This window comes from Burkholderia sp. 28_3, assembly GCF_003253915.1.
Taxonomy (GTDB): domain Bacteria; phylum Pseudomonadota; class Gammaproteobacteria; order Burkholderiales; family Burkholderiaceae; genus Burkholderia; species Burkholderia cenocepacia.
The window spans coordinates 796,149-853,819 of the sequence record NZ_QKZF01000001.1 but is presented as its reverse complement, the minus strand read 5'-3'; the positions used below and the strand labels follow the sequence as shown (position 1 = coordinate 853,819).

Here is a 57,671-nt window from a genome sequence, read left to right as displayed (position 1 = left end):
CGATCCAGCCGCAGCTGCAGGACGCGATGTCGCAGATCCTCACCCGCGGCGCCGAGGCCGACGCGCTGCTGATCGAGAACATCCGGTCCGCGCATTCGATCAAGCTGCTGTCGGCCGAAACCGCGCGCAGCAGCCTGTGGGTCAATGCGTTCACGCAGAAGCTGCAGGCGATGCGCCAGCAGGAGCGGTTGCAATTGCTGTTCGATGCGATCTCGAAGGGGATCGTGCACGTCGAGCAACTGGTGATCGTCACGTACGGCGCGTGGCTCGTGATGCACGGCCAGAGCACGATCGGCGTGATCTACGCGTTCATCCAGTACAAGAACCTGTTCGCGGACAAGTTCATCGATTCGATCCAGCTCTACGTGCGGCGCAAGGTGCTGCAGGTGCACATGGATCGCGTCGCGGACGTGCTACAGACCGAGACCGAGGAGCCGGCGCCGGACGCGGTCGTGCGGCCGGTCGACGGGTTCGACGGCGCGCTGTCGATCCGCGCGCTGTCGTACACGCCGAAGGGCGGCCAGCGGCCGATCCTGAGCGATGTGACGCTCGACGTGCCGGCCGGCAGCAAGATCGCGATCGTCGGGCGCACCGGCAGCGGCAAGACGACGCTGCTGAACCTCATCTGCGGGCTCGTGCGGCCCGCGCCCGGCACGCTGTTCGTCGGCGGCCTCGATCTCGCGGAAGTGAACCTGCGGCAATACCGCAAGCATCTCGCGGCCGTCACGCAGTCCGACCAGCTGTTTCGCGGGACGATCCGCGACAACATCACGAATTTCGCGCCCGCGCCGCGGATCGGCGCGATGTTCGACGCGGCGAAGCTCGCATGCATCCACGACGAGATCGAGCGGCTCGACCATCGCTACGACACGCCGCTCGGCGATACGCAGAAATTCCTGTCGGCCGGCCAGATGCAGCGGCTGCTGATCGCGCGGGCGCTGTATTGCGAGCCGCGCCTGCTGATCCTCGACGAGTTTTCGTCGAATCTCGACCAGACGACCACGCACGAAATCTGCCGCAACGTGCTGACGCTGCCGTGCACGATCGTGCTCGTCACGCACGATGCGTCGATCCTGTCGATGGTCGACCGGATCTACCGGATGCACGACGGCGTGCTGACCGACGCGACCGACGCGTGGCGTGCGAACGAGGAGGCGCGGTGATGCTCGGGAGACTGTTCCTGCTCAATCCGTTCTCCTATGCGTTCCTGGTGCGCCGCGCGGTGCGCGCGGTCGCGCTGCGCACGTCGCCCGCGCGCGGGCTGCGGCTGATGCGCTGGTGCTCGGGCGCGTGCCTGCGCTGCTTTCCGTGCATTCGCGAGTCGATCGAGCGCGCGGTCGCTTACATGCTGGGCGGGCACCTGAACGACGATCCGCGGCGCGTGCGGGAAGTGTCGGCCGCGATCGTGCGCGAGCTGTTCGAGGCCGAGTTCGCGGGGCTCAAGCTGCGCACGCACAGCCTCGCATCGATGAAGACGATGATCGACGGCATGGCGTGCGAGGGCGACGACCAGTTGCGCGCCGCACTCGCACGCGGCGGCCCGCTGATGCTCGCGGGGCTGCACTTCGGCAACCTGATGCTGTTCGTCACGAAGCTGCGCTTCATGATTCCCGACGATCGCAAGCTGATGGTGATCCTGCACCGCGATGCGCCGGGCGCGTTCTTCGACGATGCGCTGCGGCTCGTCGCCGAGTACGGCGCCGGCGAAGTCGAATTCATCGACATCGAGGAGCGCGTACACCTGCGGCGGCTGATCACGAGCCTGCGACGCGAGGCGCCGGTGTTCCTGCTGTTCTCCGACCTGCACGGCAAATTCGGCAAGACCAATCGCTGCCGGCTCGGCGGGCGTTGGGTGCGGATGGCCGGCGGCGGCGTGAAGCTCGCGGTCGAGCAGGGCATTCCGCTGCTGGTCGCGTATGCGACCGGCGTGCCGTTCCGCGATCGCTGCGCGGTGCATTTCACCGCGCTCGCGGCCAGCCCGCTCGCGCCGATGCTCGGCACCGACGACGACGCGTCACCGGTGCGCGCGACGCACCAGCGCATCGTCGACCGTCTCGAGCAGGCGCTCGTGCGCCAGCCCGAGCAGTGGCATTTCTGGGAACACTTCACGCCTTACCTGATGCCGGCGCCGCTGCTCGATGCGGCCGCGCGGCGTCGCTCCTGACGAGCCCGCCCCATGCCGACCTGGAATTCCGCCCTCCGAGAACAGAAGCCGTCGCGCAAGCTCGCGCGCGGCACGACCTTCGGCACCGTGATTCACGGCGTCGTCGACGTGCCGGTGTCGATGCGGTTCTTCTGCTACCTGTCGCTGGCGATGTTCGCGATGTTCGTGACCGCGCTGGTCGAGTTGAGCTACGCGAATACCGAGAGCGTGTCGGGGATGCTGACGCCGCGCTCCGGGCTGATCGGCGTCGGTGCGCCGCCGGGCTGGGCGGTACGCGAAGTCTACGTCGGCAAGGATCAGCACGTGAAGGCCGGCCAGCGGCTGCTCGCGGTGACGCGCGACACGAGCTTCGTCAGCCAGGCGAACAACGTGCAGGGGATGCGCGCGGCGCTCGACCGGCAACGCATCGAGGTGACGCAGCAGATCGACGCGGCGCGGCTCGAATACCGGTCGTCGGTGCAGCAGATCAACCAGCAGATCGCCGCGCAGGGCGAGAGCCGCGGGCTGATCGACCGGCAGATCCAGGACCAGAAGCGCATCGTCGACGAATACGGCGAACGGCGCGCACGCGTGAAGCAGCTGCTCGACGAACAGGTGGTGACGCTCGAACAGTACAACCAGGTCAACACGCAGTACCTGCAGGCCGGGCAGGCGTACCAGGACCTGCTGCTGCGCCGCGCCGAACTCGCGAAGAACGCGATGAAGCTGCGCGGCGACCTCGACACGATGCAGAGCAAGTACGACGGCGCGAACGCGGAGCTGAAGATCAAGCAGGAGGAGCTGAACGCGAAGGAATACAACATCGACGAGAACGTGAACCAGGTGCTGTACGCGCCGGCCGACGGGCAGATCGTGCGGCTCGACGTCGTGCAGGGCGGCGTGATCGACCCGCCCGGCACGCGCGTCGTCGAGATCCTGCCGGCAAAGGCCGACGGGCTGATCGCCGAGGTCTACATTCCGTCGTCGAAGGCCGGCTTCGTGAAGAAGGGGCAGGCGGTGAAGGTTGCGTACGCAAGCTATCCGGTCGAGAAGTTCGGTACGTATCGCGGCAAGGTGCTGTCGATCTCGCCCGTCGCGTTCTCGGCGAAGGAGCTGAACCTGCCGGGCGATGCGGCCGCGCCGCAGACCTACTTCAAGACCTGGGTCGAACTCGCCGAGCGCACGCCGTCGTTCGACGGGCGGCCGCTGTCGTTGCGGGCCGGGATGATGCTGAAGGCGGACATCGTGCTGGAGCGGCGCAGCCTGCTCGAATGGCTGTTCGAGCCGCTGTACCGGATTCGCCAGCGCCTGTTCGGCGTGCCGGCCTGAGCCGATGGGGAATCGCGACACACGCCGCCGCCGCGCGCGGCCGGGCACCGTGCGTCCGCTGTCGCGCTGGCTCGGTGTGACGCTGGTCGCGTGCGCGACCGCCGCGCACGCCGCGCACGCCGCACCGCAGCCCGACGGCGACACTGCATCGCGCTGGCAGGCCGGCGCCGACGGGATCGGCTTCTGGCCGGGCGGCGATGCGGACGGCTTCGATGCGCACGCATGGACGACCGATGCGGAGCCGGCGCGCGGCGCACGCAACCCATCGTCGAGCGACGGACGGCAACCCGATACCGTCCCGCTGACCGCCCGCAAGATCACGCTCGGGCAGCGAACCGGCGCAGCCGCGCGCGCCTGCGCGGCCGCGGGCGACGACGGCGCGGACGGCATCGGTTTCGACGACACCGGTGCCGGCGGCGGCTGCGATCCGGCCGCCACGCACGATGCGCCGGCCGACGATGCAGCGGCGCGCGGCGTCGTCCATGCCGACCGGATGCCGTACGAACTGCATCCGATCGATCCATCGCGGCTGCCCGATCTGCCGGCCGCGCAGGCGCCGCCCTTGCTCGAGCAACTGATGGGCGACGACCGCAACATGGTCGGTCTCGGCTGGCACTTCGTCGGGACGACCGGCCGCTCGACGCCCGTGACGACGCACACCGACGCGCTCGGGCTGAACAGTTTCCAGAACGCGGGTTCGAGCCTGTCGCTCAGCAATACGAACACGCTGGCGTTCACGTTCACGCATTTCGTCTCCGAGCACTGGGCGGCCGAACTCGGCGCCGGCATTCCGCCGGTGCTGACGCTGCGCGGGCACGGCAGCATCGCGCTGCCGCTCGACCGCATCTTTGCCGGCGTGCACGGCCGCTTTCCGCTGATCGATCTCGCGAACACGCAAAGCAACCCGCTCGCGACCACGCGGGCCTGGCTCGGCTCGGTCGTGTTCAAGTACTACCTCGGCGAGCGCGACGATCGGTTCCGCCCGTTCGCGGGCCTCGGCATCAGCTACACGCGCTTCACGAACACGAACCTGAACCCGGTGTTCCAGCGCAAGCTGGCGTCGCTCGGCGGCCTGCTCGCGGCGGGCGCGGACATCGGCAGCCTGCAGTCGCTGCTGCTCGATCCGGCGTTGTTCCAGCGGATCTGGGATGCCGGCGTCGACCTGCTGCTGTCGGGGCGGACCAACGTATCGGCGAAGGTGAAGAGCGTGTGGGAGCCGGTGTTCACCGTCGGCGCCAGCTACCAGATCACGCGCCGGTTCTGGATCACCGGGATGGTGACCTACATCCCGCTGCGCACCAGGATCACGCTCGACATCAGTCAGCCGAATCGCACGCTTGCGTCGAATACGTTCGATATTTCGGCGAATCCGGTGCTGGCCACCGTGCTGCTGAACTTCCGCTTCTGACGGGCATGGCCGCCCATTTTCATGAATTTGACGCGCGACGCTGGGATAATGGTGGGGTTTGGCTGCGTCAATGATGGAAGGAGGCCCCATGGGCGACAACGATACCCGCACCGAGACCGACAACCGCACCGATACGAGCTCGATGGAAGCGCGCCAGCGCCGTTTCGAGGAGGATCTCGTCGACGCCTACGATGAAGAGCTCGAGATGGAGCTCGACGACCGCCGCTTCGACGACGGTGAGGACCTGCTGTTCTCGCCCGAGCGCCGCGAAGCGCGCAAGGAATATTTCCGCGAGCTGTTCCGCTTGCAGGGCGAGCTCGTGAAGCTGCAGGACTGGGTCGTGCACACCGGGCATCGGCTCGTCGTCATTTTCGAAGGGCGCGACGCGGCCGGCAAGGGCGGTGCGATCAAGCGCATCACGCAGCGCCTGAACCCGCGCGTGTGCCGGGTCGCCGCGCTGCCCGCACCGAACAACCGCGAGCGTACGCAGTGGTACTTCCAGCGCTATGTCGCGCATCTGCCGGCCGGCGGCGAGATCGTGCTGTTCGACCGCAGCTGGTACAACCGCGCGGGCGTCGAGCGCGTGATGAATTTCTGCACCGACGACGAGTACGAGGAATTTTTCCGGTCGGTGCCCGAGTTCGAGAAGATGCTGGTGCGCAGCGGGATCCAGATCGTCAAGTACTGGTTCTCGATCACCGATCACGAGCAGGAGCTGCGCTTCCAGAGCCGCATCGAGGATCCGCTGAAGCAGTGGAAGCTGAGCCCGATGGATCTCGAAAGCCGCCGCCGCTGGGAGGCTTATACGGCCGCGAAGGAAGAGATGCTGCAGCGCACGCATATTCCCGAGGCGCCGTGGTGGGTCGTGCAGGCGGTCGACAAGAAGCGCGCGCGGCTGAACTGCATTCACCATCTGCTCGGCCAGGTGCCGTATCACGAGGTGCCGCGTCCGACGATCGATCTGCCGCAGCGCGAACATCACGAGGATTACATTCGCCGGCCGGTGCCGGACAACATGATCGTGCCGGACGTTTATTGACCATTCGAGCCGGTCGACACGCGATGTGACGAAGCGCGCCGCATGATGCGGCGCGTTTTTTTGAGGTATTCCGGTCGATGGCGGGCGATGCGGTGCGACAGGTTTTACGGTCTTTCAAGATGTCGGATTGACGGTCGCGAAAGCGTACCGTCATGTTCGCGTCGATATGCGTCGACACCGTTGAAACGGTGCGATTCCGGCGCACTGAGGAAAAACCAGTCGCGCCGAGGGTCCCAAGCGGTAGCCGGAACCTGAGAGACCTTGTAAAAAGTGGAGCGTGCGCCGCGCGGGCTTGTCGCCGCAGCGGCTCACATCTCCGGAAAGCCCGAGCGCCCCTGCGTCAGGTCGAACAGTTCGACTCTTGCCGCGGCTTCGGCGGTTTCGGGCAGCTTGATCACGAGCTTCACCGTCATTCCGTACGCGCTGTCCACCAGCGCGTAGCCCGCCTGTTCGATCCAGCGGCGCACGCGCGCCTCTTCCGGGTAGCCGATCTCGATCGCGAGCCGCGTGTACCGAATGCGCTCGACGCGCTCGGCATCGAGCAGCGCCGACGCGATCGCATCCGTGTACGCACGCACCAGCCCGCCCGCGCCGAGTTTCACGCCGCCGTAGTAACGCACGACCGCGCCGAGCACGCCGTCGAGGTCGTGATGGCGCAGCACTTCGAGGATCGGCCGGCCCGCCGTGCCCGACGGCTCGCCGTCGTCCGACATACCCGACTGGCCGCCCGCCAGCAGCGCCCAGCACACGTGGGTGGCCGCCGGATGTTCGTCGCGCAGGCGTTGCAGTACCTGCATCGCGGCATCGCGATCCTCGACGGGAACCGCGTACGCGATGAAACGGCTCTTGCGGATTTCGAGTTCGCGGATGTAGGTGGTGGCGAGCGAGTAACTCATGCGTCGCGACGCGGAAAATGGTGGAAAATCAAGGCGATGATGATGTGTCGATGCTTTTGGCGTTGGCCCGCGGACGGATGGATATCGTCTGCATGAACGGAGGGCGAAGGCACGATTTTACCGTGCCAGGCATACGCGGCGTCGATGGACGCGTTGGCCGGTACGGGATTCGTCACCGAAGACCATGCAGGGCAGGCATCGCATCAGCGCACGCCGACCGACGACCGGAGCGCCGCGCCCAGCGTGCGTAGCGCCTGCCGGGCGCGCGCATCGGTCAGGCTCGAGTAGAGCACCACGTCGCGCGTCGGCAACGGCGGCAGCCCGTAACGCATCCCCACGTCCACGGTGCCGGCGGGCGCCACGCGATGCCCGAGCGCCGCGACGGCCAGCCCCGCGGACACCGCCGCGCCGATCGTCGCCACGCCGCCGCCGACAAAGACCTCCGTCCACGCGACCCCGGCCTGGTCCAGCGCGTCGACCGCCATGCGGCGCACGCTGCACGGTTCGGCCTGCGTCGCGAGCCGCAGCGGTTGCGGCGGACGGTACTCGAAATCGGCCGCCGCCATCCAGCCGAACGACTCCGACAGGATGGTTTCGCCGTCGAGCCGCCGGCTGTCGTGTTGCAGCGCGACGGCCGCGTCGAGCTGGCCGCGGTCGAACGCGTCGAGCACGTCGCGCGATGCGGCGACGCGAATCTCCAGCACGAGCGCCGGCTCCGCTTCGCTCATCCGCCGCAGCAGCATCGGCAGGTCGGCGCCGACGACATGGTGGCTGACACCGATTACCAGCCGCCGCTGGCTCGTGCCGAACGCGCTGATTGCTCCGTGGTGAGCGGCCACCAGTTCGCGCGCCGGCTCGAGGAACGCGGTGCCGTCGGCCGACAGGCGAACCTGCCGCGGCGTGCGTTCCAGCAGGCGGCGGCCGAGCCCGTCTTCCAGCCGCTTGATCTTCAGGCTCACCGCGGACTGCGTCGTGTCCAGCACTTCCGCGGCCCGCGTGAAGCTCTTGAGGTCGGCGGTCAGCACGAATGCCTGCACGGCTTCGATGTCGAGCGTTTTCATCACACCCTCGTCCATTTCAGAATCGAATCATTGAAATATTCTGCCATCTCCTTTTCAAATGATTCAAGGTCTTCTACGCTGCGTTCATGCCGTCCGGAATGCCGTCCGTTTCTTTCGCCAGGAGTCGATCATGTTGACCGCGTACTACGTGCACCGCCTGCCGGCGGACTACGATCTCGACATCATCCGCGATCGCGTGCGCGAGCGCGGCCGGCTATGGGACGACACGCCCGACCTGCTGTTCAAGGGCTTCCTGCTGCGTGAGGCCGGCCGCCACGGCGCGACGGAAAACGGCTACGCGTCGTTTTACCTGTGGCGCAACGAGCAGGCGTTCGCGCGGTTCGTGACGGACGGCCGCTATCGGGTCGTCACGGACAGCTTCGGCCGCGCGCCGATCGACACGCAGATTGCGCTCGACGCGCGCAAGGGCAGTGCGTCGACGGGACGTTTCGCGCGTCTGGAGACGATCGAGATTCCGGCGGACGCCGATCTCGATGCGGTCCTGGCGCGAGAGATCGCACGCAATCGCGAAGCGGCGGCACGGCAGGGCGTGGTCGCGGCGGCCGTCAGTCTCGATCCGCTGCGCTGGCGGCTGACGCGTGCGCTCGTGACCGAACATGAACCGGACGACGGCGGCGCGGGCACGATGTACCAGGTCCTGCATCTGGCGAGACCGTTGCTCGACACGCTGGAAGCGGGCGGCGCGTGATGGCCGGCATCGCGTCGCGACTGCCGGCAGGGGTGGTGATTGCCGCGCATCTGGCGGGCGTGGTGGCGGGCATCGTCGCGATCGCGGCGCTCGCGACGGTGCTGGCGTTGCTGTTCAGGTAACGCGTTGCAGTGCAGCGACGGTTGATGCGGGGGCGCCGCGCATGCGATGCACGGCGCCCCCGGCCGCTTCTTCGTCGCTCGCTCAGTGGCTTTGCAAGCGGATATCGCGCGACGACGCGCCGACATACACGGTTCCGCCCGACACGACCCGCCAGCCGTTGCGCGACGTATCCCAGACGCTTTGCATCCGCGGCGACACGGTTATGTGCACACGCCGTGCCTCGCCCGGATTCAGCCGGATCTTCTCCCAGCCGACCAGCCGCTTGGGCGGCTCGTCCTTGTACGGCACGCCGAGATAGACCTGCGGTATTTCCGCGCCGGCCACGCGCCCGTCGTTGCGCACGGTAAACGCGACGCTCAGTGAGCCATCCCATTGCTTCGACACCGACAGTCCCGAATACGCGAAGTGCGTATACGACAGGCCGTAGCCGAACTCGAACATCGGCTTGATGTTGCGCGCGTCATACCAGCGATAGCCCATGTTCAGCTTTTCCGCGTACACCGGGTCGGTCTCGAACGCGCCGTTTTGCCCCCACGTCGGCGAATCCTGATCGCGCGCCGGGAAGGTCACGGGCAGCTTGCCGGACGGGTTGACCGCGCCGAACAGCACGTTCGCGATCGCCTTGCCGCCGGCTTCGCCCGGATACCATGCCTCGACGATGGCCGACACGTTGTCCTTCCACGGCATCAGTACCGGATTGCCGCTCTGGACGACGACGATCGTATGCGGATTCGCACGCGCGACGGCTTCGACGAGCGCATTCTGGTTCGACGGGTTCGCGAGGCTCAGGCTTTGCAGGTCGCCGAAATCCTCGCCAGCCGGCTGCGCGACCACGACGATCGCGACGTCCGAGCGGCCGGCGAGCGCCGCGGCCTGGTCGATCTCCTGCTGCGTGTACGCGCGGAACGGCGACTGCTGGTCGCTGTTGCCCGCATACGTGACCTGCGCGGCCGGCGCCAGCGCGCGGATCGCCGCGACGATCGGCACGTCGACCTTGAGCCACGGATTGCGCCACCAGCTGCACCCGGTCGACGACCCGAACGTCAGGCCGCCGCAGCCTGCGAACGAACCCGTTACGGGATCGCGCGTGTTGCCCGAGCCGCCGCCGGACAGCACGGCCGCATCCGCATGGCCGCCGATCACGGCGATACGCGACAGCGCCGACGCGACGAGCGGCAACTGGTTGCCGTCGTTCTTCAGCAGCACGATCGACTGCTCGGAAGCCGCCTGCGCGAACCGGTTGCCGGCCGCGAAATCGATCGTGCCGCCGCCTTTGGCCGGATCGTCCATCACGCCGACGCGGATCATCACCGCGAGCTTGCGGCGCACCATGTCGTCGAGGCGCGCGGTCGACACCGAGCCGTTCGCGATCGCCTGCTTGACGGCTGCCGGCGTCAGGTACACGCTCGGCCCGACGTCTTCTTCCTCGTCGAGCCCGGCGTTGATCGCGGCAGCGGTGCTGTGCGTGGCGCCCCAGTCGGACTGTACCTGGCCCTGGAAGCCCCATTCGTTCTTCAGCACGTCGTTCAGCAGGTGAGGGTTCTCGCACGCATAGGCGCCGTTCAGGCGGTTGTAGCTGCACATCACGCTGCCGGGCCGGCCGCGCTTCGCGGCGATCTCGAACGGCAGCAGGTACAGCTCGCGCAGCGTGCGTTCGTCGATCTGCGTATTGCCGCCCATCCGGCCGTGCTCCTGCTCGTTGCCCGCGTAGTGCTTGATCGTCGCGATGACTTTCTGCCGCTGCGTGGCGAGCGTGCGTTCGGCGAGCAGATTGCCGGCGAGCAACGGATCCTCGCCGAGATACTCGAACAGGCGGCCGCCGCGCGGCTCGCGCGCGAGATTGGTGCCGCCGCCGAGCCCCATGCCGAATCCTTGCGCGCGCAACTGGATCGCGACCTGCTTGCCGAAGTCGTACGACAGCCGCCGATCCCAGCTGGCGGCAACCGCGATCGTCGCGGGGAACGTCGTGCTGGCCTGCGACGTGCTGCCGGAGCCGGTGGCCGAATCGACCATGTTCAGATCGGGAATGCCGAGCCGCGGCACGCCCTGGATGTACCCGGCGCCGCCGCCCGGCACCTTCGACATTTCGTATTGCGAATGAATGAACTGGAGTTTCTCGTCGAGCGTCATCTTGCGCACGAGCAGATCGGCGCGCCGTTGCGCGGCCACCGATGCGAACGCGTCGGTGGCGTCGCCCTGCGCATTGAAATCGGCGTCGCCGGCGTAGGCGGTGGTGCAGAGGGTCGCTGCCAGCACGACGGCCGGCCAGAGGGTGTCCCGCATGTTGCTCTCCATGATCGTATTGCCGGTTGTTCGGATGATGTCTGGAGCTGCGCACGTCCGGTGGATTCGCACCGGACGCATTCGGCTGGCGATGCAGGGTGGTTGCGCGTCGGCATGCCAGACCAGGCGGGGAATCGTTACGGCCGGTTGGGCTCGACCGGTCAATGCGGGCGGCGACGCGCAGGCCGCCCGGCATTGTCGAATCGGATGTAGCGATTCTCTGCTGCGACTAATGGTATGAATGTAGTTTGACTACAGCATCGGTGTTTCTACCGATACGTGCGATCTTTATTTCGTAGTCGCGCGAGGTGGCGTGGGGAGGCGGTCATCGTTCCCGATCGACGGTGTGTGATCGGGTAAGAAGTACTGGGCGGAAAGCGGTTTTGCGGGTAAGTCGGCGGGGCGCAGATCGATTCGTTGCATGCGCATCGAACGGAGACTTGGGTCATTTCACGCACTGTGCGTCGAATTCGCCGCTTTTATTCTGGCGCGGGCGTGTATGAACGACCGTGCGCGCTCATTCCCGTTGATTGCCGACTTGTTCGGATCGCGATTGAATTGCGACGATATGGAGCGTTTGAATGACAGCAGAATTTCCGGCTACATACGTTGTGGGTACCTCGGCCGGCCTCACGGCCCGCCCGCTTCTGCAGGAACTGGTCGATCTTCCGATGAGCGTGAGGCGGTTCGGCGTCAAGGGTGATGGCGTGACCGACGACACGGCGGCGCTTCAGGTGGCGCTCAACGCGGGGATTCCGCTGTATTTCCCGCCGGGGACTTACCTGTACGGCAATACGCTGAAGGCAACGGCGTCGATCGTCGGCGCAGGGTGGGACTCGATCCTGCAATGCACGACATCGCAAGGCCAGAATTCGGCGATTTACTGGAGCGGCGCCAGTCATTTCAACATCCGCAATCTGCAATTCTTTTCAGCGAATACGACCGCGTATTACCCGGACGAGAACGCCGGCTCGATCAACTTGCGGGACTGCAGCCAGTTCGAAATCTCGGGGTGCAAGTTCAACAATGCGGCCGGTGGCGGCGCGCTGATGCGCAGTTGCGTCAACGGCAAGGTGTTCGGCAATACGCTGCTCGACATCTGGCATGACGGCATTCATGTAACCAAGGCCAGCGCGGATATCACGATTACGAACAATGAAGTGATCAACGGCGGCGACGACGCATTCGCGGTGGTCGGTTACTTCAATGAGGGCGTCCGGCCTCGCCGGATCACGATCGCCAATAACCGGGTGGTAGGCACCAAATACGCACGCGGCATCGCGATCGTCGGGGCTCAGGACATCACCGTGGCCGACAACCAGATCTACAACCCGATGGCGGCCGGTATTTATGTCGCGTCGGAACTGACGAGCGTGTATCAGTCGTACGGCAACGACAATGTGACGGTCGCGAACAACCTCCTGGATACGTGCGGCGTTCAATCCAACATCGGCGCGATAGTCAATGCGCCCAATGGACCGCTCGGCTATGGCGCATTGGTGGTGACCGCGACGGCAGGCTTCAACAATTCGAACATCACGATCGTCAACAACACGATCAAGAATGCAGCGGGGGCGCCGATCGGGCTGTGGCAGCCGAGCGGAAACAACATCCACGTCAACATCTCGCAGAACACGATCACCAATGCATGGGATCCGAACAACAAGAACGGATTCCCGTTGACGACGATCGCCGCGACGTCGGGCGCCGCGACGCTGAACTTTGCCAATACCCCGGGTGTCGCGGTCGGCATGGCGGCCTGGTATTTCAACGGGTCGACCAGCGTGCCGATCGGTACGGTCATGGCGGCGGGCGCGTCGACGGTCACGCTCGAGCAGAATGCGACAGTGCCGAGCGGCGGAACCGTGATCTTCGCCGGGGTCGGGTTGTTCGGCGCGACGATCAAGACTACCGCGTCGGCCGCGAGCGGCGCGACATCGTTGACGTTTGCCACGACGACGGGGGTGCCCTACAACGACAACTACGGTTTCGGCGCGCCCGGAGACGAAACGACAGGCGTGTCGATCGGACAGGGCGTCAGCGGGACCAACATCGCGGCCGGCACCTTCGTGACCGGCGTGACGGGGAGTGTGGTCACGCTGAGCAAGGCGACGACCGGCACCGTGGCGAGCGGTGCTTCGATCGTCTTTACCCCGATGGTTTGCATGACGTCCCAAACGATCACGACATCGGCTGCTGCCGCGGCGGGAACCAACACGCTGACGTTCACGCCGTATCCGTCGGCACGCGGCTGCGCGGTGGGACAAGGTGTCACCGCAACGAATATCCCGGTCGGCACGTACGTAACGTCGGTTTCCGGTAACGGAAATGGTCCGACCGTGACGCTGTCGAACAATGTCACGGGCAGCGGAATCGCCAGCGGCACATCGATCACGTTCACCGGCACTGGCGGACTGAGCGCCGTTTCCGGCATCGCGCTGTACAACACGCGAGGGTGCATCGTCTCGAAGAATCAATTCTCCGGCATCGCAAAGGACGCAATCTACGTGGACGGATCCTGTACGTCGTTCACCGAAGTCAGCGGCAATACCGGTGAAAACATCGGCTGCTGCAACGGCTTCGCCCGCCTCGTCACGGTCGGTGCGCTCGCGGCCGGCGCATCGCTCAAGTTGCGCGGAAACTACATGGCCCAGCCGGTCAACTATCCACGCGCGATCAATGCGCTGATCTCGTCGAGCTCATGGGCCTACACGTCGTGGAGCGAAGACAACATCGCGCAAAACGGTTTCGTCGGCTTCGGTGTGCAACTGACGCCGGTTGTGCAGGCGGTGGGGGCTTCGCCATGGACGTTCGCGAACACTTACCCGAGCGCGGTCAGCCTGTCGGTTGCCGGAGGCACCGTGTCGTCGATCGGCGTGTCCCGAAACGGGCAGGCTGCCTATGCGTGCGGACTGACGAACGGGATGATCGATCTCAAGCCCGGCGACGCGATGACGGTCACCTATAGCGTTGCGCCCGCTGTCACGATGATTCCGCGGCTGGGCCAGTAACGCACGGCGCCGTTCCGGCATTCAGGCGACCAGCAGGTATCAAACGAGTCTGTCAACCACACTCTCAGGATCGATATGGCATTCCAGCTCAAGGATCGCGTCCAGGAAACGACCACGTCCACCGGCACGGGGGCGTTGTCCCTTGCCGGTGCAATGACGGGATTCCGCACATTTTCGTCCGTGTGCGCCAACGCCGATACGTTCTATTACGGGCTGCAAGCCGTAACGGGTACCGGTGTCCCGAGCGGGAACTGGGAGATCGGCATCGGCACATACAACGCCAGCGCGAACACGCTGTCGCGCACCACCGTGCTGGCGTCGAGCAATGGCGGTGCGGTCGTCAATCTTGCCGCAGGTACCACCCAGGTATGGATGGATTTACCGGCAGCGCTTCCGGCCAATCTGCCGGTCAGCGCCAAATATTTTGGTGCGAAGGGGAACACCAGGATCGTCAACGATGGCGTCACGACATCGGGGTCCACCGCGTTTTCGTCGGCCTCGGCGGCGTTCACCGCGGCGGACGTCGGCAAGCGTATCGACATTGCGACGACGAACGCCAGCGGCGCTGCAACGCTGGTCGTTTCCACCACGATCGCGGCGTTCGTCAGCGCAACGCAGGTCACGCTTGCGAAAGCGGCCAATGCGTCGGCGACAGGGGCGAATGTGGTCTATGGCAGTGACGACGGCCCGGCCCTGACGGCCTGGTTGAACTACCTGATGACCATCTGGCCGGTCAAAGGCGACCTGCCTGCCGGGGTCTACTATTCCAGCCTCGCGCTTCCCCCGATCACGAAGCCGATCGCCGTGTTCGGGCATTCGGCGCGCACCTCGATCATCCAGTTCGGCGCGGGGGTCAGCGGCCAATGCCTGACGGTATTGAACGCGGGTTTCAACAATGAAGCGACGGATTTGCCGCAAACCGGCAACGTGTCATGGACGTCCAACATGGCCGTCCTCGCCGGGTGCGTCCTGCGCGACTTTACCCTTCAGGGCAATCGCGCATGCGCATCGCTGCAACATGGCCTGGTGTTGCAGGGCAACGTGGACTGGCTCGACGTCGCTCACGTGAACTGTCTGTATTTTCGCGGAGGCGGCGTGCTGTGGATGGACACCGGCAGCGGATCGACGCAAGCACGCGCCACCGTGCGCGAAGTCAATCTGAACACGATGAAGATCAGACACTGCGGCGACCTGTCGACGAATACGCCCAGTTTCGGCATCTACCTCGATGACAGCCCGGCTGCCCCTACGTCCGATTCATCGAACCTGTTCAACCTGAACAATATCGACATCATCTTCAGTTACGGTACCGCACTGGCCGTGCAGGACCGGCGCACGTCGAATACCGGTGTTTCGCTGTACGGAATCCAAGCGAGAAACATCGTGCTGCACGACCGGATGACCACGATGGGGCTGAGCGGCGGCCGGATGTTCAGCGTCATCGGGCAAGTCACCAACTGCCTGTTCGACATCAACTTCCCGTTGAGCGCACGTAACGACTACGCGGCGGAGATCCTGCCGAACCCGAATTTCAATGTTTATCCCACGGACAATGAATTTACCTTCGCGTTCCCGAAGACGGTAAAGGGGGTGACGATCGGGAACATCGGCTACAACACGATCAGGTTCAGGAATTATTTCGGATGCGCCGAGGCGGTATTCATTTCCACCGAGAGTCCGTACAACCTGAGAATCGATTGCGAGACCGACAGCGTGTTTCAGCAGGTCACTTCGGCGCTGGTGTTGACGGGGACGGGCGCCGTCGCGATTCCGGGCTGGTCGTTCGGTACGACGCCGAACCTGTCGATCTTCATGCCGGTCAACGCAGTCAACGGGACAGGCGACACGACGCTGGCGACCATTTTCGGCATCACGGGCACGATCGCGCGTTCCGGAAGCGTCACGGCCGGAACCGACACCTATACGTTTACGCCGTCTTCATCCAGTACCGCGTACATTCCTGCCGGCGAATACTTTTCGAAGATATGTGTCGACGCGTCGCAAGGCAACGGGGTTTCCGGGCGCTACAAATATATTCCCGAGGACCGCTACGGACGCGCGGTCAACAGCGCGTGGGCCAGCGGGCGCCTGCTGCAGATGTGGCCGTGGCAATTCCACGTCGAAAATGCGACCGGGCTGGTCCGTTACAGCTACGGGGTGCCGACGGCCGACAGCGCGGGCAATGCGCTGGCGGTTTGGTCCAACGGCTTCGTCGGCACCAGTTCGACGCCCGGCGTGACCGGCATCAGCAAACTGACGGCGAACTATGCGTCGCCGACGATGCTGACCAACCTGGTCGGCGGGATCGACGGCCAGTCGGTCAGGATCATCGCGACCAACGGCAACTGCACGATCGCGAACAACGCGAACATCCAGACGACGACCGGGGGAAACGTCGTCATGGCGAGCGGGCAGGTCCTGACCTTTACGTTCGACGCGACGCTGAACAAGTGGTGTGGTGGTTAGTAATCCGAGGGCGTGATGGCTTATTGAGAACGTAGCGGTCACCCGCGTACGTCTCGCCGTTCGGGCGCTGAAAGTCCGGGCGGGGAGTCGTCTCGTTGATCGTGCATCGTATGGCGACACGCATCGTGTCGCTCACGCGAGGTCGCGGCGTATTCCCGCCCGGATGAATGAAGCGGCGTGCATCACCGGATGGTGTGGGGCCGGCTCGCACGCCGGCTTGCCCGAGGCCGACACGCGGACTCACTTGGTGATCAGCGCGCCCGTCAAACCCGCGCTGATCGCCGGCAGCAGCAGATTCAACACGCGGCTGGCCCGGACGAGCCCGGTATTGTCGACATAGACGATGTCCTTCGACGCGAGCGGGAACTGGTTCGCGAGCAGCATCGAAACCGGCGACTTCATGTCGAGTCGATAGACCACGGGATCGCTGTCGTCTGCCTTGCGCAGTACGAAGACCTGTTTGGCATTCGACGTCTGCTGGTTCAGTTGGCCTGCCTGTGCGAGTGCTTCGTTCAGCGTGAGCGAACCGTCACGTTGCGGCGGTACGGCCAGCGGTTTGTTCACCTCACCCATCACGTAGACGGGGTTGTCTTCGCGTGCACTCACGTGGAGCAGGTCGCCTGGCTGCAGCATGATGGCGGCGGGGTTTTTGCCCGTTTGCATCATCCGCGCGACATTCACCGGATACGTCGTTCCATTGCGCGTAATCGTTACACGACTTTGATCCGCGGTCGGTGCAAAGCCGCCGGCACGATTGACCGCTTCGACGAGGGTCATCGGAATGTCGTTGATCGCCTGCGAACCGGGTGCGCGCACTTCACCATCCACATACACCTGCTCCGCGCGGAACGACGCCACGCGAACGGTCACCTGCGGCTTCACGAATACCTTCCTGAGCTCGGCACTGACTTCCCGCTGAACCTGCGCCGCAGTTTTTCCTGCCACGTGGATCGGTCGCGTCATGTATGGAAACTGCACGTTACCGTCGCCATCGATCACGAAACCAGGCGCGGCGTCGGAGGACTTGGTGTTCGGCGTCGGCTGGCCGGCGGCGGTAGCGAATTCGGGGTGATCCCACACGGTGATCTGCAATACGTCGCCAGGACCGAGCTTGTAGCTGCTCGGCTTGCCGAGCAGATTGTCCGGAACGGGCAACGCGGAGTGGCTCTTCTGCTGCGCACGAATCAGCCCGATCAACGTCAGGTCGATCTGCTTGACCGGAACCTTCATGTCGCTGGTTACGTCACCGTTCTCGTCAGTCGTGACCGGCAATGCAGGCGAGGATGCCATGTGCTGGCCCGGCGCAAAGGCACAGGCGGAAAGCAGGGCGGAAATCGCCAGGTAAAGGGCAGCGCGCATTCGGCGTCCTGTCGGGTTGTTCTGGTCCGGCACTGACGTGTCGAATCGTTGGTGGTTGCTCATGTCGTCATTCAGCATGGTTAAACGAGAAACATTGATGCGACGCACATGCGTGGATACTCGCCGTTTTCCGGGCCGCCGGCGACAGACATGGCGGGCGTTCATCCCCCTGCCCATATGCTGGCCGTCCCGATCAACCGACTGTCGGACGCCTCGAAGTCATCGCATGCTGTCGGGTGAACCGGCCGACCCGAGATTGATTCCCGCATGGATCATGTTGGATGAACCACGGAAAAAAGGATGTGCGTTAGTTCACCAAGCCGCGGATGGCAGGTCGGATTGGCCGCTCGAGATGCGTGGCTGACGTGGGCCAAAAACAGGGCCAAACCTTGTCGAGCGAGTGAGTTCAGGGAGGCCGGGCACGTTGTGTCGAACCGCTCCTCGACGTCGTACGAGACGGGGTGGCAACCCGGAGGTTCGCTTACTCGGAGCTTCTTAATGTAAGGAATCGCACTCAGAAAACCACGCATTTATCGCATAGTGACCTGAACAGGCAAGGGCATTTGTTTCTGTTCGGGACTCGGCGGTGCGGTCGTGCATGCAGGCGGTCGGACGCAGACAAGTGCCTCGCATGATGTGCCGAGAGAATGACCCGGATCGACTGGCGCGACATGCGTGATCAATAGCACGCACGGTGACAGGATGCCCGTCAGAATGGCAATTTGGGAGCGTATGCATGACATTGGATAGGCCTTCATCGAAGCAATCCCGAGACCGGCCGGGAAGTGTTTCTCGCAACGGGGTTGACTTCACGCTGGTCCAGTTGCTGGAAAACGTGTTCGATCACGGGCGTGTTTTCCTGGCCGTTTTCCTGGGATGTTTGCTGCTGGCGCTCGTGTATGCCATTGCGGCAACACCGGTGTACTCCGTGGATACGTTGATCCAGGTCCAGGAAAACAAGCACAGTGCGCTCGGTTCGCTATCCGAAATTTCGAACGCGCTGGATATCGAGAACTCGGCCGTAGTCGGCGAGATCGATATCGCGCGCTCGCGCGCGGTCGTCACCCAGGCCATTGACGCTACCGTCGCGCAGGTGGATGTGTCGGTCCGGAATACGATTCCGCTCGTTGGCGGTTTACTCGGTTCGATATTGCCGAAGGATCGCAATGGCCTCGTCGAGCCGTGGTTCAATACGCCGTTCTGGGCGTGGGGTGGCGAGAGGATCGAGTTCACCAAATTCGACGTTCCGGATGCGCAGCTCGGCAAGAAACTGGAGCTCGACTATCTCGACGGCAATCGCTTCCTGTTGAAGGACAGCAATGATCAAGAGGTGTTGACCGGGAAAGTCGGCCAACCGAGCGAAGCCAACGGATATCGGGTAGAGATATCGCGCATCGTGGCACGCGTCGGTACGGAATTCCGCGTGCGCCGTGTCGCCACGCCGGTGCGACTCGAGGCGGTCCTGAAAAAACTGAACGGCGCGGAAACGAAACGCCAGTCGGGCATCATGCAACTGAGTTTCGAAGACCCCGACCCGGTGTTTGCCGCGCGGCTGCTCAACGCCATTGCCACCGCCTATCTGGATGCCAAGGCGAAGCGACGCTCGGAGGACGCCGAACACAGTCTGACGTTTCTCGACACGCAATTGCCGCTGGTGAAGAAGCGACTGGAGCAGGCTGAACATGCGTTGAACGAGTTTCGCAATGCGCAGGGGTCGATCGATGCGCAAGGTGATGTGCAACTGCTTATCGACCAGTTGGCCTTGGTCGAAAAGTCACGGCTCGAAGCCAAGCTCGAGTATCAGGATCTGGCGTCGAAGTATGTCGCCGGACAGCCTCAGCTCACCGCGGTAGCCAGCAAGCTGAAGACGCTCGATCAACAGTCGGCGGAATTGAAAAGCAGGGTTGCGCGCTTGCCGTCGCAGCAGCAGACCTATTTGCGTCTGTCACGCGACGTCGATGTCAATAATCAGCTCTATATCGGCTTGATGAACAACGCGCAGCAGCTGCAAATTGCCAAGGCGGGCACGGTCGGCAATGCGTCCGTCATCGACAAGGCCGATGTCAGCGACAAACCGGTTCAGCCGAAGCGCCTGCTCGTCATCGTGCTGGGTGCGGCAATCGGATTGATATTGGGCGTTGCTGCGGCACAAGGCTGCGCGCTGTTTTTCCAGCGCGTCCGGAATCCGGAGCAATTGGAGCAAGTGGCCGGCGTCCCGGTGCTGGGCATTCTCCCGGTCTCGCCCCATCAGGTCGAGGCCGACCTGAACGACCGGGCAGCGTTCATTGCTGCCAGGGAGTATCCGGATACGCCGCTGACCGAAGCGCTGGACAATCTGGCTCTGTTGCTGCGTTACGGGCCGAGTGCTGAGCAGGGGAAATCAAGGGTCGTTCTGATCACGTCGCCGGAGCCGGCGCAGGGCAGGTCGATGATTTCCGCCAATCTCGCCTACCTCTTATCGGAAAGCGGTCTCAAAACCTTGCTTGTGCGCACCGATGCGGACGAATCGGGCGGAGATCGACACGTGGCGGTGAAGTACCAGAAAGGATTGTCGGATGTCGTGACCGGTTCGCTGGAACTCGGGAAGGCGATCGTCCACATCCGTGAAAATTTCGATGTGCTGCCTGCCGGAAAACGTGTCGAGCCGTGGCGACACCTGTTCGAAACGAAACGGCTCGAGCCGTTGATCACCGCATGGCGAAGCGAATACGACGTGGTCGTCGTGGATGCGCCGTCGGCGCGCCCGGCGGCGAACGTCGCGATGTTGTCGAGGCTCATGGACGTCACGTTGATGGTGGCGCGACAAGGTTCGGTCAGCTACGCCGGCGTGGTGGATGCGATCCGGAATTTGAATCGGGTCGGCGTGAAGGTAGACGGGCTGGTATTCAACGGCTTTCAGCCTTCACCGTTGCAGTGGAGCCATTACGCGAACGTCCGTCGACATACGAAAGCGGTCAAGTCGCGGATAGAGCCGGGCGACGTCGTACCCAATGCATTTCTGTTCAGGGCATGGGAGCGGGTAAGAAAGGGACTGCTGAGAAATGTTGCCTGATGTCGCTTGCATGGGTCGATTCGCTGGTTCATGACGGAATCAAGCGATATGGCGGGATGTTTCAGCGCGCCCGTCACAAGCGCGATGCACGTTGGGGCACCGGCGCAGGTTCGCGCAAGGGCGCAATCGTGCGGCGGCCGCGGCGTGCGCAGGCTCGGCCGGGGTGCCGCCGGTGGAACGAATTTCGGGTTGCAGCATGATAGATAAGACTACGCGAGCGATACCGGTCACCGGCCCCATATCCGCAACCGGGGTGACGATATCGACGCTACTCGCGCTTGCATTTGTGATCAACGCGATGATGCCGGCGCTCGGAATGAAAGCGGAGAGCGCCACATGCACGTTGTTGTTGGCAACATCGGGGCTCGTCGTCCTGGTCAAGTATCGTCCGGTGTTTGCCGTGACGGTGCTCTATGTGCTCGCGATCGGGCTGACCGCATTTCTTGCCGGCGTGGGACTGGAGGACGGTGGATACCTGCGGGAAACCGATATCTCGGGTGAGGCGACCGGCGCTTTCAGCCGACTCCTTTCGTTCTATCTGGTTTTTGTCGTCTGTGCGCTCGTTGCATTCGACCGGTTCCTGGATGAGCGCCCGTCGCACAAGTCGATCAGGGCGCGGATTGCATTGCAACCTGTCAGCGTGGCGATGGGGTTCGCACTTGCGGCCGCGATCATCGTGACCGGTGTGCTGGCGGGGTTGACGTCGGGATTCTCGCTGTTTACCGGCATCAACCGGTATGCGTTGCGCAACGACGCGTCGAACGGCGCGATGTTCAATCTGTTCCTGAACAATCAGACCTTCATGGGTTTTTTGCTGGGCACCATCGCCACCAGTTCCAATAAACGCATCCGGTGGTTGGCGATCGTCACGATGGCGGTCGATCTCGGGCTCAACGTGCTGCATGGGGAGCAGTTCATGGCGGTGCTGCATATCGGCCTGTGCTCGCTGGCGCCGTTCATCGCGATTCATGCGATGAACGGCAAACCGGTCGTGCGTTATCTGGGTATCGGTGCGGGACTGGCGTTGTTGCTCGGCACCGTTTCCATCATTTACGCCTACCGGGGGCAGGGGCTGGAAGTGGCCGATGTGATCTCGTCGCGCTTTTTGCTGCAGGGGCAGCCGTGGTACGTGGTGGACGGTGATGCGCGCATGTTCGCGGCGCCGGCGCTGGGTGGCGCGGCTGCTTTTTGGCGTTTCGTGAACTCTCTCGCTTCCTGGACGATGCCGACCTTTTTCGACGATTCCCAACCGAGTGGTTTGCGTGACTTGATGGTTTCGTATATGGAGCCTCAGCTCCTCAAGGCCTACATCTTCGACGACGTCACGTTCACGATGGGAAACATGGCGGTGCCGGTGTATTGGTTTGGTTATGCCGGGGGGGCGGCCTTCGTCGCGATGACCGGCGTCGTGTACGGCGCGCTGGCCGCGTTGCAGATCCTGGTCACGATGCGTGGCGGGGTTGTGATGTTGTGGCTGATGGCGAAGGTCTTTTCGTATGCGACCTTTGCCGTTCAGCAAGGCGATTACTGGATGATGTTCGGTTCGCGCACGGCTTTCTATGCGTTGGCCGCGCTGGCCTGGTGGTACGTGATCGACCGGAAGCATTCCGGCGCGAGCTGAGGCGGCATGCGCCTGGGTCGTCGCGCGAAACGAGGGCGATGTCGACGACCGGAACCGTTTCGGTCGATGCGTCGAGCGTGGATGTCGCGTCGCGAACGTACGGGCGATGGATTCGACTTCGATCGCAGCGCCGGAAAGTCGTGACGAGACACCCCGGTTTTTACTATTTCAGCCATGTCCCACTCGAACGATTCGAAGCGATTTCACCATGTCGATGCCATGCGCGCGGTTGCGGTGATACTCGTCATATGGACGCACTATGCCGAGCGATTCGCTCCGCTGGCGGGCTCGCAATACATGCTCGACACGCTGCAGCGCTCCATGAATTTCGGGCGTGTTGGCGTGGTGGTGTTTTTCGCGATCAGCGGCATGCTGATTCCAAGCAGCCTGCACGGGGAGGTTGGTGCGGGAACGAAGCGGTTTCTCGTTCGAAGATTCTTCCGGCTATACCCGGCTTACTGGTTGGCGCTGCCTTTGGGATATTTTGTCCATTGGTATCTGTTCGATAAAAAGATGGATGTCGATGGAATCGTCGCGAACGTCACCATGATGCCCGCCGCATTCGGAGAGAGCCTGATATTGCCGCATGGTTGGACGCTGGAGACAGAACTGGTTTTTTACGGGCTGTGTCTGGTCCTGTTCTGGAGCGGCGTACTTCACCGGATGTTCTGTCTGTGCGTTGTCAGTATCGGATTGACAGGGCTGTTCGTGATGATCGTCGGATTGAAACTCGCTCCGGCCGGTATGCCCAGCGAATACAAGACCATGCCATATCATCTCGGCATCATGTTTTGGGGCGCGTGCTTTCGCCAGGCATACGACACGCCTCTCAAATTGCTGCGCGCGGGATGGCCGTGGCGTGGTGCTCCGGGCCGAATCGCGATCACTTACCGATCGGCGGCAGCCGGCCTGACGGCGGTGATGGCAAGTGTCGCGCTGATGGGGGCGCTCAGCGATTGGCGACATCACAACATGGAGCACTTTCCGACTTCGCTCGCTTACTTCATCGGCATCGTGATGTTCACCGCATTGGCGACGATTCTGAAGCTCCGCATTCGCCTGCTTTCATGGCTCGGCGAGATCAGTTACTCGATCTACTTGCTGCATAGCCTTCCGCTGTTTGCAATGTTCTGGTTGTGCCAGCGTTTCCACATTACTGGTTGGCCGCTCGGTCTCTACATGATCGTACCGATCCTGCCTTTGATTCCGTTGTCTTGGGCCGGCTATCGGTTGTGCGAAGCACCGTTTGTGCAGTTTGCGCGTACGCTCACCGCGCGCCGGAGAAGCAATCTGTTTGCCTCCGGCGAGGCTGATGGCTGACGCTTGATTGGCGCAGATCGGCCCGCGGCACCAGGGCCGGTTGGAAAAGATCAAACGCGGATGGTTCGCGGGAGCGGGAAACGGCGCCCGATATCTTCCGGGGGATGCTGGAGTCGGCATGAAACGGATATCGGTTGGTCCCGGGCGATTGACGGGGAACACGCCCTGTAACGGATTTCACTAGCGTTTATTAAAACAAGGATAAGACCATGACACCTGTCCAGTTTGATGGATGCGTCGGCTGGCTTCACGAGGGCACCCGAACACACGGCATCGTCATTTGCGAGCCGCTCGGTCACGAAGCACTCTGGCTTCACAAACTCGTGCGTTCACTCGCCGAGCATCTTTCGGAGCGCGGCTTTCCTGTGCTGCGCTTTCATTACCCGGCAAGTGGCGATTCGCTCGGCGACGAAAGCGATCCCGGTCGCTTCGGCCAGATGCTCGGTAGCGTTCGATCCGCCGTACACGCGTTGCGAGAGCGCGTCGCGCTGGACCGTCTGACGCTCATCGGGGTGCGTGCCGGCGCGGCCGTGGCGCTTCTCGCCGCGGACGGCATCCCCGGGCTTACGCGTTTCGTCGCGCTTGCGCCCGTCGTGCGCGGTCGCGGCTACCTCCGCGAGCTCTCCGTCGTCGCGCAACATTGGCTCGACAACGCCCCGCCGACCGTGCGAGGCGCGGTTCGCGACGAGAAACCCCTGAACATACTCGGACACACGTACCCCGACGATCTGGTCGACGCGCTTCGGCGTATCGATCTGTTGCAGGCTGCCCGTCAATCGGGCACGTTGCCGGCGCGCGCATTGCTTGTCGATGCACCGTACGGCGACAGTGCGATGCTATCGGACGCGTTGCAGGCACGTGGTGTCGCGGTCAGCGTTCATGCATGCGCGGACTGGGCGGCCGCAATGCGAGAGCCGCACTGGTCGCGGTGGCCGGCGGCATTGCTCGACACGATTGCGGGCTGGTTCGACGACGATCCCGAGCCGGCCGTCAACGCGCCCGCGCGATGCCTCGACCCCGGCGTGGTACTCACGGGACAAGGGAGCGTCGAACGAATCGTTCGCGTGGGACCGCGGCAACTGGTCGGGGTGCTGTGCGAGCCGACCGAAGACATCATGCGGGCCGCCGCGCCAACGCTCCTGATCACGAATACGGCGGCCAATTCGCGCGTCGCGGACGGACGTTTCGCCGTCCGGCTGGCCCGGTCGCTCGCCGCGCAAGGCATCTGCAGCCTGCGGATCGATGCGAGCGGAATCGGCGACAGCGGCACGCATGCGCGTGACGATCAATCGGACATCCCGTATTCGGATCAGGTGATCACCGACATGGTTTCGGCGGCAGAGTGGCTGAAAGAGGCCGGGCATCACAAGGTTGTCACATTCGGGATTTGCTCCGGCGCGTACACGTCGCTTCATGCCGCGTCGAGCGGGCAGCTTGCCGGCGCGATCGCGATCAATCTCCCGGTTTTCGTGTGGCCTCGCGGAGAGACGCTCGCGAACGTGATCAAGAATCAGACGAATTCGATGCGAGGCTATCTGGCATCGTTGCGCAGTATTGGAAAGTGGCGTCGCCTGCTGCGCAGTGGTCGTGATCTGCGTCCGGTTCTGCGCGGATTAACGCGCTTCGTCGCAGATTTCATGTGGGTGCCGGTCATGCGTGCCGCGGAACGGGTCGGGTGGTGCCCGGGCAAGGATACGCCGCGAGGATTGCTGCGCGACATGTCGGCGCGCGGCATTCGCACCCATCTGATTTACGGCACGTTCGATCCCGGTGTCGATACGCTGGTACGGCATTTCGGCCCTGCTTCGCGTGCGTTTGCCCGTTTGCCGAACATGTCGGTCGATCTGCGGGATGCCGTCGATCATTCATTGTACGGCACTGCTGCCGCGCAATATGTCATCGACCGGTGTACTGGGCTGCTTGCCGGTTGGCGGGCGCCGGCAGAGCTGGCGGCACCGGAGAAAACGAAACATTTGATGGCGTCGCATTCACGCAAGCGGCGCACCGAATCGACACTCTAGGTCGCAGCGGTACCGTTGCCGCCGGGCAGGTAGGGTGAACCGGTTCTGAGTGACCATGCGAACAGATTCGTCGTTTCCGGTACGTTATCGTAGCGACGTAGTGTTTCACAGGGCCACTCGCCAGACGCACGTAGCGCCGTGGCTCCGCTCAGGAATGCCGATGAAACGAACTTGCCACGACTGCCGGAAATTGCGTAAATTTTACTGTTTGCAAGCGGTCTGTGATATTGCGCAGATCGCGTCTCGACGCGAAGACGATGACGGGGCGTTGAACTTCGGGCCTGATGCACGTCGAGGCCCGGCGTGATGCGCGTGTTGGTCATCAACGACTTCGTTCGAAAGGGAGGCGCGGAGGAGGTATACCGAATGTCCGTCGACGTGCTGCGCGCACGCAATGACGTGTCGGTCGAAACCTTCGACGAGCATGCGCTGCCCGGGGACGAAAATATTCGGCGCGCCCGTGTGTGGTCGCGTGCGACTGCGCATGCGCTCGGCGCGCTGCTCGACCGGTTTCGGCCACAACGCATTCTCGTACACAATTATCACAATCGCCTGTCGAGCGCGATCCTGCCCGTGCTTGCCCGCTACAAGCGGCGCTCGGGGTGTAGCCTGTACATGACGGCGCACGACTACCATCTCGTGTTCTACAATCCGAGCCTGCAGATCTATTCCGGCGGGCAGACGAAGCCGTTGTCGCTCGACCAGCTGCACGGCGTCCGGCGCTTCGTCTCTGTCGCCAGTCCGCACGGCATTCTCCACGACGTCGTGAAGAAGTTGCATTGGCACACGGTCAATGCGCTTTTCGACCCGCTCGGCCTGTTCGACGAAATCCTGTGTCCAAGCCCGTTCATGCGCGACCTGATCGCGCGATTCGGGCGCACCCGCGCCACGCTGCTATCGAATCCGATCGACGCGGCATTGGTTCCCCGCGCACCGAAACCGGCGCAGCGCGCGCGTCTGGATCTGGCGTTCGTCGGTCGTATCGAAGAGGACAAGGGCCTGGCGCCGTTTCTCGCGCTGATGGCCGATTCCGCCGGTGAAGCGATTGCATCGCTTACCGTTTATGGCGAAGGATCGGAGCGCGCTCGTCTCGAGGAATGCCACGCCGGCCTCGTCAAGGACGGAAGGCTGCGCTTTGCCGGCCGTCTCGACCATGCCGCGCTGTTCGCCGAGCTGCCGACGCACGACGCGCTTGTGCTTCCGTCGATCTGGGTGGAAAACGCCCCCCTCGTGATAGTCGAAGCCGCGGTCCTGGGCCTGCCGGTACTGGTGAACGACATCGGAAGTTTGTCGACGTTTGGCGACGAGATCGGCAACAAGATCCTCTATCGCAACACCCCCGAAGCGTTCTCGCGGGCAATCGACGCGCTACGCGCCCACCTCGACGACGGCACACGTCGCTACGACTGGTCGCGTTACTCGGTCGATTGCTACGCGTCGTCTCTGTATGCTGCACTCGGCATCGACCAGCATGCACCGCGCGTGCATGCCTGTTGACAGGCGATGCACTGTCCATCTTCAGTCAAGAAAGCACGATGACCGCCGTTCGAAAAAACTTCGCCATGTTGTTTGCGTTGCAGATCTCGACGTACGTCGTGCCGCTCGTCACGCTGCCGCTCTTGACCCGTGTGCTCGGCCCTCAACAGTACGGTCGGCTGTCGTTCGTGCTCGCGGTGACCACGTATTTCATCAATCTGGTGAATTACAGCTTCGACCTGACGGCAACGCCGCGTGTCGCGCTTGCGCGCGACAAGGTCGAGCGATCGAGCATTTTCTGGACGACCATCAGCGCGCAGTGGCTGATAACCATCGCGGGCTTCGCAGTACTCGTTGCGATGACGTCATTGATTCCGTACTTCGAGGCCGAGCGCACGGCGCTGCTGCTCGAATTCGGGATGGCAATCGGCGCCGCGCTTACGCCAGGGTGGTACTTTCAGGGCATTCAGAAACTGAGCGTGTTCAGCATGACGGTGGTCGGATATCGCGCACTCAGCGTCGCCGCCTTCTTCCTGTGGGTTCGCACCCCGGACGATATCCTGTACGCGGTCGCCATCAACGCGGCCGTGCCATTGCTCTGCGGAGCTACCTTGCTTGCTTACCTGTTTTTTTGCCGTGAGATCGCGCGTGTCCGCGTGCGGTTCGCCGATATTACCGAAGCGTTGAAAGGCGGCACGCAGGTGTTCCTCGCGTCGACGTCGATCTCGTTCTACGCATCGACCAACACCGTCCTGCTGAGTATCGTTTCCGGTCACGTCGCCGCAGGCTATTTTGCCGCCGGCGACAAGCTGATCCGTGCCGCTGTCGGCATGCTGCAGCCGCTGAGGGCAACGACATACCCGCATATCACTTACCTGATGCATAACGCACGTGACGAAGCGTTTGCGTTCCTGCGCAAGCTGATTGTCGTGCAGGGCGCGCTCGTGCTCGCAATGTCGGCAACGATCTACGAGTTCGCGCCGCTCGCCGTCCGGATCCTGTACGGAACCACGTTCGAGCCGACAGTCGCCGTACTGCGTTGTCTCGCCCTGGTACCGTTCATGGCATGCATGACCGATCTCTTTGGCGTTCAAACGATGCTGCCGCTGGGCATGAAGCGTGTCTTCAGCACCATTCTGATCTCGTCCGGCTTGCTGAACGTCACGATACTGCCGCCGCTTGCGTCGCTGTTTGCGGAGCGTGGGGCCGCCATTGCCGTCTTGATGGTCGAAACGACGGTGGCCGTCGTACTCATGTACGTGCTTTTCCGCGAACGGGTTGGCCTGATCAACATGCCGGCGAGATCGAGGTAACGCGGTTCGCGAGGCGACAGGTTGCGCTGCCGTCACGACGATTGCGAGGCAGGGCGACGGTGCGTGTCTTGATTGCGACGACCGCAGGCGCGAGCGCGGCGGGGTATGACGCGGCTCGCGGCCTCGGTCATGGCGACGACTTGTGTCGATCGCCTACAGCCTTTCGAATATTTCCGTCATCATTTTTGCGCTTTTGCTCCAGCAATATTTTTCCGCGTGATGGATTCCCTTCCGCTTGAGCTCGGCTCTGAGATCGTCGGAATCCAGCAGGCGCCGCAATTTTTCCGCAATGTCGTCCTGCGAATATGGATCGCAGTACAGCGTCGCATCGGAGCAGACCTCCGGTAGCGCCGCGGCTTTTCCGACGATCGTCGGACAGCCGTATCGCATCGCTTCAAGGGGCGGAATACCGAAACCTTCGTAAATTGACGGATACAGGAAGCAAACCGCATTTTGATACAGCGCCTTCAGTTGCTCGTCGCTGATGTAGCCGACGTACTTGATGTTCGGTTCTGCCGCCGCTACATGATCCTGGTTGCCGAACACGGTCGTGTTTCTCATCCCGACGATGACGAGATCGACCGACGGATCGTCGAGTTGCCGAAATGCCGCGATGAGCCGGCCGAAGTTCTTGGTGGGATTCATGCTGCTGACCGCGAGCACGAACCGGTTCGGCGTCAGCGAATGTGCGTCGAGCACGCTCGCGTCGGGCTCCAGCGAGTCGAGGTGATCCGCCCCGAGCGGAACGACGCTGATTTTCTCGGTGGAGATACCGCAGTGGTACGCGAGGCGATCCCGTGAAAAACGGGAATTGGTCAGCACGCAAGCGGAGGTTCTCGCCAGGATCCAGAACATGATCCGGTACCACATCCGAAACGACCGCGAAAAATGTGCAGGCGTGTCGAATACCGCCGCATCATGCATGTAGATGATCTGGTTGCGGATGAAAATGGACGCCGAATTGCCGAGATTGACGAGGCGCCCGGAGCGGGCGAAAAACGGCAGGACCAGTTGCTCCCAGACGACGCCTTTGTGAATGCCGACCTTGACGGTCCGCGCTCCATTCACCTCGACGCCAGGCTGGGGAGGCATAAGGAGGGTCACCGGGTCTTGCGGCTGAAACTTGATGAGCGCGGCGATCAGCTCGCGCGCCACTCGTTGCACTCCGGTCGTCTTCTGTGTCGTAAATCGACCGTTGTAAAGGAGCTGTTTCGGTTTTTTGAAAGCGGTCATGTCCATCATTGCATATCGAATTCAGAATCGGGCCTTGATGTGATCCAGGGCAACCGGTTCGAAACCGCGAGTACCGGCGTGAGACTCGACGGTATCCAGACCGTACAAGGCGTGCCACTGCCGGAAGACCGTGTTCATCGAAAACCTTTGAACCGCCCGCGTTCGGGCCGCGGCACCCATTTTTTCGCGAAGTTGCCGGTCGTCGCGCAGCTTGGTCAGATACGCGGCCATCTCGTCGACGCTTGACGCGACATATCCGGTCACGCCGTGAACCACCACATCGCGATTGCCGACGACGTCCGTCACCACGGCCGGGATGCCAGCAACCTGGGCCTCGATCAATGCGACCGGCATGCCTTCCCAGCGAGAGGTCTGGACATAGATGTCCAGTCCCGACGTGAGTGCCAGCGCGTGCGCGCGAGTCACCCAGCCGCTGCAGATGACGGCCTTGCCCTGGCGCGGATCCGGAATCTCGTTGGCGTCGCCGCCGATCCAGAGGAAGTCGACGTCGGCGCGCCGCAGTTTGGCGGCGAGTTCGACGAATGCATGATGGTTCTTCTGAAACGATGCCCGACCGCTCATTCCGATCACGGTTTTGCCATCGTCTCGTGTTCGGCGGGGCAGGATCTCGGCAACATCGACACCGTTTTCCACGAGGACGGCCGATTTGGCGCGGACCTTTTCCTTGATCTCGCCGAGTTCGCTGCCCGAGCAAGCGACAATGGTGCCGCCGATATGCGCGGCGATGCGTTCGAAGTTCAGATAGGCGCTTTGCCGCATGCGCGAAATGTCGAAGCGCAGGAACGAAAGCCCGTGAGGCGAATAGAGGACCCTGGCATCGGGGGCGGCAATCCTCGAAGCGAGACGCCCCAGCACACCGGCCTTCGACGAATGCAGATGAATCGCGGCCGGTCTGCAGTCGCGAAGAATCCTGACCAGCGCGCGTACGCTCAGCAGATCCTGCCGGATGCTGACCTCGCGAGTCATGTCGACGTGGATCAGCTTCACGTCAGGCCGAAACAGCGTCGAGAAATCGGCCGGTGTTTCCGGTCGAATCGAGTGCAGTACCGTTACGTCGATGCCGGCCGCCGCGGCATGGTTGGCAAGCTGGGTCAACATCGACAGCACGCCGCCACCGAACGCCTCGGCGATATGAACGATCTTTTTTGTGGTCATCTTTCGGCCTGTCGGTTCGATCGCGTTTTTCATCGCTCGCCGTGAAAGTGGTTGGACGGCGGATTGTCAAATTGCCGGACGGTTGCGCAGATGCAATGCCATGCCGATGAGATATGGATTCCTAATTTGTGAATCCATGAAGATCGAGAACATTGAATCCGTCGCGCCGGGGGGCAAAGGTGCGTGATCGGCTGGCGCCGCAGGTGGCGTCGATGCAGGTTGAGATCGGGCCACAGCCACGCGAGATCACGCGACCGAAAGTACCTGCCGTGGCGTACATCCGGTGCTTGAGTCATTGTGCAGCGCATGCGCGACGCGCTGGGTGCGATGGCTTACCGACGGAGGGATTAGTCGATCGCGGCTGCTGTCTGACGACATTCGTCGAGCGATTTGTCGTGCGGGTATTCGCGCGATGTACGCGTAACGCATCGTGGAATGGCACGGCATCACGTCGAGCTGGTGCCGGATATCTTGGTGTGCTGACGCACCGAGGGCCGCCCGGATCGAATGGTCCAATGGAAGGCGCCGTTCCGTTCGTTTCAACGGAGTCGCCGGTCTGCGCGGCGCTCGACGGTTGGCCGGAATACAGCCGGTTGCCATCGCCGGGAGCGATCGATGTCCAGGCAGCCGGCATGAATCATGTCTACCGCGAAAGCGGTTGTTCGAGCGCGCGTGCCAGCGCCGTGCGCCAGATTGTTCGAGGGAACGGATTCACTATGCGTGCTTCACGATGCCTGTCTCGCGTATGCGCCGTGATCGCCGGCATGTTCATGGCTGGTGGGTTGTGGTGGCCTGGGTGCGCCGTGGCGGCGCCCGGCGTGTCCACATCAGGTACACGGCATGAGGAGGTGCCGGATGCGTACGTTTATCCCGCTTCCGGCTCGGCCGATCAGGCGGATGAGCTGCAACGCGTGCTGGACGGCTTGCGTCCCGGGCAGCGACTGGTGTTCGCGCCTGGGCGGTATGTGGTCGGCCGTTCGTTGATCGTGCGGCGGCCGCATGTCGTGTTGTCGGGGTACGGCGCGACGCTGACGGCGACCAGGCCGGGTGACCAGACGATCGAGATGCGGGGCGACGGTACGACGCTGGTCGGATTCCGGCTCAAGGGCACCGGCACGACGCGTCTCGCGTCGCGGGAGTCGACCAAGGTCGAGGTCACGGGGCACGACGTGCAGGTGCTCGACAACGTCGTCGAAGGCGGTGCCAGCGCCGGCATTTTCGTGTTTGGCGGCTCGGACGTCGCGATCGTCGGAAACGAGGTACTGTCGACGCTTGCCGACGGCATTCACATGACGCATGGTGCACGCGACGTGCTGGTTCAAGGCAATGTCGTGCGTGACACCGGTGACGACATGATTGCCGTGGTGAGCTACCGCGGCGACGGGGTGCTGAGCCGCAACGTGCTGATCACGCGTAACTCGCTCGAAGGCAACACGTGGGGGCGCGGAATTACGGTGGTCGGTGGCGCGGACGTGACGATCTCGAACAACATCGTACGCAACGTACAGGTGAGCGCGGGGATTCTCGTCGCACAGGAGGACAGCTTCCAAACCTACGGCGCGTCCGGTGTCCGGATTGAGAATAATGTGATTGCGAACATCCAGACGGCGACCGGCCGGACCGATCCCCGCCCGCTCACGCAGCAGGGCGCGATAGAGGTCAGCACGTGGTCCGGCGCGGTGACGCAAGTGGCCGTGGTCGGCAATCGCGTATCGCAAGCACGCTTCGACGGCATTCGCCTGTGGGGGAACGTGTCCGGGGTCCGGCTCGCGGACAATCAACTGTCGGGGATCGGCGGCATGCCGGTACGGGTTGGCCCGAAGCACGATTGCGTGGTCGACTCCCCGACATCCGGGCCGTGTGCGATGACGCTTCAATCCCGCTCGGTCGCGCCTGACGTAGTCGGTGCGGATACGTCGTTGCTCCCGCGCGTACGCGAACTCGTCGGGCAGCCTCGTTGATTCCCGGCGCTGCCGGTCGACGGCGGAACGCGCGTCGCGAACGACGTCGACCGCTATCGGGTTCGCATGCGACGCGGGCGGCGCGTCGTATCCGCTATGTCTGTTGGGCCGGCAGTGCCTCGACCGCCCGCCCATACTGATCCTCGAAGCGAACGATATCGTCCTCGCCGAGATAGTTGCCCGACTGCACCTCGATGATTTCGAGCGGAATCCGGCCGGGATTCTCGAGTCGATGCACTTCGCCGACGGCGATGTACGTCGATTCGTTCTCGCCGAGCAGGAATGTTTCAGTGCCGCGCGTCACCTTCGCGGTGCCGCGCACGACGATCCAGTGCTCGGCGCGGTGATAGTGCATCTGCAACGACAGCCGCTTGCCGGGTTCGACCACGATCCGCTTCACCTGGAAGCGCTCGCCGAAATCGATCGAATCGTAGTGGCCCCACGGCCGCTGCACCTTGCGATGCTCGCTCGCCTGTGGTCGCTGGTCGGTCTTCAGGCGCGCGACGATGTTCTTCACACGCTGCACGTCGTGCTTGTTCGCGACCAGCACCGCGTCGGCCGTCTCGATCACGACGACGTCCTTCATCCCGACGCATGCGATGAGGCGGCCTTCCGAGCGCACGAGGCTGTCCTGCGTATCCTCGAACACGATCGGGCCGCGCGCGACGTTGCCGTCGTCGTCCTTCGGCATGATTTCCCAGATCGCGTCCCACGTGCCGACGTCCGACCAGCCGGCCGCGAGCGGCACCACGATGCCTTCGATGCCGAGTTCACCATGCTCCGCGAGGCGCTCCATCACCGCATAGTCGATCGAATCCGATGGGCACGCGTCGAAGGCCGCCGCATCGATCCGGAAGAACGGATCGTCGGCGACACCCGCGCGCCACGCGGTCTCGCAGGCCGCGTGGATGTCCGGCGCGAGCGCACCGATCGCCTTCAGCCAGACCGATGCGCGCGTGACGAAGATCCCGCTGTTCCACCAGTAGTCGCCCGATTGCAGGTAACGCTCGGCGAGCGTCGCGTCGGGTTTTTCGACGAAACGCCCGATCGCGTAGCCGCCCTGGCTGCCGTGGCGGCCGGAGCGCGGCTCGCCGACCTGGATGTAGCCGTAGCCCGTTTCCGCGCGACGCGGCAGCACGCCGAGCGTGACGATCGCGCCTTCCTGCGCGTAGCGCGCCGCGCGCGCGACCGCATCCTGGAACGCGCCGTCATCGACGATCACGTGGTCGGCCGGCATCACGGCGAGCACGGGATCGTCCGCGAGCGCGCTCGCGTCGAACGCGGCCAGCGTCAGCGCGGGCGCGGTGTTGCGCGCGGCAGGCTCCAGCAGGATGCGGGCGGGCGCCGAGCGACCGTGCACCTGCTCGGCGCTCATGAAGCGATGCTGTTCGCCGCATACCAGCAGCAGCGTATCGCCGAGCGACGCGTTCGCGATGCCGTTCAGGCGGCGCGCGGTTGCCGACAGCGGCGATTCGTTCGAGACCAGCTCGATCAGCTGCTTCGGATACTGTTCGCGCGACAGCGGCCACAGCCGCGTGCCGGAGCCGCCGGCGAGGATCACCGGCAGGATGCTCGGCAGATCGGGCTCGGGAACCGGATGAAGGGTGCGGGTCATCGGTTCGCTCCGGTATCGGCGGGTAGCCGGGTGTGAGCGCGGCCGTCGGCGCGCGAGTCGTCGTTGCGCGAGACCGAAACGGCCCGCGACAGCAGGTGACGCAGCGCGCCGGCGGCGCGGTCGGCCGACCGGACCAGGCCGACGAACGGCGCACCCTGTTCGAGATACGGGCCGTAGGCCTTGCGGAATCCGAACCGTTTGTAGAACGCCTGACGCGGCGCAGGGACGTGCGTGCGCACCGCGGTGTCCGGCCATGCGGCCTGCGCGGCGGTGAGCGCGCGCCCGATCAGCCGCTCGAGCGTGTCGTCGTCGCGGCAGCTTTCGCTCGTCAGCACCTTGTCGATCACGACGTCAGGATCGATGTCGTCGCCTGGCAGGATGCGCGCGTACGCGGCGACTTCCGTCGTGTCGCCGTCGTGCACGCTCGCGAAGACGTGCAGCGCGCCCGCGTCCTTGCCGTCGATGTCGAGATGCGTGTGGGCATCCTCGACCACCAGCACGGCGTTGCGCGCGCGCAGGATTGCATAGAGATCGACGGCGCTCAGATGTTCGAATTCACAACAATGCCATTCCATGATGCTGTCCTCGCGTGATGCCTTCGGCACGTCGCGCCGCACGGACGCGATCGTTCCGTGCGGCGCGGCGATCTTCATCATCCGGAAGCACGGTCCGGCGGTCTGTTCGAAAGCCTACTCACGCTCCGGATTCGCACGCCGGGCGCGGGATGCGAGGCGATGTTCGCGACGCGCGAGCGTCGCAATGTGCGGTAGCACACACCGTCGGGGCCGGTGCCTTTTCATAATTGATTCATCGTGGCGGCGTGCAGCGAAGCGCGGCCGGAGGACATCGCGCACGAACCGGGCGCCGGGCGCGGGACCGACGATTGCGAGTTCACGATGGGCGCTCGTGCATGACGGCGTCGGGCACCGGTTCGTCGTTGATTGCCTCGCGCAGGCCGGTTCATGAGGCCTCGCGGCATTTCATTGGAATCGTGCGCACCTGCGCGGTGCACACGTCCGGCCGGCGGTATGCTGCCGCTTGCGCGCATGTATGGGTGTCGCGCTCTGCGGTGCGTCTGCTTCCGTTCGAACCGCGCGGGTCATCCGGTCCGGCGAGAAAGGATGGCCCTCATGCTGCACCGCACGACGCGCGTGCCGGCGCGCGGCATTCACGCCGGCCGGCGGGAATTCGCCGAAAAGCGCCGGCGCGGGGTGACGCCGCTGATTACGACGTGTAACGGCCGGGCGGTCCGTACGCGGCCGCAAGGCGGGATGGCTACCCGGCGGTGCGCGCGATTATGCGATCCGGGAAGCACGGTACTGCGGTTTTGGGGAGATTTCGATGGAAATCGCGGGCAATCGACGGAATCAATCTTGCAGAAAAGTAGTATTTGCCACTGATTGACGGGAATGGTCAGAGATAATCAAATCTCAGTGGTCAAACGCGCGGAGCGCGCGGCCACGGGCAGCGTAACCGACTGATTCAGGTTTATCTTTTGGTAACAAGGTCATCTCGAAACGGGGTGTAAATTCAGGTGCGGATGAAATGGGGCGGTCAATCCGGGCGCGGTTTGGCGGCCCTCCGGTTCAGCATCGGGCGCGACTGTCGTGTACGACGCGACGCACATGCGGACGGAATTTCCGTTTGCCGACGTGCCCCGCCTGACGGCGGGTCGCTTCAAAGCCGGAATGTTGTGGCTCCCGCAGCCGCGCATTCCGTTCGAGTTCGATGACAACGAGGCCGGATGACATCCGGCTCGACCTCCGGGGGTTCTCGCCGTGTGCAGTTTCGATCTTCGCCAAAGCTGCGGAAACGCAGCGCGGAAAGGCGGCCATGCGCCGCCGGCCGCAGCGCACGCGAACGGTTCGCGGAGTGCAGAAAGTGATGGTTCGTTATGAATATGCCAATAACGCGCGATAAGAGCGCCGGCGCGGGGAGCGGTAACGGGCAGCGTCCGCTGATTTACTGGACGCAATCGCCGTCCGTGATGCTGCGAAAGGAATTGTCGCGCCGCGACTGGAAAGTGTCGGTCGTCGCCCATGCGAGCGAGCTGCGCGACACGTCCGGCGAAATTACGTGCGGCATTCTCGATCTGAGCGGCGGCCACGCCGATGCGATCGGCAGCATCGCGTCGACCTGCGCGTCGATGCGCGACGTCGTCTGGGTGGCGCTCGTGGATGTCGGCCAGACCGCGTCGCCGAACGTGCGGGCGCTGTTGCGCGACTACTGTTTCGATTACGTGACATTGCCGGCGTCGCATCAGCGGATCGCCGATACGGTCGGCCATGCCTACGGCATGGAATGCCTGTTCGCGCGCGATCGCGAACAGCTCGAATCGGAGGAAAAGGGCATCGTGGGCACCTGCAGCGCGATGCTGCGGCTGTTCGATACGGTGCGGCGTTTCGCGCGCACCGACGCACCGGTGTTCGTGTTCGGCGAAACGGGAACCGGCAAGGAACTGACGGCGCTGGCGATCCACCGCCATTCGGAGCGGCGCAACGGCCCGTTCGTCGCGGTCAACTGCGGTGCGATTCCGCCGCACCTGCTGCAATCGGAACTGTTCGGCTACGAGCGTGGCGCGTTTACCGGCGCGAACGCGCGCAAGATCGGCTACGTCGAAGCCGCGAACGGCGGCACGCTGCTGCTCGACGAGATCGGCGACCTGCCGCACGAAAGCCAGGCGAGCCTGCTGCGGTTTCTGCAGGAGCGTTCGATTCACCGTCTTGGCGGCAGCGACCCGGTGCCGGTCGACGTCCGGATCGTGTCGGCGACGCACGTCGACCTGCGCGATGCGATGGAGGAAGGGCGTTTTCGCGCCGACCTGTTCCACCGTCTGTGCGTGATGCGCATCGACCAGCCGCCGCTGCGGGCACGCGGCAAGGACATCGAACTGCTCGCGCACCACATGCTCGAACGCTTTCGCGGCGATGCGCGCCATCGCGTGCGCGGGTTTTCGACGGATGCGATCACGGCGCTCTACAAGCACGACTGGCCGGGCAATGTCCGCGAGCTGATCAACCGCGTGCGCCGGGCGGTCGTGATGACGGAAGGGCGCCTGATCACCGCGCAGGATCTCGAGCTCGAATACTGTCTCGACGCGGCGTCGCCGTCGGTGGCCGACATCCGCAAGTCGATCGAGCGCGAGGCGATCGAAACCGCGTTGCTGCGCACGCGTGGGCGCGTCGCCGCTTCGGCGCGCGAACTCGGCGTGTCGCGCGCGACGCTGTATCGCTGGATGGAGGCGTACGGTATCGAGCGACCGCGCGGCACCGGCTCGTCCGACTGAGGCGCGGCACTGACACGGAGCGGCACGACGCTCGCGGCGGCCGCGAGCGTCGCGTCACCCGGCCTGCGTGGCCCGCACCGCGCGCGCGGCGTTCACCGCGCGGATGTCTACCGTCGGTGGCGCGCTGTCGCCAGCCGTCGCGGGCTTCCCGTCGGTTTGCAATGGAACGAGCGCGATGCGCGCCGGCGTGCCCGGCGCGAGATGGAACCAGTCGTCGCTCGGCATGAAACCCGGCGCGTCGATCTGCACGTGGCGTGCGACGTGCCGCGTATCGATGTCGACGTGCCAGGTCTCGCCGGTGCGGGACACGCATGCCTCGATCCCGGGCTCGCGGCGCGCCAGCACGGCCGGATGCGTGCGGGACGGAAAATGGAACGCCTGCGACAGCAGCGTGCCGTCGTCGGCGCGCAGCGTTGCAACGACCGTATCGTGTTCGCATGGGCCGAAGCGGTACGCGTAGGTCCAGTCGAAGAAGCGGCCGAGCAGCTCGGCCGAGCCGAGCCGCACGGTGTCGTGCGCGGCGATCCGCACCGGGCCGCCGGCCCGTGCGACCGGCGTGCGGCCGTCGCGCAGCGCGACCAGTTCGACCGCCGCCGACAGCGGCGCCGGGCGTTCGTTGACGACATGCACGTCGAGCCCGTTCAGGCCTTCGTCGACCAGCAGCACCTGGATCGGCTGCAGCACCTGGCGCAGCGCATACCAGGCCGATTTCGGCCGGTGCGCGGCGTCGATCACGCCCCATCCGGCGCCGGGCATCACGTCCTGGAACTGCCACACGAGCGCGCCGGCGCAACGCGAGCCGCTGCGTCGCCATTCGGAAAAGGTCTCGCGCATCACGTCCGCGATCACCGCACGCGACAGCTCGAAATAGCGTGCCGGGTCCTCGCGCCGCAGCCGGTCCGGCGCGACGTCGTACAGCGTCTGCAGATAGTGGTCGCGGATATCTTCGAAATCCCACGACGTGCCGGGGTCGCGCGGCACGGCCGCCTTCCAGCGCGGCTCGTGCACGCCCGGCCAGCCGAGTTCGGCGAGCGTCGCATCGCACGGCACGTTCGCGAACGCGAGGCATTCGCTCGCAAAGCGCACGTCCGCGCGGCGCGCATCGTCGAGCGGACGCAGGTACGCGCCGACGCCGTAGTAGTGCGACACGCGTTCGCGCGGCGTGAACGGCAGCACGCCGCCGTCGGGCGAATCGGGCACGTACGGAACATCGGGGCGGTGCGCGGCCGCGTGGCCGGCCAGCCGGTCGGCCGTCAGCTCGAGGAAGCGCTGCTTCGGCCCGAGCCCGGACATCGCGGCCTGTTGCGCGATCTCGCTGCCGCCGCACAGCACGGCCAGCGACGGCGACGCGCCGTGACGCAACAGCAACTGGCTCGCTTCGCGATCGACGTTGGCCGCGAACGCGGGATCGTCGAGCGCGTAATCGAAGTTCGCGAAGCCGAATTCCTGCCAGACCAGCAGTCCGAGCCGGTCGCACCAGGCGTGGAACGCGTCGGCCTCGTAGGTCATCGTGCCGCCGACGCGGATCATGTTGAAACCGGCGTCGCGCGCGAGCCCGAGCAGGCGGCCGTAGGTCGCGTCGTCCGAGTGCAGCGCGAGCGGCGCGGCGCTGCTCCAGCATGCGCCGCGCGCGAATACGGGCACGCCGTTGATGCGCAGCCCGAACCCCTTGCCGTCTGCGCCGGAATCGATCTCGATCGTGCGGAACCCCGTCGAGCCGAGCGGCAGGCGCGCGTCGCCGATATGCAGCGTGATCTCGTAGAGCGCCGGTTCGCCGTGCGTATGCGGCCACCAGCGACGCACGTTCGGTATCGCGACGCTCGCGCGCAACTGGCCGGCGCCGGCGCGTTCGAGCGTCGCGTGATGGTCGCCGCACGACAGCCGCGCGACGAGCGGTTCGGGTAGCGGTGCGGCGAACGTCAGTTCCGCGTCGAGCCAGCCTGTGTCGCCGTCGACGCGTGCATGCAGTTTGCAATCGCTCGGAACGGGCCCGTCGGCCGGATCGAGCACGTCGACGGGCCGCCACGGGCCGGTCGGGACATACGGCGGAAACCAGCCCGGCATGTGCCCGAACAGCGACGTGCGGATCGTGCGCAGCGCGGCCGGTTCGGCGAGCCGCGTGCGCCAGCGCGCACGGCGCGGCGCGCGCGCGTCGCGCAGGTGCGGCGCGAGCGCACGGAAACACACGGTCAGCCGGTGCGTGCCGTCGAGCGACACCGGTACGTCGTGCGCGACGAACATGCTGTCCGAGTGGTGGATCGGCGTGTCGTCGAGCCAGGCCTGCGCGAGCGTTGCGAGGCCGTGAAAGCGCAGGATGCGCGGCCCGCGCCCGCGCAGCTCGAGCCGGTACCAGTGGTCGCGCTCGTCGAGCGACGCGGCTTCGTCGAGCCGGCCAGCCAACGCGAGCGCCTGCGCGACCGTGCCGGGCACCGGCGCGGCGATCCAGCCGCCGTGGTCGTCCGGGAGGTCGCGCGGGTCGCGCACGGCGCCCGCGGCCGTCGCCAGCAGCGACCACGCGGGCAGGGCGCGCGCGCGCGTCACCGCATGACCGACACGGGTGCCGTGTCGTAGCGCACGGGTGTCACGTGCCGCAGCGGCGCACCAATCTGCCGCGCGCACGCGACGAGGTCGGTGTACGCGGCCTCGATCGCCTCGAGCGTCGAATCGCCGCGCTCTTCCTTGCCGCGCGCGCATGCGCGTGCGAGCCGGAATTCGAGCACCATCGCTTCCGACGCGATGCGATCGCACGCGGCACGGATCTCGGCGAACGGCCCGGTGCAGCCGCTTGCCTGCAGCCAGCGGGCATAGTGGCCGAACAGTTCGAAATTCGCGCCGAGCTGCCGCACCGAATTGAACGAGTACGCATGGAAATGCTCGAGCGGCGCTTCCGCGAGGATGGGCGCGTCGGCCTGCAACTGCCGGCGGAATGCCGCGATCGGATCGACGACCGGCAGGCGCCGCAGGTGACGCTGCAACGCGGCCAGCGACGCTTCGCAGAGCGCGCGTTCGTCGAGCGGCGCAAAGCGCCGCTTCGCGCATTCGACGTACGGCGGCAGCGTCATCGGCGAACTGCCGCCGACGAGCCCGTTGTAATCGAAATCCTCGGCGACGTAATAGCCGCTGTTGTGGAAGTAGCCGATCTGCTGCTTCTCGCGGTCGATCGCGTCGATGCCGATCGTCGTCTTCGTGTGCTGCGTGCGGTAGCTGCTGCCGCGCGTATCGGGCAGGAACCACGCATCGACCTCGACGATCATCAGATGGCCGCGCGCGACCTGCGTCTCGATGTGCTGGTCGAGCGGCTCGTAGATCGAATGTTCCTGCACGACGATCCCGTAGAGCCGCTCCAGTTCGTCGTGCGGAAACTTGAAGAACGTGAACTGATCGCCCTCGAAGTCGAGCGCGATCGTGAACGGCAGCGCCGCGTACGGATTGAGGCCCCACCACCGGAGCACCTCGAGCCACATGTCGACATAGCAGTTGGTCTGCTTCCAGACCATCTCCTGACTGTGCAGCGGGTGCGGCCGGTAGTGGCGCGCGCGGTGGCGCACGTCCTCGAACGACGCGTCTTCGCCGTCGCGGGAAACGAACCTCATCGCGTACCCCACAGCACGTCGCGAACCTCGCGCGGCCATGCGTCGATGTCGAAGCCATGGTGGCGGAACAGCGCGAGCGTGAGCCGCTCGAGGCCGAAGCCGACGCAGCCGGTGTGCGCGACGTCGCCCGTCGCGGTGCGGATGTCCCACAGCAGCCCGAAGTGGTCCATGTGGTAGTTGAAGCTCAGGCACGCGGTCTGGCGGTCGTCGTGCTCGATCGGGATCAGCAGCTCGAATTTCAGGTTCTGCTCGCGCTGGCTGTTCGCGACGATCTTGCCGCCGCGCCCGAAGAACGGGTCATTCGCGAGATCGATCGCATTCGGCAGGCGCAGCGCTTCGATCATCCGCGTGCCGCGCTCGATCCACGTCTCGCGGAACGAGACGATCTGCTCGGGCGTGCCGATCCGCACGTATTCGCGCATCCGGAACAACTGCATGCGGGTCGGGTCGAGCGACGGTTCGTGACGGAAGCAGTACGAGAATACGTCGACGATCCGGCCGTCGGCGGGCAGCGCGCCCGCGCGGGCGACGACGGGATACACGGGGTAGCACGCGGCCGGCGTCATCACGACGTAGGTCGGCTTCTGGCTTTCGGTCCAGTCGTCGCCGCGATCGAGGCATTGCAGCACGCGCTGATGCTGGCGCTCGTCGCCGCAGAACGCATGCACGCTGCCCGCCAGTTGCGGGAAGCTCTTCATGTATTCGCTGCGCTCGAACTCGGTGCGGCTCATCGCCGGCGGGAAGCGCAGCACTTCGGCCTGCTGGTCGGCGCCGACGCGCGTGACGAACGCGTCGAGCGCCTCGACCACGCGCTCGAATCGTTCGCTGCGACCGAACAGGCCCTGGATGCCGGTCGAGACCAGCAGGCCCGCGTCGATCAGCGCGTCGCGCAGCGGATTGACGCCCGCGCGGTCGAGCGGTGCGTCGGCGGGAGCGGAGGCGGCGGAGGGCACGGCGAGGCGATCGTTCACGTATGTTTCTCCAGCGTCGCAGGACGCAGCGCGAGCAACAGGCTCGCAGTGTTGGCGGCAATGCGGTCGTTGCTGATCATCAGCGGCGCCGCGTGCAGGTCGCGAATGTGGCGGCCGATGCTGAACGGCGTGCCTTGCTTGTAGCCGGCCATCCCGCAGATCATCATCGCCTGGTGCGCGACTTCGAGCGCGGTTGCCGACACGTAGGTCTTCAGCGTATTGATCTCGGCGGCCCAGGCCATGCCGGCCGACCACGAGCGGGCCGACGCGTTCGCGTGGAGGCGCAGCACGTTGTCGACGCGGGCCTGCATCGCCTGCATCAGCGCGAGCGATTCGGCGATGCGCCGCGCGGCGGGCGACGGTGCGCCGTCGGTCTGGCGCGCCTGCGCGCGGAAGAACTGGTGCGCGCGATGGAACGCGTCGCCGGCGACGCCGATCCACACCGCGGCCCACAGGATGTGCGAGACCGGCACCATCGTTTCTTCGGCGATCTTCGCGAACGGCACCGGCAGGCATTGCACGGCGGCGCCTTGCGCGTCGAGCACGAAGCCGTTGCTGCAGGTGCCGCGCATGCCGAGCGTGTCCCATTCGCCGCGGCGCGTGAGCGTATAGCCGTCGCGCAGCAGCGTGACGAGCACCTGCTCGGAAGCCGGCGCGTCCGCATCGCGTCGCGCGGTCGCGAGAATGCCGTCGGCATAGTCGCCGTACGAGATCGTCGGCGCGGATTTGTGCAGCCGGAACCCGCCGCCGTCGGTTTCGAGGGCGCACTGGCTCGCGCGCAGGTTGCCGCCGACGCCGTCTTCCGACGTGGCCGAGGCGAGCAGCCACTGGTGACGCACGAGCTGTTGCAGGAACAGCTTGTGCCAGCCCTGGTCGGCGGCGTGATTGACGATGCAGGCGACCTGGATCTGGTGCATCGCGAACACCATCGCCGACGATGCACAGGCCTGGCCGAGGATCGAGCAGGCCGACGCGATGTCTTCCAGCGACGCGCCAGCGCCGCCGAGATGGGTCGGCACCATCGCGCCGAGCAGGCGGCGCGCGCGCATCGCCTCGATCGCCTCGACCGGGCAGCGCGCGTCGCGATCGACCGCATCGGCATGCTGGGCGGCGATCTGCGCGACCGCATGCGCGGCCTCGTCGAGCCGATGCGAATCGCTGTCGGGCGCGAGTTCGGGTAGCAGCGCGCTCATGCGGAATGCTCGGTGCGTTGCAGCGTGGCGATCGTGTCCGCGAGTGCGTCGATGCTGCGGAACAGGTTGCGGTTCAGCATCTCGTCGGGAATCTCGATGTTGAACTGCTTTTCGATCGCGAGCATCAGCTGGATCGTATCGAGCGAGGAGAGGCCCGCTTCGTAGAGGTCGTCCCCGTCACCGATCGAATCGATCGCGGCTTCGAGATGGGCGACGTGCTTCAGGATGGTTCTGATTTCGTTTTTCACGTGCTGCTCCGGCGTGCGTGGTGTCGTCCGCTCGGGCAGACGCGCGACAAGCGCTGACATCCCCCCGGCAGTCCGGCATCAGTAGACCATTGGCAGACACGGCGTTCTGTTCGCCACCCTACAAACAGCTGACCCTGCACGCGGGCGGCGCCGTCGCGCCGTCCCGGTCCGGCACGTTGATCACGTGCGCGACGCGGCCGGCACGCCCGAGTCGGCCGACAGGATGCGCTTCATCTCGTCGCGCACGATCGCGCGGCAGCCGCACGACATTTTTTCGAGGCCGTCGAGGTCCGCGAGCTCGATCGAGCTGCGGTATTGCCGGATCAGGCCGAGTTTCTGGATTTCGCCGGCGGCGTCCGTGACCGTCTCCCGCCGCACGCCGAGCATTTGCGCGAGCATGCTGTGCGTCACCTGGATCTCGATGCTGCGCGTGCGATCGAACGCGAGCAGGAACCATCTGCATAACTGATGTTTGAGCACGTGGTGACGGCTGCAGAACGTGATCTGCGACACCTGCGCCATCAGCAGCCGCACGCAGACGAACACGAGATGGCGAATCACCGGCGACGCGTCGAACGCGGCGGCGAAGACGCGCCGGTCGAGCCGGTAGACGAAGCCGTCGCGGCACGCGAGCGCACGACACGGCATCCGGCCGCTGCCGCCGATCACGTCGTCGCAGACCACGCTTTCGCTGCCGATCTCCGCGACTTCCAGCGTCATGCCGCCGGACGACACGTACTGCAGCGAAATCGCGGTCGTGACCGGCAGGTAGACGGCCGTGAGCATTTCGCCGGGTTCGCACAGCACTTGCCCGGATTTCAGGTGAACGAGTTGAAGGTGGGGCGTCAGCGTGGCGAGTTCGTCGCGGTCGATGGCCGCGAGAAACCGGTTGGCGTCGAAGCTGTGGGAAAGCTCGATCATGCCGTTCGCATACGCGACGGCGTCGGGGGCCTGGTGAGTCACGGCGCATCCTCGCAGGGTGGCGGTCGCGCGTCGTCGCGGCGAATCCCGCAACGGGGATTTCGCACGATCGTGCGGACTTGTGTTGATCGAAAGCGGAATGACGATACTGGCGAAAAAGGCTAGCACGCAATCGAATTCGGGCAATTTCGCATTACGTCATTTCACAAAGTTTGACGATTGCGGTTCAGTGCAAACGTTATGCCGATTTAATGATTCATTTTCAAGGGATTAATTGTCCGGAAATGGATTGGTGCGCTTTCCTGTCATTCGATGTCGAACCGGAATCAATCGAACGACGTGGCGCATCGTACAACGAAAGGCTCCCGCGCCATTGAACATTATTTGACAAATAAACGGGGAGCGCCTGATTTTTCATTGGGATCAATGGCTTGAGCATGATGTGTGCGGTAGCGGACAGAGCCTCGAATTAGTGTCCCGATTCAAATTTGAGACAGTTTGAAACAAGCGTGTGAGGTGTGGTCGCGTCGGCAAATGCTGCGCTGCACATCACGGAAACAATTGAAAATCGGCTGTAAGTATTTGAACGGTAAGCGTCGTGACCGTCACCCGATCGCCCGCGGCCGATGCACGGGAATTGATCAGTCGAATGCGCGCTGTGTCCGTTGCGTGGAGGAGTGTCCGGAAATGAGACGTTTTTTCGATTTTGGGGACGGTTATTCGGGTGCGCTAAATCGGACGTGATTCATATATTAAGGATGGACGGCTATTGGCACGTAAATCGCTTATTCGGGCTGGCGTGTCGAAACGGGACAGTCGACTCAATCCGGCGATGACAAGCCGATGGTCAGTCGGATTCAGGGTTGTGGGCCGCAACCGCTGTCAATGTCCGGGCGCGCATCGCGATAACGAGTTCTGTGCACGCGGCTGCAGGCGGCGCGGACAATAAAAGGGATACAGACATGCTTCATCTTCACTCGAGCTACTCGGCGAATGCCATCCTTGCTGCCCTCCCGGAGGACAGCATCCGCACCATCGCACCGCATCTCGAACTGGTCAGGATCAAGGCCGGGATGCTCGACCGGGTCGGCGAGCCGATGCGTCATCTGCACTTTCCGACGACGGCGATGATGTCGGTCCAGCACCTGATGGAGGACGGCGCGATGGTCGAGGTGGCGGTGGTCGGCCGCGAGGGCGTGGTCGGGCTGGGCACGCTGGTCGGCGGCGTCGCCGCGTCGAGCCGGGTCGAGGTGCGGATCGGCGGGATGGCGTATCGCGTGCCGAGTTGCGTGATGCGCGCCGAGTTCGAGCGGTCGCCGCAGACCTATCGGCTGCTGCTCAACACCTGCCAGGCGACGATGGCGCAGATCTCGCGCAGCGCACTGTGCAATCGGCACCATTCGGTCAGCGAGCAACTCAGCCGCTGGCTGCTGCTCGCACACGACCGGATCGACGGCGACGAGCTGACCGTCACCCAGCAGACGATCGCGAACATGCTCGGCGTGCGGCGCGAAGGCGTGACGGAAGCGGCCGGGAACCTGCAGGAAGCCGGCCTGATCCGGCAGCGCCGCGGCCGCATCACGGTGCTCGACCGCGATGGCCTCGAACATCACGCGTGCGAATGCTACGACCTGATTCGCGCGGACTATCGCCGGCTGCTCGGCACGCGCGGGAATACGAGGCCGGCGACGGTTCGCCCGCGCATGCCGGAAGGGCGTTGCGGTTTCCCGGCGCACGGTGCGTGACGATGCAGTCGATGTCCGGTGGAACGAACGCGATGCGGCGCGCCGCGATCGCGGCGGCCGACGTCGTGCTCGTGCTGGCCGGCGCGCTCGTCGCGCAGGCTGCGTCGGGTCTCGGCTGGCATGCGCTGTCCGACGCGCAGCGCGGCGCGATCGCGCTGCTGTGCGTGCTGACGGTGGCGCTGCTGCCGCGCTACCTGCGCACCGTGCGCGGCGGCGTCGCGGTGCAGGGCGGCGCGCACGCGCTGACGCACACGCTGGTGGCGGTGGTGTGCGCGAGCGTGCTGACGGTGGCCGGCACGATGTGGATCATGAATCGCGGCGGCACCGTCACGACCCGCTGGATCGTGCGCACGGTGCTCGCCGGCGACGCGGCGCTGCTGCTCGGCCGCGCGGCGTTGCTGGCGTTCGCGCTGACGCGCGGTGATCCGCGGGGGCGGCAACGTCGCGTCGCCGTCGTCGGCGCAACCGGCTACGGGCGGGTGGCGATCGAGCGGATGCAGCGCGCGCCGAATGGCCCGTTCGTGGCCGCGTGCGTATTCGACGATGATGCGCAGGCCGCCGCGGGCGGCATCGGCGGCGTGCCGGTGATCGACGACTGGCCCACGTTGCGCGACCTGATTCGGGGCGGCGACATCGACGAGGTCTGGCTCACGCTGCCGATGTCGCACGAGTGGCGGATTCAGCGCATCGTGCGCGAATTGCGCGACGAGTTCGTCGAGTTGCGGCTGTTGCCCGACGTGCGGCAGATGGCGGTCGTCGATCGCTCCGCGACCGACCTGCTCGGCATGCCGGCGATCAATCTCGCGACCACGCCGCGCGCCGCGCCGGAGCTGTGGGCCAAGTTCGCGTTCGACCGGCTGTTCGCGTTCGGCGTGCTGATTCCGTTGCTGCCGCTGCTGACGATGGTGGCGATCGCGGTCAAGCTGTCGTCGCCGGGGCCGGTGCTGTTCAAGCAGCGCCGCAAGGGCGTCGACGGCCGCGAGTTCCATATCCTGAAGTTCCGGACGATGCGCGTGCATCGCGCGCAGCCGGGCGTCGTGCGGCAGGCGTCGCGCAACGATTCGCGCATCACGCGTGTCGGCGCATTCCTGCGGCGCACGTCGCTCGACGAACTGCCGCAGTTCTTCAACGTGCTGTTCGGGCAGATGTCGGTGGTCGGCCCGCGTCCGCACGCGATCGAACACGACGACCTCTATCGGCAACTGATCGACTGCTACATGTACCGCTACCGCGTGCGGCCCGGCATCACCGGATGGGCGCAGGTGAACGGTTATCGCGGCGAAACGCGCAAGGTCGAGGCGATGGAGGCGCGCGTGAAGTTCGATCTGTTTTACATGCAGAACTGGAGTTTCTGGTTCGACATCAAGATCATCCTGATGACGGTGGTGCGCGGCTTCATCGGGCGCAATGCGTTCTGAGGACGACGAATCATCGAAGCGGCGCCGCGAGAGCGACCGTATCGACGGAATGAGGCCGGCTCGTGCGCACGGAACGAAGCGATGTGGCCGCATGGGAAATTGCTGCGTTGCGTTTGCGCCGACGGGGCTTCGTCACGCGCCCCTTCGGTCGCGATTCCGCGTCCGTCCCCAGTTTCGTCCCTCCGCCGTCGCATGACCGGCACGCTGATTCCGGTCAACACACGCGTGTTCAATGGGTTTATCCTGCGTCGAATGCGTCCGGTGTTTTGCGCGTCCGGTCGCATCATCCGGATGCGGCGGCGCAGGTCATGCCTGCGCGTCGCGCACCGGCGCGATACCGCGCGCCGCCTTTCTTCGCGCGGAACCGGAACAGGAGAGACGGCCATGTCGCTCGACCAACAACAACGGCAGACGCTGAAACAGCGGCTGAACGAGAGCGAGCAGGCGCTGCGTGCGGAGATCCGCACGAGCGAAGACCAGCGCGCGTCGGAATCCTATGCGGATCTGGCCGGCGCGGCGCCGGACGAGGGCGACGAGGCGAATGCCGACCTGTTCGTCGACGTCGACCATGCGTTGATCGGGATGAAGCTGACCGAACTGCGCGCGATCGGGCGCGCCCAGCAGCGGATGCGTGACGGCAGTTACGGCGAATGCATCGACTGCGACGGCGCGGTCGGCTACGAGCGGCTGCTGGCGCGGCCGACCGCCGAACGTTGCACGCATTGCCAATCGATCTACGAACGACGCTACGCGACGACACCGCGCGCGTCGCTCTGACGCCGCGGCTCCAGCCGCGCGGTACGCGCCGCGCGGCCGGCGCAGGATGACCAACGGGCGCCCGGCGGCGTCGACATGCGGCGCCGGGCGGGCAGACGCCGTCGCGCAGGGGCGCGGCGCCATCCACGTGGAAGGGAGCCACGCCGATCATGCCGATCCACAATGCCGAGTGCGCGGCCGTGTTCGCCGAGATCGCCGACATGCTCGAGATCCAGGGCGCCAACCCGTTTCGCGTGCGTGCGTACCGCAACGCCGCGCGTACGATCGCCGACTACGGCCGGGATATTCCGACGATGATCGCGAAAGGCGACGATCTCGGGAAGATTCCGTCGATCGGGGCCGATCTTGCGGCGAAGCTGCGCGAGATCGCCGCGACCGGCACCTGCGAACTGCAGCAAACCTTGCGTCATGCGCTGCCGGGCGCGATCGTCGAGCTGCTCGACGTGCCCGGGCTCGGCGCGAAACGCGTGAAGGCGCTGCATGACGCGCTGAACGTCGATTCGCTCGAACAGTTGCGCGCCGAAGCGAAGAGCGGGCATGTGCGCGAGCTGCCGGGCTTCGGCGCGAAAACCGAAGCGCATCTGCTCGAAGCGATCGACGATCGCCTGCAGCGCGAGCCGCAACGCTTCCTGCTGCCCGACGCCGCACATGCGCTGATGCCGTTGCTCGAACGCCTGCGGGCGGTGACCGGCGTCGGCCAGGCCGTGCCGGCCGGCAGCTTCCGCCGCCGCCGCGAGACGGTCGGCGATCTCGACATCCTCGTCACCGCGCGCGACGCGGGCGCGGTCACCGCAGCGTTCGTCGGCTACGACGACGTGGCGCGCGTGCTCGCGCACGGCAAGACGCGCTCGAGCGTGATGCTCGTCAACGGATTGCAGGTCGACCTGCGAGTCGTCGATGCCGATGCGTTCGGCGCGGCGCTCGTCTACTTCACCGGATCGAAGGCGCACAACATCGTGCTGCGCAGGCTCGCGCAGGCCGGCGGCCTGAAAATCAACGAATACGGCGTGTTTCGGGGCGACGAACGGATTGCCGGGGCGACGGAGGCATCGGTCTACGCGGCCATCGGGCTGCACGAGGTGCCGCCCGAGTTGCGCGAGGATCGCGGCGAGATCGATGCGTCGCGTGCCGGCACGCTGCCGGCGCTGGTCGAGCGCAAGCATCTCCATGGCGACCTGCACGCGCACACCGATGCGTCGGCCGGCCGCGACGGCCTGCGCGCGATGGCCGCCGCCGCGCGTGCACGCGGGCTCGCCTATCTGGCCGTCACCGACCGCGCCCCGCCCGACGGCGGCGCTCGCAACGGTTTCGACTGGCTCGCGCGGCAACTCGACGACATCGATCGCCTCAACGCGACGTTCGACGATTTCGTGTTGCTCAAGGGCGTGGAGGCCGGCATTCGCGAGGATGGCAGCCTGGACGTGCCCGACGCGCTGCTCGGCCGGCTCGATCTCGTGGTCGGTGCGATACGCGACGGCTTCGACCTGCCGCGCGGCGCGCAGACCGATCGCATGCTGCGCGCGATGGATCATCCGCATTTCTCGATTCTCGCGCACCCGACCGGCCGCCTGCTCGGCGAGCGCGACGCCTGCGAACTCGATGTGCCGCGCGTGCTCGCGCAGGCTGCCGCGCGCGGCTGTTTCGTCGAACTCGATGCACAGCCGCGGCGCTTCGACCTGCCGGACGTGTGGTGCCGCGAGGCCGCGAAGGCCGGCGTGCCGGTCGCGATCGGTTCGGATGCATGCAGCGCGGACGAGCTCGACAACCTCGCGTTCGGCGTCGATCAGGCGCGGCGCGGCTGGCTGACGCGGCAGGACGTGCTGAACACGCGCACGCTCGCGCAACTGCGGCCGCTGCTGGCGCGCACGATGGGCGGTGCGGGCAGCGCGGGCGGCGGTGCGAAGCGGAGTCGGTCGAAGGGCGCGTGAGCGTGGCCGGTCGCGATGCGTTCAGCTCATGCCGGCAGGGTCATCCGAGCACGCCGGTCGCGGGGACGTAAGGTAGGCCGAGCGCCAGCGCGACCGCTTCGTACGTGATGTGACCGTCGCACACGTTCAGGCCCGCGCGCAGATGCGGATCGTCGAGCATCGCCTGCTTCCAGCCCTTGTCGGCGAGCGCGAGCGCATGGCCGAGCGTTGCATTGTTCAGCGCGAAGGTGGACGTGCGCGCGACCGCGCCGGGCATGTTCGCGACGCAGTAGTGGACGACCCCGTCGACGACGAAGGTCGGCGCCGCATGCGTGGTCGCATGCGAGGTCTCGAAGCATCCGCCCTGGTCGATCGCGACGTCGACGACGACCGCGCCCTTGCGCATCGTCGCGATCATGTCGCGCGTGACGAGCCGCGGCGCCGACGCGCCCGGCACGAGCACGGCGCCGATCACGACGTCGGCATCGCGCACGGCTTCGTCGACCGTCTGCGCATTCGAACAGACGGTCGCGATCCGGTTGGCGAACACGAGATCGAGCTGGCGCAGCCGGTTCACGTTGTTGTCGAGCACGGTGACGCGCGCGCCGAGGCCTACCGCCATCTGCAGCGCGCCGGTGCCCACCACGCCGGCGCCGAGCACGACGACGTGCGCGGCCGGCACGCCCGGCACGCCGGCCATCAGCAGGCCGCGGCCGCCGCGCGGGCTTTCGAGGTGGGTCGCCGCGACCTGGATCGACATGCGGCCCGCGACTTCGCTCATCGGCGCGAGCAACGGCAGGCCGCCGCCGGGGCCCGTCACGGTTTCGTACGCGATGCAGACCGCGCCGGATTTCACGAGCGCGGCGGCCTGATCGGGATCGGGCGCGAGATGCAGGTACGTGTAGAGGATCTGGCCGCGCCGCAGCATCGCGCATTCGGCCGGCTGCGGTTCCTTGACCTTGATGATCATGTCGGCGCGCGCGAAGATGTCCTCGGCACCGTCGCTGAGCGACGCGCCCGCGGCCGTGTAGTCGTCGTCGAGCAGGCCGATCGCCGTACCCGCGCCGCGCTGCACCAGCACGCGATGGCCGTGCCGCGTGAGTTCGCGCGCGCCGGCCGGCGTGAGGCCGACGCGGTATTCGTGGTTCTTGATCTCTTTCGGCACACCGATCAGCATGAGTCGCCTCCATGGCCTTCGTTATCGTCGTCGTGCGAGCAGCCGGTCGCGCAGCGGCAGGCCGACCGCAGTACTGGAATAACAGGGTAGTAGTGCGCGGAGGGAAGTCAAGCGGCCGGGCTGTGCGACGACGCATGCGCACTGCAACGCAGCATGCATCGCCGTCGGTTGCGACCGGACGTCGCAATGCGCGCGTGACCGGGTTTCGGTATCGTCATGCGTGGCGCGGGCCGGGGCCGCGAGCCGAACACCTTTCGGCAAAACGACGAGACAACGAGACGAGGACCTTGATCGACATGACCGCTGCGTATTTCAGCGTACCGACGCTTTGCGCCATCGCGCTCGTGCACGTGTACTGGGCGTTCGGCGGGCGATTGGGCAAGCGCGCGGCCATTCCGGAGCAGGATGGCGTACCGCTGTTGCGGCCGACTGCGGTCGGCACGCTTGCCGTCGCGCTCGCGCTGCTGGGCGGTGCAGGCGCGGTCGCCGCGCGTGCCGGCTGGCTGGGGCGCAACGCGTATCCCTGCACGATCGCGTTCGCGATCGTTGCGCTCGCATTGATCTTCGCGGTGCGGGCCGTCGGCGATTTCCGCTACGTCGGCTTCTTCAAACGCATTCGCGGGTCGCGTTTCGCGCGGATGGATACGCTGTATTACTCGCCGCTGTGCGCGGCGCTGGCGCTGTCGATCGCGTCGATGTTCTGGCCGTGGTGAGAGAGGAACGGTGCGTGATTCAATCCGCGCGCGTATCGATTAGCTCGAGATATTCGGCCGGCACGGCATCGATCAGCCACACATCGTTTTCGGCGGCGAAGAACGTGTGGCCCTGCCGGTGCATCAGCTGCGCCGCCACTTCGAGGATTGCGGGCACGCCGTAACGCGCGCCGACGGCCAGCGCCGTCCGGATGTCCGCCGGCAGATACACGTGATGAGGGGCGCCGGGTTCCGTCGCCGCCTGATCGTCGCTGTCCGCCATTTCCTCATCCTTGCACATTCCGGCATCCGGTTTTTCCATTGTTGCTGATTTCGATGCACTGAATTGCATTGAACCCTCTAGCAATGGAACCGGTTCCATATATAATTCGCGGCACTCGTCGCCAGGCCCGGAAAGAGGGTCGTGCACGTTGCGCTTGCCGTCGGCAGGCGCGACGTCTAAGTTGAATAAGGGTCATGGGCGATGACGGAAAGATGCCGGCCGATGCCGGTATTTGTCCGACGATAGGGCCCGCAAAGAGGTCGATCCGCGCAACGCCGCCGGCCCCGGGGCGAGTGCGGCTGCAATGACGGCGCCACCGCGAATCGCGGCCGGGCGCCAGCGTCGAGGTTGTGCGCAACACACGAAAGAACAGGGCGACCGGCCGCTTGCGGCACGGCTGCCGTGCCGGGCACGCGGCATGCGGAATGCGCGCGTCCGAACCCCGATCCCCAACGATCAACATCCGACCATGTCCACGCCACCTGACAAACCCAATTCGCGTCGCCGTTTCCTGCGCACGTCGGTCGCGCTCGTGCCGATCGCGTCGGTCGCCGGCTGCGACCTGCATTCGTCGTCGCCGTCCGCGACGACCGCCGGCAACGCGTCCACTGCGGCGGCCAGCGCCGAACGCGCGCCGTACAAGCCGACCTTTTTCGATGCGAAGGAATGGGCGTTCGTCCAGGCTGCCGTCGACCGGCTGATTCCGGCCGACGCCGAAGGCCCCGGCGCGCTCGAAGCGGGCGTGCCGGAATTCATCGATCGCCAGATGGAGACGCCGTATGCGCACGGCGCGACGTGGTACATGCAGGGGCCGTTCCAGCAGGGCGTGCCCGAGCTCGGCTACCAGTTGAAGCTGGTGCCGCGCGACATCTACCGGCTCGGCATCGCGGCCGTCAACCGCTATTGCGAAAAGGCGCACGGCAAGGCGTTCGCGGATCTCGACGCGCCGACGCGCGACACGGTGCTCGGCGCGCTGGAGAAGGGCGGCGCGCAGATCGACGACGTCCCGCCCGGCGTGTTCCTCGGCCAGTTGCTCCAGAACACGCGCGAAGGCTACTTCTGCGATCCGGTGCATGGCGGCAATCGCGACATGGCCGCGTGGAAGATGATCGGTTTCCCGGGCGCACGCGCGGATTTCATGGATTTCGTCAACCAGAGCGGCAAGCCTTATCCGTACGGCCCCGTCTCGATCAACGGGGAGCGCAGCTGATGACCGCAGACAAGAAGCCGCACGTCGATGCGGTCATCGTCGGCTTCGGCTGGACCGGCGCGATTCTCGCGAAGGAACTGACCGAAGCGGGCCTGAACGTCGTCGCGCTGGAGCGCGGCGAATATCGCGACACCTATCCGGACGGCGCGTACCCGAACACGATCGACGAGCTGACCTACAACATCCGCAAGAAGCTGTTCCTCGACCTGTCGAAGACGACCGTGTCGATCCGCCACGGCCTGCAGGACACCGCGCTGCCGTACCGGCAGCTCGCCGCGTTCCTGCCGGGCGAAGGTGTCGGCGGCGCGGGGCTGCACTGGTCGGGCGTGCACTTCCGGATCACGCCGGAAGAGCTGCGCCTGCGCAGCCACTATGAAGAGCGCTACGGCAAGAAGTTCATCCCCGAAGGGATGACGATCCAGGATACGGGCGTCACGTACGACGAGCTCGAGCCGCATTTCGATTTCGCCGAGAAGGTGTTCGGCACGTCGGGGCAGGCGTACAAGGTCGGCGGCAAGGTGGTCGGCGACGGCAACGTGTTCGAGGCGAACCGCAGCGACAACTTCCCGCTGCCCGCGCAGCTCAATACGTATTCGGCGCAGCGCTTCTTCGATGCCGCGCACTCGCTCGGCCTGCATCCGTACCGGCTGCCGTCGGCGAACACGTCGGGCCCGTACACGAACCCGTACGGCGTGCAGATGGGCCCGTGCAACTTCTGCGGCTACTGCAGCGGCTACGCGTGCTACATGTATTCGAAGGCGTCGCCGAACCTGAACATCCTGCCGGCGCTGAAGCAGGCGCCGAACTTCGAGCTGCGCTCGAAGTGCCACGTGCTGCGCGTCGACCTCGACGACACGAAGAAGCGCGCGACCGGCGTCACCTACGTCGATCCGGCCGGGCGTGAAGTGCACCAGCCGGCCGATCTCGTGATCGTGGCCGCGTTCCAGTATCACAACGTGCACCTGCTGCTGCTGTCGGGCATCGGCAAGCCGTACGACCCGATCTCGGGCGACGGCGTGGTCGGCCGCAATTTCGCGTACCAGAACCTGTCGACGATCAAGGCATTCTTCGACAAGGACACCTACACGAACCCGTTCATCGGCGCGGGCGGCAACGGCGTCGCGGTGGACGACTTCAACGCGGACAATTTCGACCACGGCCCGCTCGGCTTCGTCGGCGGCTCGCCGTTGTGGGTGAACCAGGCCGGCGTGAAGCCGATCAGCGGCATCGCCACGCCGCCCGGCACGCCGCAGTGGGGCTCGGCGTGGAAGAAGGCGGTCAAGGACAACTACGCGCACACGATCTCGATGGACGCGCACGGCACCAACATGTCGTACCGCGACGTGTATCTCGACCTCGATCCGACCTATCGCGATTCGTACGGCCAGCCGCTGTTGCGGATGACGTTCGACTGGAAGGACAACGACATCAGGATGGCGCAGTACGTGACCGGCCAGATGAAGAAGATCGCGGAAGCGATGGGGCCGAAGGCCATCGGCGTGTCGACGCGCGAGTTCGGCAAGCACTTCGACTCGCGCCAGTACCAGACGACCCATCTCGTCGGCGGCGCGATCATGGGCACCGACCCGAAGACGAGCGTGCTGAACCGCTACCTGCAGTGCTGGGACGTGCACAACGTGTTCGTGATGGGCGCGTCCGCGCTGCCGCAGGGCATCGGCTACAACCCGACCGGGATCATCGCGGCGCTGGCCTACTGGTCGGCACGTGCGATCCGCGAGCAATACCTGAAAAATCCCGCCCCGCTGGTGACCGTATGAAGAGGACGATGAACCACCACAACGCCGCGCGCCCGGTGTCCCCGCTGCGGCGCGCGCTGGCGATCGGCACGGCCTGGGCGGCATTCGGTCTGGCGGGCGGCGCCGCGTTCGCGCAGCCGGCGTCTACGCCGGCCGCGGCTTCGGGCGCGGCGGCTGCGCCTGTCGCGCAGTCCGCCGACGCGGCGCTCGTGAAGCGCGGCGAATACCTCGCCCGCGCGGGCGACTGCATCGCCTGCCACACCGCGAACGGCGGCAAGCCGTTCGCCGGCGGCCTGAAGTTCGACACGCCGATAGGCGGCATCTACTCGACGAACATCACGCCGGACCCGAAGACGGGCCTCGGCGGCTGGACCTATGAGGACTTCACCCGCGCGGTGCGCGAAGGCGTGCGCAAGAACGGCGACACGATGTATCCGGCGATGCCGTTCCCGTCGTATTCGCGCCTGACCGACGACGACATGAAGGCGCTGTACGCGTACTTCATGCACGGCGTCGCGCCGGTCGAGCACGAGAACCGCAAGGTGGACATCGTGTGGCCGCTGTCGATGCGCTGGCCGCTCGGCATCTGGCGCAAGCTGTTCGCGCCGGCGCCGAAGCCGTTCGACGCGGCGCCGTACACCGACCCGGTGGTCGCCCGCGGCGCGTATCTGGTGCAGGGGCTCGGCCATTGCGGCGCATGCCACACGCCGCGCGCGCCGACGATGCAGGAGCGCGGGCTGACCGACGCGGACGGCCTCGACTTCCTGGCCGGCGGCGCGGCGATCGACGGCTGGGTGCCGACCAGCCTGCGCGGCGAGCCGCGCACGGGCCTCGGCACGTGGAACGAAACCGAGATCGTGCAGTTCCTGAAGACCGGCCGCACGCTGCGCACGGCCGCGTTCGGCGGGATGACGGACGTGGTCGGCCACAGCATGCAGCACATGACCGACGACGACCTGAACGCGATCGCACGCTACCTGAAGACGTTGCCGCCGCGCGTGCAGGGCGAGCAGCCGCACGTGTACGACGCGGCCGCCGCGAAGGCGCTGCAGACCGGCGACGCGAGCAAGCCGGGCGCGGCCGTCTATCGCGACAACTGCATGGCCTGCCACCGCAGCGACGGCCACGGCTACACGCGCGTGTTCCCGGCGCTCGCCGGCAACCCGGTCGTGCAGGGCGACGATCCGACCTCGCTGATCCATGTCGTGCTGGAAGGCAGCGCGCTGCAGGGCACGCGCACCGCGCCGTCGACCTTCACGATGCCGCCGTTCGGCTGGCGCCTGTCGGACCAGGAAGTCGCGGACGTGTCGAACTTCGTGCGCACGAGCTGGGGCAACACGGGCGCGCCGGTGACGGCCGCGCAGGTCGCGAAGGTGCGCAAGAGCGTGCCGTCGACGCGGCCCGAGCCGCCGCCGGGCGCGCGGTTCCCGCAAGCGTCGCGCTGACGGGAGCGGCGGCGCGCTCGCCCCGCCTGTCGCCCGGTCCACGTCGACGTGCGACCGGGCCCGCCATGCCTTTCACTTCGCCGGGGTCGCGCCCCGCCAACCGGCGCCGCCGCGTGAAATTTTCGCGGCTGCGCGCCATTCTTCCGCCTCATCCCTTATCCTTTCACTCTTGAACCTTACTAAATAGTTACAAGAGCTTGGGAGGGGGGATGCCTCATGACGTCAGCCTGATTGCGTTGCTCGCGGCCGGTTTCGGTCTCGCGATGATCTTCGGTTACCTCGCGTCGCTGCTGAAAATGCCGCCGCTCGTCGGCTATCTGCTTGCCGGGATCGTGATCGGCCCCGGCACGCCCGGTTTCGTCGGCGATCTGTCGCTCGCGCAGCAGCTCGCGGAAGTCGGCGTGATGCTGCTGATGTTCGGCGTCGGCCTGCA

Annotated in this window: 42 protein-coding genes (2 of these 42 cut by a window edge); 26 read left to right on the top strand and 16 right to left on the bottom strand. The window is 65.2% G+C overall.

Annotated elements, in window-relative coordinates; genetic code table 11:
* From DFS13_RS03970 to ppk2, 5 genes are all read left to right on the top strand, one after another.
* On the top strand, positions 1 to 1,163 hold the 3' portion of the coding sequence (locus tag DFS13_RS03970) for a peptidase domain-containing ABC transporter (RefSeq protein ID WP_111441383.1). Its footprint begins 958 nt before the window's first position; only the last 1,163 of its 2,121 coding nucleotides appear in the window; its start codon lies beyond the left edge, outside the window; its stop codon occupies positions 1,161 to 1,163.
* Positions 1,160 to 2,164, top strand: coding sequence for a hypothetical protein (locus tag DFS13_RS03965; RefSeq protein WP_181461602.1), 1,005 nt, complete (start codon positions 1,160 to 1,162; stop codon positions 2,162 to 2,164). Before DFS13_RS03970 ends, DFS13_RS03965 begins: the two co-directional genes overlap by 4 nt.
* A gap of 12 nt (positions 2,165 to 2,176) precedes the next feature.
* A complete protein-coding gene (locus tag DFS13_RS03960) occupies positions 2,177 to 3,472 on the top strand; it encodes an HlyD family efflux transporter periplasmic adaptor subunit (RefSeq protein ID WP_006495010.1) in 1,296 nt (431 codons plus the stop codon).
* A 4-nt stretch (positions 3,473 to 3,476) separates the two neighbouring features.
* The gene (locus DFS13_RS03955; protein WP_111441381.1) at positions 3,477 to 4,880 is read left to right on the top strand and encodes an OmpW family protein; all 1,404 of its coding nucleotides are present in this window, start codon (positions 3,477 to 3,479) and stop codon (positions 4,878 to 4,880) included.
* A gap of 88 nt (positions 4,881 to 4,968) precedes the next feature.
* A complete protein-coding gene (ppk2, locus tag DFS13_RS03950; RefSeq protein WP_006490762.1) occupies positions 4,969 to 5,919 on the top strand; it encodes a polyphosphate kinase 2 in 951 nt (316 codons plus the stop codon).
* Between the two features lie 308 nt (positions 5,920 to 6,227).
* Here ppk2 and DFS13_RS03945 read toward each other — a convergent pair whose 3' ends face one another.
* Together DFS13_RS03945 and DFS13_RS03940 are read right to left on the bottom strand one after the other, a co-directional pair.
* Positions 6,228 to 6,815: a YigZ family protein gene (locus tag DFS13_RS03945; RefSeq protein ID WP_006490745.1), complete on the bottom strand. Its 588-nt coding sequence runs from the start codon at positions 6,813 to 6,815 to the stop codon at positions 6,228 to 6,230.
* Between the two features lie 203 nt (positions 6,816 to 7,018).
* Positions 7,019 to 7,876, bottom strand: coding sequence for a LysR family transcriptional regulator (locus tag DFS13_RS03940; RefSeq protein ID WP_012493284.1), 858 nt, complete (start codon positions 7,874 to 7,876; stop codon positions 7,019 to 7,021).
* Positions 7,877 to 8,006: 130 nt separating this feature from the next.
* Between DFS13_RS03940 and DFS13_RS03935 the strand changes: the two genes are divergently transcribed.
* Complete coding sequence (locus tag DFS13_RS03935; protein ID WP_179148711.1) at positions 8,007 to 8,585, top strand: DUF4865 family protein; 579 nt, start codon at positions 8,007 to 8,009, stop codon at positions 8,583 to 8,585.
* Positions 8,585 to 8,707, top strand: coding sequence for a hypothetical protein (locus DFS13_RS40740; protein ID WP_012493285.1), 123 nt, complete (start codon positions 8,585 to 8,587; stop codon positions 8,705 to 8,707). The genes DFS13_RS03935 and DFS13_RS40740 overlap by 1 nt, the downstream gene beginning before the upstream one ends.
* An 82-nt stretch (positions 8,708 to 8,789) precedes the next feature.
* Here the strand turns inward: DFS13_RS40740 and DFS13_RS03930 are convergent, their stop codons facing one another.
* Positions 8,790 to 10,991, bottom strand: coding sequence for a glycoside hydrolase family 3 C-terminal domain-containing protein (locus DFS13_RS03930; RefSeq protein ID WP_111441380.1), 2,202 nt, complete (start codon positions 10,989 to 10,991; stop codon positions 8,790 to 8,792).
* A 581-nt stretch (positions 10,992 to 11,572) separates the two neighbouring features.
* Between DFS13_RS03930 and DFS13_RS03925 the strand changes: the two genes are divergently transcribed.
* Complete coding sequence (locus tag DFS13_RS03925; protein ID WP_111441379.1) at positions 11,573 to 14,002, top strand: right-handed parallel beta-helix repeat-containing protein; 2,430 nt, start codon at positions 11,573 to 11,575, stop codon at positions 14,000 to 14,002.
* 75 nt (positions 14,003 to 14,077) lie between these two features.
* Positions 14,078 to 16,468: a hypothetical protein gene (locus DFS13_RS03920; RefSeq protein WP_111441378.1), complete on the top strand. Its 2,391-nt coding sequence runs from the start codon at positions 14,078 to 14,080 to the stop codon at positions 16,466 to 16,468.
* Positions 16,469 to 16,708: 240 nt separating this feature from the next.
* On the opposite strand, the gene DFS13_RS03910 is transcribed toward DFS13_RS03920, so the two are convergent.
* Complete coding sequence (locus DFS13_RS03910) at positions 16,709 to 17,890, bottom strand: polysaccharide biosynthesis/export family protein (protein WP_012493286.1); 1,182 nt, start codon at positions 17,888 to 17,890, stop codon at positions 16,709 to 16,711.
* Positions 17,891 to 18,563: 673 nt separating this feature from the next.
* Between DFS13_RS03910 and DFS13_RS03905 the strand changes: the two genes are divergently transcribed.
* The 6 genes from DFS13_RS03905 to DFS13_RS03880 all read left to right on the top strand — a co-directional run bounded on the left by DFS13_RS03905 (position 18,564) and on the right by DFS13_RS03880 (position 28,630).
* Positions 18,564 to 20,879 (top strand): GNVR domain-containing protein, encoded by a 2,316-nt coding sequence (locus DFS13_RS03905; RefSeq protein WP_034202432.1) that lies wholly within the window; start codon positions 18,564 to 18,566, stop codon positions 20,877 to 20,879.
* A 196-nt stretch (positions 20,880 to 21,075) separates the two neighbouring features.
* Positions 21,076 to 22,500, top strand: a complete 1,425-nt coding sequence (locus DFS13_RS03900; RefSeq protein WP_060212332.1) for a DUF6418 domain-containing protein — start codon at positions 21,076 to 21,078, stop codon at positions 22,498 to 22,500.
* A 174-nt stretch (positions 22,501 to 22,674) separates the two neighbouring features.
* Positions 22,675 to 23,820, top strand: coding sequence for an acyltransferase (locus DFS13_RS03895; protein WP_006490766.1), 1,146 nt, complete (start codon positions 22,675 to 22,677; stop codon positions 23,818 to 23,820).
* Between the two features lie 209 nt (positions 23,821 to 24,029).
* A complete protein-coding gene (locus DFS13_RS03890; RefSeq protein ID WP_034202430.1) occupies positions 24,030 to 25,841 on the top strand; it encodes an alpha/beta hydrolase in 1,812 nt (603 codons plus the stop codon).
* Between the two features lie 306 nt (positions 25,842 to 26,147).
* Positions 26,148 to 27,338 (top strand): glycosyltransferase family 4 protein, encoded by a 1,191-nt coding sequence (locus DFS13_RS03885; protein ID WP_034202429.1) that lies wholly within the window; start codon positions 26,148 to 26,150, stop codon positions 27,336 to 27,338.
* A gap of 38 nt (positions 27,339 to 27,376) precedes the next feature.
* Entirely contained in the window at positions 27,377 to 28,630 is a 1,254-nt protein-coding gene (locus tag DFS13_RS03880; RefSeq protein ID WP_034202428.1) for an oligosaccharide flippase family protein, read from the top strand.
* Positions 28,631 to 28,783: 153 nt separating this feature from the next.
* On the opposite strand, the gene DFS13_RS03875 is transcribed toward DFS13_RS03880, so the two are convergent.
* Complete coding sequence (locus DFS13_RS03875; RefSeq protein WP_006490756.1) at positions 28,784 to 29,863, bottom strand: glycosyltransferase family 1 protein; 1,080 nt, start codon at positions 29,861 to 29,863, stop codon at positions 28,784 to 28,786.
* A gap of 21 nt (positions 29,864 to 29,884) precedes the next feature.
* The gene (locus DFS13_RS03870; protein ID WP_034202427.1) at positions 29,885 to 31,039 is read right to left on the bottom strand and encodes a glycosyltransferase; all 1,155 of its coding nucleotides are present in this window, start codon (positions 31,037 to 31,039) and stop codon (positions 29,885 to 29,887) included.
* 515 nt (positions 31,040 to 31,554) lie between these two features.
* Here DFS13_RS03870 and DFS13_RS03865 point away from each other — a divergent pair.
* Entirely contained in the window at positions 31,555 to 33,000 is a 1,446-nt protein-coding gene (locus DFS13_RS03865) for a right-handed parallel beta-helix repeat-containing protein (RefSeq protein ID WP_080747311.1), read from the top strand.
* A 94-nt stretch (positions 33,001 to 33,094) separates the two neighbouring features.
* Here the strand turns inward: DFS13_RS03865 and DFS13_RS03860 are convergent, their stop codons facing one another.
* Together DFS13_RS03860 and DFS13_RS03855 are read right to left on the bottom strand one after the other, a co-directional pair.
* Positions 33,095 to 34,615 (bottom strand): mannose-1-phosphate guanylyltransferase/mannose-6-phosphate isomerase, encoded by a 1,521-nt coding sequence (locus tag DFS13_RS03860; RefSeq protein WP_006490764.1) that lies wholly within the window; start codon positions 34,613 to 34,615, stop codon positions 33,095 to 33,097.
* Positions 34,612 to 35,190, bottom strand: coding sequence for a drug:proton antiporter (locus DFS13_RS03855; RefSeq protein ID WP_012493292.1), 579 nt, complete (start codon positions 35,188 to 35,190; stop codon positions 34,612 to 34,614). The genes DFS13_RS03860 and DFS13_RS03855 overlap by 4 nt, the downstream gene beginning before the upstream one ends.
* Before the next feature lie 1,319 nt (positions 35,191 to 36,509).
* Between DFS13_RS03855 and DFS13_RS03850 the strand changes: the two genes are divergently transcribed.
* A complete protein-coding gene (locus tag DFS13_RS03850) occupies positions 36,510 to 37,901 on the top strand; it encodes a sigma-54 dependent transcriptional regulator (RefSeq protein ID WP_012493293.1) in 1,392 nt (463 codons plus the stop codon).
* A 54-nt stretch (positions 37,902 to 37,955) separates the two neighbouring features.
* Here the strand turns inward: DFS13_RS03850 and DFS13_RS03845 are convergent, their stop codons facing one another.
* From DFS13_RS03845 to DFS13_RS03820, 6 genes are all read right to left on the bottom strand, one after another.
* Positions 37,956 to 40,442 carry a beta-mannosidase gene (locus DFS13_RS03845; protein ID WP_034202425.1) on the bottom strand — a complete coding sequence of 829 codons (2,487 nt, stop codon included), beginning with the start codon at positions 40,440 to 40,442 and terminating at the stop codon, positions 37,956 to 37,958.
* Entirely contained in the window at positions 40,439 to 41,494 is a 1,056-nt protein-coding gene (locus DFS13_RS03840) for a DUF1839 family protein (RefSeq protein WP_034203354.1), read from the bottom strand. Before DFS13_RS03840 ends, DFS13_RS03845 begins: the two co-directional genes overlap by 4 nt.
* Positions 41,491 to 42,465 carry an amino acid--[acyl-carrier-protein] ligase gene (locus tag DFS13_RS03835; protein ID WP_006490442.1) on the bottom strand — a complete coding sequence of 325 codons (975 nt, stop codon included), beginning with the start codon at positions 42,463 to 42,465 and terminating at the stop codon, positions 41,491 to 41,493. The genes DFS13_RS03840 and DFS13_RS03835 overlap by 4 nt, the downstream gene beginning before the upstream one ends.
* Entirely contained in the window at positions 42,462 to 43,658 is a 1,197-nt protein-coding gene (locus DFS13_RS03830) for an acyl-CoA dehydrogenase family protein (protein WP_006494988.1), read from the bottom strand. The genes DFS13_RS03835 and DFS13_RS03830 overlap by 4 nt, the downstream gene beginning before the upstream one ends.
* Positions 43,655 to 43,906 (bottom strand): acyl carrier protein, encoded by a 252-nt coding sequence (locus tag DFS13_RS03825; RefSeq protein ID WP_006490451.1) that lies wholly within the window; start codon positions 43,904 to 43,906, stop codon positions 43,655 to 43,657. Before DFS13_RS03825 ends, DFS13_RS03830 begins: the two co-directional genes overlap by 4 nt.
* Positions 43,907 to 44,086: 180 nt before the next feature.
* The gene (locus tag DFS13_RS03820; RefSeq protein WP_006494986.1) at positions 44,087 to 44,869 is read right to left on the bottom strand and encodes a Crp/Fnr family transcriptional regulator; all 783 of its coding nucleotides are present in this window, start codon (positions 44,867 to 44,869) and stop codon (positions 44,087 to 44,089) included.
* 920 nt (positions 44,870 to 45,789) lie between these two features.
* Between DFS13_RS03820 and DFS13_RS03815 the strand changes: the two genes are divergently transcribed.
* The 4 genes from DFS13_RS03815 (at position 45,790) to polX (ending at position 50,695) form a co-directional block, all read left to right on the top strand.
* Positions 45,790 to 46,572, top strand: coding sequence for a Crp/Fnr family transcriptional regulator (locus DFS13_RS03815; protein ID WP_006494985.1), 783 nt, complete (start codon positions 45,790 to 45,792; stop codon positions 46,570 to 46,572).
* 11 nt (positions 46,573 to 46,583) lie between these two features.
* A complete protein-coding gene (locus DFS13_RS03810) occupies positions 46,584 to 47,990 on the top strand; it encodes an undecaprenyl-phosphate glucose phosphotransferase (protein ID WP_048985618.1) in 1,407 nt (468 codons plus the stop codon).
* A gap of 384 nt (positions 47,991 to 48,374) precedes the next feature.
* Positions 48,375 to 48,767 carry a TraR/DksA family transcriptional regulator gene (locus DFS13_RS03805; protein ID WP_012493297.1) on the top strand — a complete coding sequence of 131 codons (393 nt, stop codon included), beginning with the start codon at positions 48,375 to 48,377 and terminating at the stop codon, positions 48,765 to 48,767.
* 149 nt (positions 48,768 to 48,916) lie between these two features.
* Positions 48,917 to 50,695 (top strand): DNA polymerase/3'-5' exonuclease PolX, encoded by a 1,779-nt coding sequence (polX, locus tag DFS13_RS03800; protein WP_111441376.1) that lies wholly within the window; start codon positions 48,917 to 48,919, stop codon positions 50,693 to 50,695.
* A 40-nt stretch (positions 50,696 to 50,735) separates the two neighbouring features.
* On the opposite strand, the gene ald is transcribed toward polX, so the two are convergent.
* Positions 50,736 to 51,851 (bottom strand): alanine dehydrogenase, encoded by a 1,116-nt coding sequence (gene ald / locus DFS13_RS03795; RefSeq protein ID WP_006494982.1) that lies wholly within the window; start codon positions 51,849 to 51,851, stop codon positions 50,736 to 50,738.
* Positions 51,852 to 52,147: 296 nt separating this feature from the next.
* On the opposite strand from ald, the gene DFS13_RS03790 reads away from it, so the two are divergent.
* The gene (locus tag DFS13_RS03790) at positions 52,148 to 52,564 is read left to right on the top strand and encodes a DUF3995 domain-containing protein (protein ID WP_043204794.1); all 417 of its coding nucleotides are present in this window, start codon (positions 52,148 to 52,150) and stop codon (positions 52,562 to 52,564) included.
* A 19-nt stretch (positions 52,565 to 52,583) separates the two neighbouring features.
* Here the strand turns inward: DFS13_RS03790 and DFS13_RS03785 are convergent, their stop codons facing one another.
* Complete coding sequence (locus tag DFS13_RS03785) at positions 52,584 to 52,895, bottom strand: 2'-phosphotransferase (protein ID WP_012493299.1); 312 nt, start codon at positions 52,893 to 52,895, stop codon at positions 52,584 to 52,586.
* Between the two features lie 400 nt (positions 52,896 to 53,295).
* Between DFS13_RS03785 and DFS13_RS03775 the strand changes: the two genes are divergently transcribed.
* From DFS13_RS03775 to DFS13_RS03760, 4 genes are all read left to right on the top strand, one after another.
* Positions 53,296 to 54,036, top strand: coding sequence for a gluconate 2-dehydrogenase subunit 3 family protein (locus tag DFS13_RS03775; protein ID WP_006491164.1), 741 nt, complete (start codon positions 53,296 to 53,298; stop codon positions 54,034 to 54,036).
* Positions 54,036 to 55,814 (top strand): GMC family oxidoreductase, encoded by a 1,779-nt coding sequence (locus DFS13_RS03770; protein WP_111441375.1) that lies wholly within the window; start codon positions 54,036 to 54,038, stop codon positions 55,812 to 55,814. The genes DFS13_RS03775 and DFS13_RS03770 overlap by 1 nt, the downstream gene beginning before the upstream one ends.
* Positions 55,811 to 57,238, top strand: coding sequence for a cytochrome c (locus DFS13_RS03765; protein WP_060265898.1), 1,428 nt, complete (start codon positions 55,811 to 55,813; stop codon positions 57,236 to 57,238). The genes DFS13_RS03770 and DFS13_RS03765 overlap by 4 nt, the downstream gene beginning before the upstream one ends.
* A gap of 209 nt (positions 57,239 to 57,447) precedes the next feature.
* A protein-coding gene (locus DFS13_RS03760; protein WP_006493088.1) for a cation:proton antiporter crosses the window boundary here: on the top strand, positions 57,448 to 57,671 show its beginning. 1,492 nt of this gene lie beyond the right edge of the window; the window shows 224 of its 1,716 coding nt (coding positions 1–224); it begins with the start codon at positions 57,448 to 57,450; its stop codon lies beyond the right edge, outside the window.

Excerpts from the sequence above, each read along its gene's own strand:
- DFS13_RS03960 (WP_006495010.1), top strand. The coding sequence starts at position 2,177 with ATGCCGACCTGGAATTCCGCCCTCCGAGAACAGAAGCCGTCGCGCAAG.
- DFS13_RS03955 (WP_111441381.1), top strand. The coding sequence starts at position 3,477 with ATGGGGAATCGCGACACACGCCGCCGCCGCGCGCGGCCGGGCACCGTG.
- ppk2 (WP_006490762.1), top strand. The coding sequence starts at position 4,969 with ATGGGCGACAACGATACCCGCACCGAGACCGACAACCGCACCGATACG.
- DFS13_RS03945 (WP_006490745.1), bottom strand. The coding sequence starts at position 6,815 with ATGAGTTACTCGCTCGCCACCACCTACATCCGCGAACTCGAAATCCGC.
- DFS13_RS03940 (WP_012493284.1), bottom strand. The coding sequence starts at position 7,876 with ATGAAAACGCTCGACATCGAAGCCGTGCAGGCATTCGTGCTGACCGCC.
- DFS13_RS03935 (WP_179148711.1), top strand. The coding sequence starts at position 8,007 with ATGTTGACCGCGTACTACGTGCACCGCCTGCCGGCGGACTACGATCTC.
- DFS13_RS40740 (WP_012493285.1), top strand. The coding sequence starts at position 8,585 with ATGGCCGGCATCGCGTCGCGACTGCCGGCAGGGGTGGTGATTGCCGCG.
- DFS13_RS03930 (WP_111441380.1), bottom strand. The coding sequence starts at position 10,991 with ATGCGGGACACCCTCTGGCCGGCCGTCGTGCTGGCAGCGACCCTCTGC.
- DFS13_RS03925 (WP_111441379.1), top strand. The coding sequence starts at position 11,573 with ATGACAGCAGAATTTCCGGCTACATACGTTGTGGGTACCTCGGCCGGC.
- DFS13_RS03920 (WP_111441378.1), top strand. The coding sequence starts at position 14,078 with ATGGCATTCCAGCTCAAGGATCGCGTCCAGGAAACGACCACGTCCACC.
- DFS13_RS03910 (WP_012493286.1), bottom strand. The coding sequence starts at position 17,890 with ATGAGCAACCACCAACGATTCGACACGTCAGTGCCGGACCAGAACAAC.
- DFS13_RS03905 (WP_034202432.1), top strand. The coding sequence starts at position 18,564 with ATGACATTGGATAGGCCTTCATCGAAGCAATCCCGAGACCGGCCGGGA.
- DFS13_RS03900 (WP_060212332.1), top strand. The coding sequence starts at position 21,076 with ATGATAGATAAGACTACGCGAGCGATACCGGTCACCGGCCCCATATCC.
- DFS13_RS03895 (WP_006490766.1), top strand. The coding sequence starts at position 22,675 with ATGTCCCACTCGAACGATTCGAAGCGATTTCACCATGTCGATGCCATG.
- DFS13_RS03890 (WP_034202430.1), top strand. The coding sequence starts at position 24,030 with ATGACACCTGTCCAGTTTGATGGATGCGTCGGCTGGCTTCACGAGGGC.
- DFS13_RS03885 (WP_034202429.1), top strand. The coding sequence starts at position 26,148 with ATGCGCGTGTTGGTCATCAACGACTTCGTTCGAAAGGGAGGCGCGGAG.
- DFS13_RS03880 (WP_034202428.1), top strand. The coding sequence starts at position 27,377 with ATGACCGCCGTTCGAAAAAACTTCGCCATGTTGTTTGCGTTGCAGATC.
- DFS13_RS03875 (WP_006490756.1), bottom strand. The coding sequence starts at position 29,863 with ATGACCGCTTTCAAAAAACCGAAACAGCTCCTTTACAACGGTCGATTT.
- DFS13_RS03870 (WP_034202427.1), bottom strand. The coding sequence starts at position 31,039 with ATGACCACAAAAAAGATCGTTCATATCGCCGAGGCGTTCGGTGGCGGC.
- DFS13_RS03865 (WP_080747311.1), top strand. The coding sequence starts at position 31,555 with ATGGAAGGCGCCGTTCCGTTCGTTTCAACGGAGTCGCCGGTCTGCGCG.
- DFS13_RS03860 (WP_006490764.1), bottom strand. The coding sequence starts at position 34,615 with ATGACCCGCACCCTTCATCCGGTTCCCGAGCCCGATCTGCCGAGCATC.
- DFS13_RS03855 (WP_012493292.1), bottom strand. The coding sequence starts at position 35,190 with ATGGAATGGCATTGTTGTGAATTCGAACATCTGAGCGCCGTCGATCTC.
- DFS13_RS03850 (WP_012493293.1), top strand. The coding sequence starts at position 36,510 with ATGAATATGCCAATAACGCGCGATAAGAGCGCCGGCGCGGGGAGCGGT.
- DFS13_RS03840 (WP_034203354.1), bottom strand. The coding sequence starts at position 41,494 with ATGAGGTTCGTTTCCCGCGACGGCGAAGACGCGTCGTTCGAGGACGTG.
- DFS13_RS03830 (WP_006494988.1), bottom strand. The coding sequence starts at position 43,658 with ATGAGCGCGCTGCTACCCGAACTCGCGCCCGACAGCGATTCGCATCGG.
- DFS13_RS03815 (WP_006494985.1), top strand. The coding sequence starts at position 45,790 with ATGCTTCATCTTCACTCGAGCTACTCGGCGAATGCCATCCTTGCTGCC.
- DFS13_RS03810 (WP_048985618.1), top strand. The coding sequence starts at position 46,584 with ATGTCCGGTGGAACGAACGCGATGCGGCGCGCCGCGATCGCGGCGGCC.
- DFS13_RS03805 (WP_012493297.1), top strand. The coding sequence starts at position 48,375 with ATGTCGCTCGACCAACAACAACGGCAGACGCTGAAACAGCGGCTGAAC.
- polX (WP_111441376.1), top strand. The coding sequence starts at position 48,917 with ATGCCGATCCACAATGCCGAGTGCGCGGCCGTGTTCGCCGAGATCGCC.
- ald (WP_006494982.1), bottom strand. The coding sequence starts at position 51,851 with ATGCTGATCGGTGTGCCGAAAGAGATCAAGAACCACGAATACCGCGTC.
- DFS13_RS03790 (WP_043204794.1), top strand. The coding sequence starts at position 52,148 with ATGACCGCTGCGTATTTCAGCGTACCGACGCTTTGCGCCATCGCGCTC.
- DFS13_RS03785 (WP_012493299.1), bottom strand. The coding sequence starts at position 52,895 with ATGCAATTCAGTGCATCGAAATCAGCAACAATGGAAAAACCGGATGCC.
- DFS13_RS03775 (WP_006491164.1), top strand. The coding sequence starts at position 53,296 with ATGTCCACGCCACCTGACAAACCCAATTCGCGTCGCCGTTTCCTGCGC.
- DFS13_RS03770 (WP_111441375.1), top strand. The coding sequence starts at position 54,036 with ATGACCGCAGACAAGAAGCCGCACGTCGATGCGGTCATCGTCGGCTTC.
- DFS13_RS03765 (WP_060265898.1), top strand. The coding sequence starts at position 55,811 with ATGAAGAGGACGATGAACCACCACAACGCCGCGCGCCCGGTGTCCCCG.